53 protein-coding genes and 1 pseudogene (2 of these 54 only partly in view) are annotated in these 57,671 nt (G+C 49.5%); 37 read left to right on the top strand and 17 right to left on the bottom strand.

Going from position 1 to position 57,671, the window contains the following annotated elements:
* A protein-coding gene (locus KCG54_RS04675; RefSeq protein WP_254324809.1) for a tetratricopeptide repeat protein crosses the window boundary here: on the bottom strand, positions 1–1,450 show its 5' portion. It extends 413 nt beyond the left edge of the window; only the first 1,450 of its 1,863 coding nucleotides appear in the window; the start codon lies at positions 1,448–1,450; its stop codon lies off the left edge, out of view.
* 176 nt (positions 1,451–1,626) lie between these two features.
* Here KCG54_RS04675 and KCG54_RS04670 point away from each other — a divergent pair, with 176 nt between their 5' ends.
* Positions 1,627–2,232 (top strand): CoA pyrophosphatase, encoded by a 606-nt coding sequence (locus tag KCG54_RS04670; protein ID WP_070649757.1) that lies wholly within the window; start codon positions 1,627–1,629, stop codon positions 2,230–2,232.
* A gap of 52 nt (positions 2,233–2,284) precedes the next feature.
* Here the strand turns inward: KCG54_RS04670 and cysG are convergent, their stop codons facing one another.
* A complete protein-coding gene (gene cysG / locus KCG54_RS04665; RefSeq protein ID WP_254324808.1) occupies positions 2,285–3,682 on the bottom strand; it encodes a siroheme synthase CysG in 1,398 nt (465 codons plus the stop codon).
* A gap of 300 nt (positions 3,683–3,982) precedes the next feature.
* Between cysG and aroA the strand changes: the two genes are divergently transcribed.
* Both aroA and recA read left to right on the top strand, forming a co-directional pair.
* Positions 3,983–5,275 carry a 3-phosphoshikimate 1-carboxyvinyltransferase gene (gene aroA / locus KCG54_RS04660; protein WP_254324807.1) on the top strand — a complete coding sequence of 431 codons (1,293 nt, stop codon included), beginning with the start codon at positions 3,983–3,985 and terminating at the stop codon, positions 5,273–5,275.
* A gap of 147 nt (positions 5,276–5,422) precedes the next feature.
* A complete protein-coding gene (recA, locus tag KCG54_RS04655) occupies positions 5,423–6,469 on the top strand; it encodes a recombinase RecA (protein ID WP_003680794.1) in 1,047 nt (348 codons plus the stop codon).
* A gap of 95 nt (positions 6,470–6,564) precedes the next feature.
* Here the strand turns inward: recA and fghA are convergent, their stop codons facing one another.
* Positions 6,565–7,413, bottom strand: coding sequence for an S-formylglutathione hydrolase (gene fghA / locus KCG54_RS04650; protein WP_254324806.1), 849 nt, complete (start codon positions 7,411–7,413; stop codon positions 6,565–6,567).
* A gap of 496 nt (positions 7,414–7,909) precedes the next feature.
* Between fghA and KCG54_RS04645 the strand changes: the two genes are divergently transcribed.
* The gene (locus tag KCG54_RS04645) at positions 7,910–9,622 is read left to right on the top strand and encodes a proline--tRNA ligase (RefSeq protein ID WP_254324805.1); all 1,713 of its coding nucleotides are present in this window, start codon (positions 7,910–7,912) and stop codon (positions 9,620–9,622) included.
* Between the two features lie 66 nt (positions 9,623–9,688).
* Here the strand turns inward: KCG54_RS04645 and pflA are convergent, their stop codons facing one another.
* The 5 genes from pflA to KCG54_RS04620 all read right to left on the bottom strand — a co-directional run bounded on the left by pflA (position 9,689) and on the right by KCG54_RS04620 (position 16,866).
* On the bottom strand, positions 9,689–10,495 hold the full coding sequence (gene pflA / locus KCG54_RS04640; RefSeq protein WP_254324804.1) for a pyruvate formate lyase 1-activating protein: 807 nt from the start codon (positions 10,493–10,495) through the stop codon (positions 9,689–9,691).
* Positions 10,496–10,634: 139 nt separating this feature from the next.
* Positions 10,635–12,920, bottom strand: a complete 2,286-nt coding sequence (pflB, locus tag KCG54_RS04635; RefSeq protein WP_254324803.1) for a formate C-acetyltransferase — start codon at positions 12,918–12,920, stop codon at positions 10,635–10,637.
* Positions 12,921–13,222: 302 nt separating this feature from the next.
* Positions 13,223–14,521: an adenylosuccinate synthase gene (locus tag KCG54_RS04630; protein ID WP_254324802.1), complete on the bottom strand. Its 1,299-nt coding sequence runs from the start codon at positions 14,519–14,521 to the stop codon at positions 13,223–13,225.
* 43 nt (positions 14,522–14,564) lie between these two features.
* A complete protein-coding gene (locus KCG54_RS04625; RefSeq protein ID WP_254324801.1) occupies positions 14,565–15,722 on the bottom strand; it encodes an ATP phosphoribosyltransferase regulatory subunit in 1,158 nt (385 codons plus the stop codon).
* 340 nt (positions 15,723–16,062) lie between these two features.
* Entirely contained in the window at positions 16,063–16,866 is an 804-nt protein-coding gene (locus KCG54_RS04620; RefSeq protein WP_070585697.1) for an outer membrane protein assembly factor BamD, read from the bottom strand.
* Between KCG54_RS04620 and rluD the strand changes: the two genes are divergently transcribed.
* From rluD to KCG54_RS04585, 7 genes are all read left to right on the top strand, one after another.
* Entirely contained in the window at positions 16,865–17,989 is a 1,125-nt protein-coding gene (gene rluD, locus KCG54_RS04615; RefSeq protein WP_254324800.1) for a 23S rRNA pseudouridine(1911/1915/1917) synthase RluD, read from the top strand. The genes KCG54_RS04620 and rluD overlap by 2 nt on opposite strands.
* A 93-nt stretch (positions 17,990–18,082) precedes the next feature.
* Positions 18,083–18,667 (top strand): hypothetical protein, encoded by a 585-nt coding sequence (locus KCG54_RS04610; protein WP_254324799.1) that lies wholly within the window; start codon positions 18,083–18,085, stop codon positions 18,665–18,667.
* Positions 18,664–19,434: a peptidoglycan editing factor PgeF gene (pgeF, locus tag KCG54_RS04605; protein WP_254324798.1), complete on the top strand. Its 771-nt coding sequence runs from the start codon at positions 18,664–18,666 to the stop codon at positions 19,432–19,434. Before KCG54_RS04610 ends, pgeF begins: the two co-directional genes overlap by 4 nt.
* A gap of 120 nt (positions 19,435–19,554) precedes the next feature.
* Positions 19,555–20,034, top strand: coding sequence for an LPS assembly lipoprotein LptE (lptE, locus tag KCG54_RS04600; protein ID WP_070589273.1), 480 nt, complete (start codon positions 19,555–19,557; stop codon positions 20,032–20,034).
* The gene (holA, locus tag KCG54_RS04595) at positions 20,034–21,035 is read left to right on the top strand and encodes a DNA polymerase III subunit delta (protein ID WP_070765015.1); all 1,002 of its coding nucleotides are present in this window, start codon (positions 20,034–20,036) and stop codon (positions 21,033–21,035) included. Before lptE ends, holA begins: the two co-directional genes overlap by 1 nt.
* Before the next feature lie 146 nt (positions 21,036–21,181).
* On the top strand, positions 21,182–21,601 hold the full coding sequence (locus tag KCG54_RS04590; protein ID WP_003746427.1) for a hypothetical protein: 420 nt from the start codon (positions 21,182–21,184) through the stop codon (positions 21,599–21,601).
* Positions 21,602–21,692: 91 nt separating this feature from the next.
* Entirely contained in the window at positions 21,693–22,217 is a 525-nt protein-coding gene (locus KCG54_RS04585) for an RDD family protein (protein ID WP_070608830.1), read from the top strand.
* Between the two features lie 92 nt (positions 22,218–22,309).
* Here KCG54_RS04585 and KCG54_RS04580 read toward each other — a convergent pair whose 3' ends face one another.
* The 3 genes from KCG54_RS04580 to KCG54_RS04570 all read right to left on the bottom strand — a co-directional run bounded on the left by KCG54_RS04580 (position 22,310) and on the right by KCG54_RS04570 (position 24,821).
* Entirely contained in the window at positions 22,310–23,545 is a 1,236-nt protein-coding gene (locus KCG54_RS04580) for a beta-ketoacyl-ACP synthase (RefSeq protein ID WP_254324797.1), read from the bottom strand.
* Positions 23,539–24,267 carry a 3-oxoacyl-ACP reductase FabG gene (fabG, locus tag KCG54_RS04575; protein WP_254324796.1) on the bottom strand — a complete coding sequence of 243 codons (729 nt, stop codon included), beginning with the start codon at positions 24,265–24,267 and terminating at the stop codon, positions 23,539–23,541. Before fabG ends, KCG54_RS04580 begins: the two co-directional genes overlap by 7 nt.
* Positions 24,268–24,332: 65 nt before the next feature.
* On the bottom strand, positions 24,333–24,821 hold the full coding sequence (locus tag KCG54_RS04570) for a thioester dehydrase (RefSeq protein WP_254324795.1): 489 nt from the start codon (positions 24,819–24,821) through the stop codon (positions 24,333–24,335).
* Positions 24,822–24,931: 110 nt separating this feature from the next.
* On the opposite strand from KCG54_RS04570, the gene KCG54_RS04565 reads away from it, so the two are divergent.
* The 8 genes from KCG54_RS04565 (at position 24,932) to KCG54_RS04530 (ending at position 31,817) form a co-directional block, all read left to right on the top strand.
* Positions 24,932–25,693 carry a beta-ketoacyl synthase chain length factor gene (locus KCG54_RS04565; protein ID WP_254324794.1) on the top strand — a complete coding sequence of 254 codons (762 nt, stop codon included), beginning with the start codon at positions 24,932–24,934 and terminating at the stop codon, positions 25,691–25,693.
* On the top strand, positions 25,690–26,448 hold the full coding sequence (locus KCG54_RS04560; protein ID WP_049322183.1) for a lysophospholipid acyltransferase family protein: 759 nt from the start codon (positions 25,690–25,692) through the stop codon (positions 26,446–26,448). The genes KCG54_RS04565 and KCG54_RS04560 overlap by 4 nt, the downstream gene beginning before the upstream one ends.
* Positions 26,445–26,705 carry a phosphopantetheine-binding protein gene (locus tag KCG54_RS04555; RefSeq protein WP_003680822.1) on the top strand — a complete coding sequence of 87 codons (261 nt, stop codon included), beginning with the start codon at positions 26,445–26,447 and terminating at the stop codon, positions 26,703–26,705. Before KCG54_RS04560 ends, KCG54_RS04555 begins: the two co-directional genes overlap by 4 nt.
* A gap of 12 nt (positions 26,706–26,717) precedes the next feature.
* Complete coding sequence (locus KCG54_RS04550; RefSeq protein WP_003680823.1) at positions 26,718–26,966, top strand: acyl carrier protein; 249 nt, start codon at positions 26,718–26,720, stop codon at positions 26,964–26,966.
* 72 nt (positions 26,967–27,038) lie between these two features.
* Positions 27,039–27,578 (top strand): hypothetical protein, encoded by a 540-nt coding sequence (locus KCG54_RS04545; RefSeq protein WP_254324793.1) that lies wholly within the window; start codon positions 27,039–27,041, stop codon positions 27,576–27,578.
* Positions 27,579–27,676: 98 nt separating this feature from the next.
* Complete coding sequence (locus KCG54_RS04540; RefSeq protein ID WP_003680826.1) at positions 27,677–28,483, top strand: hypothetical protein; 807 nt, start codon at positions 27,677–27,679, stop codon at positions 28,481–28,483.
* Positions 28,484–28,988: 505 nt separating this feature from the next.
* On the top strand, positions 28,989–30,692 hold the full coding sequence (locus KCG54_RS04535; RefSeq protein WP_254324792.1) for an AMP-binding protein: 1,704 nt from the start codon (positions 28,989–28,991) through the stop codon (positions 30,690–30,692).
* Between the two features lie 36 nt (positions 30,693–30,728).
* Positions 30,729–31,817, top strand: a complete 1,089-nt coding sequence (locus KCG54_RS04530) for a class I SAM-dependent methyltransferase (RefSeq protein WP_254324791.1) — start codon at positions 30,729–30,731, stop codon at positions 31,815–31,817.
* A 91-nt stretch (positions 31,818–31,908) separates the two neighbouring features.
* Here the strand turns inward: KCG54_RS04530 and KCG54_RS04525 are convergent.
* A pseudogene (locus tag KCG54_RS04525) lies at positions 31,909–32,564 on the bottom strand (cytochrome b/b6 domain-containing protein).
* Positions 32,565–32,617: 53 nt separating this feature from the next.
* Here KCG54_RS04525 and KCG54_RS04520 point away from each other — a divergent pair.
* Both KCG54_RS04520 and KCG54_RS04515 read left to right on the top strand, forming a co-directional pair.
* Entirely contained in the window at positions 32,618–33,499 is an 882-nt protein-coding gene (locus tag KCG54_RS04520) for an NAD(P)H-hydrate dehydratase (protein WP_254324790.1), read from the top strand.
* 150 nt (positions 33,500–33,649) lie between these two features.
* Entirely contained in the window at positions 33,650–34,597 is a 948-nt protein-coding gene (locus KCG54_RS04515; RefSeq protein ID WP_254324789.1) for a bile acid:sodium symporter family protein, read from the top strand.
* Between the two features lie 97 nt (positions 34,598–34,694).
* On the opposite strand, the gene KCG54_RS04510 is transcribed toward KCG54_RS04515, so the two are convergent.
* The gene (locus KCG54_RS04510) at positions 34,695–35,258 is read right to left on the bottom strand and encodes a YceI family protein (protein WP_070585678.1); all 564 of its coding nucleotides are present in this window, start codon (positions 35,256–35,258) and stop codon (positions 34,695–34,697) included.
* 279 nt (positions 35,259–35,537) lie between these two features.
* Here KCG54_RS04510 and ilvD point away from each other — a divergent pair, with 279 nt between their 5' ends.
* From ilvD to ubiE, 7 genes are all read left to right on the top strand, one after another.
* Positions 35,538–37,397, top strand: coding sequence for a dihydroxy-acid dehydratase (gene ilvD, locus KCG54_RS04505; RefSeq protein ID WP_003746398.1), 1,860 nt, complete (start codon positions 35,538–35,540; stop codon positions 37,395–37,397).
* A gap of 69 nt (positions 37,398–37,466) precedes the next feature.
* On the top strand, positions 37,467–37,598 hold the full coding sequence (locus KCG54_RS11955; protein ID WP_256388404.1) for a hypothetical protein: 132 nt from the start codon (positions 37,467–37,469) through the stop codon (positions 37,596–37,598).
* Between the two features lie 68 nt (positions 37,599–37,666).
* Positions 37,667–38,956, top strand: coding sequence for a CAP domain-containing protein (locus KCG54_RS04500; RefSeq protein WP_254324788.1), 1,290 nt, complete (start codon positions 37,667–37,669; stop codon positions 38,954–38,956).
* Between the two features lie 76 nt (positions 38,957–39,032).
* Positions 39,033–39,266 carry a cytochrome b6 gene (locus KCG54_RS04495; RefSeq protein ID WP_254324787.1) on the top strand — a complete coding sequence of 78 codons (234 nt, stop codon included), beginning with the start codon at positions 39,033–39,035 and terminating at the stop codon, positions 39,264–39,266.
* A 1-nt stretch (position 39,267) separates the two neighbouring features.
* Complete coding sequence (locus tag KCG54_RS04490) at positions 39,268–39,699, top strand: gamma-butyrobetaine hydroxylase-like domain-containing protein (RefSeq protein ID WP_107867255.1); 432 nt, start codon at positions 39,268–39,270, stop codon at positions 39,697–39,699.
* A gap of 18 nt (positions 39,700–39,717) precedes the next feature.
* Positions 39,718–40,083 (top strand): MBL fold metallo-hydrolase, encoded by a 366-nt coding sequence (locus KCG54_RS04485; protein ID WP_254324786.1) that lies wholly within the window; start codon positions 39,718–39,720, stop codon positions 40,081–40,083.
* A 29-nt stretch (positions 40,084–40,112) separates the two neighbouring features.
* Complete coding sequence (gene ubiE, locus KCG54_RS04480) at positions 40,113–40,850, top strand: bifunctional demethylmenaquinone methyltransferase/2-methoxy-6-polyprenyl-1,4-benzoquinol methylase UbiE (RefSeq protein ID WP_004519946.1); 738 nt, start codon at positions 40,113–40,115, stop codon at positions 40,848–40,850.
* Positions 40,851–41,018: 168 nt separating this feature from the next.
* Here the strand turns inward: ubiE and KCG54_RS04475 are convergent, their stop codons facing one another.
* Complete coding sequence (locus KCG54_RS04475) at positions 41,019–42,149, bottom strand: polyamine ABC transporter substrate-binding protein (protein ID WP_254324785.1); 1,131 nt, start codon at positions 42,147–42,149, stop codon at positions 41,019–41,021.
* Positions 42,150–42,399: 250 nt separating this feature from the next.
* Between KCG54_RS04475 and alaS the strand changes: the two genes are divergently transcribed.
* Complete coding sequence (alaS, locus tag KCG54_RS04470) at positions 42,400–45,294, top strand: alanine--tRNA ligase (RefSeq protein WP_254324784.1); 2,895 nt, start codon at positions 42,400–42,402, stop codon at positions 45,292–45,294.
* A gap of 112 nt (positions 45,295–45,406) precedes the next feature.
* On the opposite strand, the gene KCG54_RS04465 is transcribed toward alaS, so the two are convergent.
* The 3 genes from KCG54_RS04465 to KCG54_RS04455 form a co-directional block, all read right to left on the bottom strand.
* The gene (locus tag KCG54_RS04465) at positions 45,407–46,264 is read right to left on the bottom strand and encodes a YgfZ/GcvT domain-containing protein (RefSeq protein ID WP_254324783.1); all 858 of its coding nucleotides are present in this window, start codon (positions 46,262–46,264) and stop codon (positions 45,407–45,409) included.
* A 122-nt stretch (positions 46,265–46,386) separates the two neighbouring features.
* A complete protein-coding gene (locus tag KCG54_RS04460; protein WP_101755181.1) occupies positions 46,387–46,950 on the bottom strand; it encodes a peptidylprolyl isomerase in 564 nt (187 codons plus the stop codon).
* Positions 46,951–47,149: 199 nt separating this feature from the next.
* Positions 47,150–49,408, bottom strand: a complete 2,259-nt coding sequence (locus tag KCG54_RS04455) for a TonB-dependent receptor (RefSeq protein ID WP_254324782.1) — start codon at positions 49,406–49,408, stop codon at positions 47,150–47,152.
* A 234-nt stretch (positions 49,409–49,642) separates the two neighbouring features.
* Between KCG54_RS04455 and KCG54_RS04450 the strand changes: the two genes are divergently transcribed.
* The 8 genes from KCG54_RS04450 to KCG54_RS04415 all read left to right on the top strand — a co-directional run.
* Complete coding sequence (locus KCG54_RS04450) at positions 49,643–51,409, top strand: ABC transporter ATP-binding protein/permease (RefSeq protein ID WP_254324781.1); 1,767 nt, start codon at positions 49,643–49,645, stop codon at positions 51,407–51,409.
* 146 nt (positions 51,410–51,555) lie between these two features.
* Positions 51,556–52,281, top strand: coding sequence for a glycosyltransferase family 2 protein (locus tag KCG54_RS04445; protein WP_254324780.1), 726 nt, complete (start codon positions 51,556–51,558; stop codon positions 52,279–52,281).
* A gap of 4 nt (positions 52,282–52,285) precedes the next feature.
* A complete protein-coding gene (locus KCG54_RS04440; RefSeq protein ID WP_254324779.1) occupies positions 52,286–53,215 on the top strand; it encodes a glycosyl transferase family 2 in 930 nt (309 codons plus the stop codon).
* A 26-nt stretch (positions 53,216–53,241) separates the two neighbouring features.
* Positions 53,242–53,679, top strand: coding sequence for an acyl-CoA thioesterase (locus KCG54_RS04435; protein WP_004519960.1), 438 nt, complete (start codon positions 53,242–53,244; stop codon positions 53,677–53,679).
* Positions 53,680–53,782: 103 nt separating this feature from the next.
* Positions 53,783–55,162 carry an MATE family efflux transporter gene (locus KCG54_RS04430; RefSeq protein WP_254324778.1) on the top strand — a complete coding sequence of 460 codons (1,380 nt, stop codon included), beginning with the start codon at positions 53,783–53,785 and terminating at the stop codon, positions 55,160–55,162.
* A gap of 63 nt (positions 55,163–55,225) precedes the next feature.
* Positions 55,226–55,999: an LEM-3-like GIY-YIG domain-containing protein gene (locus KCG54_RS04425; RefSeq protein WP_254324777.1), complete on the top strand. Its 774-nt coding sequence runs from the start codon at positions 55,226–55,228 to the stop codon at positions 55,997–55,999.
* 46 nt (positions 56,000–56,045) lie between these two features.
* Positions 56,046–57,086: a UDP-N-acetylmuramate dehydrogenase gene (gene murB, locus KCG54_RS04420; protein WP_254324776.1), complete on the top strand. Its 1,041-nt coding sequence runs from the start codon at positions 56,046–56,048 to the stop codon at positions 57,084–57,086.
* 18 nt (positions 57,087–57,104) lie between these two features.
* Positions 57,105–57,671: the 5' portion of a TetR/AcrR family transcriptional regulator gene (locus KCG54_RS04415; RefSeq protein WP_004519965.1), read on the top strand. The gene runs 75 nt beyond the window's last position; the window shows 567 of its 642 coding nt (coding positions 1–567); the start codon lies at positions 57,105–57,107; its stop codon lies beyond the right edge, outside the window.

Below are 57,671 nucleotides of genomic sequence, written 5' to 3'. Positions count from 1 at the left end.
CGGCAATCGCCTTGCCTGGCTGATTCAGCTTCTCATACACCATCGAACGCTGATACAGCACATTGGCAAGCAACTCTGGAGAAGCTTGGGTTTTCAAGGATTTTTCGGTGGAATTTACCAAGCTGTTCAAAGCGTTCAACGATTCTTGAAGATTGGTATTTTTAGACAATACAAACAAAGCCGTATTCAGCAAATCACCGGCTTCAAAATAACGTCCTCTTTGCTCGGGCATTTTTTGTGCACGTTGCACCAAAGCCCAAGCCTCTTTATGGTTGCCCTGTTTGGCTTCGATGGAAGCAGCCAAAATGGTTTTATCAAACGTATAAGCCGTTGCCGTTACCTTGTCCAGCCATTGTTTGGCTTTGGCAAAATCCTCTGCATCATTGTAAGAAACCGCACCAATCAACGCCGCACGGCTGCGCTGCTCTTCCGTACCGGCTTTATAAGCCTTTTCCAGATAGCTGTTTACCGCAGAAATATTTTCCGTCTTGCTGGCTGACAATAAGGCGGCCTGAATATACAAATCAGGGTTTGGGTTTTCTTCCAACAAAGTCTGCAAACGCTTGAATGCCTTATTATTTTGGCCATGGGCGATCAAATTGGCGATGTCCAACTCCTGCCAAATCGGAGATAAGGTTTTGGTGTCTGTATCTTTGAAGAAGCCGTCCAAAATATCAGGATGCCGTTGCGCCATCAGCCGCAACGTGACAAAAGTCGGCGGCAAAATTTCATTGTCTAACTTAGCCAATCGCTGCAATGCCGCAATGGCGTGTTTCTTTTGACCATCTTTTGCACTAAAAATTGCATCCGCAATCGCCGCTTCAGGGAAGTCTTTATAATTTAGTGCCGTTTTATGCACCTGTTTGACCGCATCGCTGGTCAGATTCGGCTGTTGGGCAGCGGTTTGTGCCAAAAGCAGGAACACGCGCTTTTGCTCATCTTCACTACCGCCAGCAATTACCTTATCCAATCCGCTTAAATTCTTATCGGCTTTGCCTAGCAGCAAATTGCGCAACCAAGTCATACGCTTTTGTGCTTCACCTGGCTCCGGCTCGATTTCTCGCCATTTTTGGTAAATGGCTTCAGCCTGTTCAAAGGCGTTTAAAGAGACCGCCATCTCCAAAGCGCGTTCGGCCACTTCGGGAGATTTGGTGCGATGCAACGTCAAAATATAAGTAAACAGCGCAGAAGCCGCATCGCCCTTTTGCAGGGCCAGTTCTGAATTTAACAAAGTGAAAACCTGCGAGGTGCGGTTTTGTATACCCAACAGACGTATCCGCTCCTGCTCGCGCTCTTCGGGAGAAAAACGGTCGGCACGGCTTTTCTTTTTGATAATCTTAGCCGATTCAAAAACTGCATTTGAATCGCCGGGCGCAGCAAAAGTTTGTGTAGCGAACAACATCATGACAGCCGCAGCTGCTACTCGAATACGGGATGGGGAAAACAACATAACTATCCTTTTTGAGAACCTGCCGGCATCTTCAGACGGCCTTAAGCACTTGCAAAACAGACGCAAAGCTTTATTTATCATTCAGGCATAACTGTAACACATGCACCCTATTTTGTTGACACAGCAACCGTAAACCTTGTGTAATCCTCATCTGCATAAAACGATCAGCACCAAAAATGAATACCGACCACCTTATCCATTTCTTAACTCAAGCTTCACACTTCAGCAGCCGTATGCAAGCAGAGCGCAATCAATTAGTTACTGCCCACACAGTCAAAGAAGCAGCCGTTTTGGTCGGCATTGTCTTGCATGAAGGAGCGTGGCAAATTTTACTGACCAAAAGGGCCGAGACCTTAAGGCAGCACACCGGACAAATCGCCTTTGCCGGCGGCCGCAAAGATACCCAAGACGACAGCCTAACGGCAACGGCGTTAAGAGAAGCTTATGAAGAAACCGCCATTCCGATTGCCGCATGGCAGACTTTTGCGCCGCTACCCTTTTATGACACGCCTTCCGGCTATCGTGTTACGCCTGTTCCGGCAATTTGCACCCAGCCCGTCAACCCTAAAGCCAATCCCGACGAAGTAGCTGAAATTTTTTATCTGCCTTTAGACTTCGCCTTAAACCTGCAAAACTACACATTCCGTCAACTTCATCACAACAATCAAACCCTCGCCCTCCCCGCCCTGCCTTTCCGACACTACGACATTTGGGGGCTGACAGCAATCATCCTATATGGACTGGCAGAACGTTATCAGCAATATTGCCAAGCTTTTAAATAAGGCAAGGCCGTCTGAAACCAATATTCAGACGGCCTTGTTTGATCAATCCTCTTTACGCAGCTTCTTCATAGCATTCGACAAATTCCCCAAACCATTTCATCTCATCGCGCAGGGCAACCACTTCGCCAATTACCATTAAAGCAGGACGCTCTGCTTCGGCAGCCAGCAAGCCCAAATCTTTCAGACGGCCTGTTCGCACGGTTTGATTGTGTAAAGTCCCATTGGAAATCACAGCAACAGGTGTAGAAGGCTGCCTGCCATAAGCCATCAGCTTTTCCGCAATCTCGGTCGCTTTAAGCGTCCCCATATAGATCACCAACGTTTGGCGGCTTAAAGCCAAAGTCTGCCAATCAGGCTGATTGCCCTCGTGTTTGCTGTGGCCGGTCACAAATAAAGCACTTTGGGCGCAATCGCGATGAGTTAACGGAATACCGGCATAAGCAGTGGCACCAAGCGCGGCAGTAATGCCCGGCACAATGCGGTAGGCGACCCCGGCCTGATGCAGGGTTTGCACTTCCTCCCCGCCGCGCCCGAATACAAAAGGATCGCCGCCTTTCAACCTCACTACGCGCTCGCCTTTTTGAGCGTGTTCAACCAATAGACGGTTGGTTTCTTCCTGCTGGACATGGTGCGCACCGGCACGTTTGCCCACGCTGATTTTCACCGCATCTTTACGCACCATCGCCAAAATCTCATCCGACACCAAAGCATCGTAAAACACTGTATCCGCAGCCTGTATCGCCTGCAAAGCATGTATGGTCAGCAAGCCCGGATCGCCCGGCCCTGCGCCCACCAAAACCACTTCACCGCCAAACGGCGTTTCCCGGTTTAACTGCGTGATCAATTCACGTTCTGCCGCTTTGATATTGTTTTGAGCCGCAAAAATACCAAAACGGCCGTCAAACAACTTCTCCCAAAAATAACGGCGTTGTTCGACATTATTCAGCGCTTGCTTAACCTTTTCGCGCCATTTGCCGGCAATATGCGCCATCGTGCCCGTATGCAACGGAATCAATGTTTCAATAATCTGCCGCCATTTCCGTGCCAATACAGGCGCAGTCCCACCGCTGGATATGGCTATCTTCAACGACCCCCTATCCACCACGGCAGGCACAATAAACGAACACAAGTCCGCCGTATCCACCGTATTGCACAATTTCGCCCGTCGCTCCGCCGCTTCAAAAACACAGCGGTTAAATATACCGTCATCCGTCGCCGCAATAACGAAATACACCTCGTCCAACATGGCTTCTTCAAACAAGCCGCCCAGCCAAACTATTTTCCCTTCGTCCGCCCATTGCTGAAACTGAGGATTCAAAGTTTCCGCAACAACGCGCACGCGCGCTCCGGCAGACAACAGGCTTTCCGCCTTGCGCTCGGCAACCTTGCCCGCACCTGCCAGTAAAACAGGACGGTTTCTCAAATCGGCAAACAAAGGATAATGGCTCATGGTCGTGCTCTTGCTTTATCAATGATTGTCCGCCGATATTAAAGGCCGTCTGAAAAAATAGGAAAGAATGGTTTCTGATTTTCTTATGGTGTTTGGTTATATACCTGCCACAACAAAATAAGTTATAGCGGCAAACACAAAACAGGAGCAGAAAATTTCAAAATAAATGATTGGAAAATTGTGTAACGATATAAAAATTCATTTTTTCACAAATAAATTGCGCCCTCTTCATTTTTCAGACGGCCTTTGCCTGCGTATAATATCGGTCTAATTTACAATTCAAACGAGCTTAGTCCAGCCATGACCGAATCCATCCGCCTGCCCGCTTCTACACTCAAGCCTTCCACCGTTGCCCTGCCCGGTTCCAAAAGCATCAGCAACCGCACGCTACTCTTGGCCGCACTCTCCGACAATGTTTGCGAAATTCATTCTTTGCTCAAATCCGACGATACCGACCGAATGCTTGAAGCACTCGACAAACTCGGCGTACAAATTGAATCTTTACCTGAAGGCCGTCTGAAAGTTCATGGCACCGGCGGCCGCTTTCCCAACCAAACTGCCGATTTATTTTTAGGCAACGCCGGTACGGCATTCCGTCCTTTGACTGCCGCACTTGCCGTTTTGGGCGGCGACTATCATCTGCATGGCGTGCCGCGTATGCACGAACGCCCCATCGGCGATTTGGTGGATGCGCTGCGCATTGCAGGCGCGGACGTACAATATCTGGGCAATGAAAACTATCCTCCGCTTCAGATCGGCAAACGCCAAGACAACGGCGAGCGCGTTATTCCGATTAAAGGCAATGTTTCCAGCCAATTCCTGACCGCCCTGCTGATGGCTTTGCCCTTGACCGGACAAGCTTTTGAAATCCACATGGTAGGCGAATTGATTTCCAAACCTTATATCGATATCACGCTCAAGCTGATGGCGCAGTTCGGTGTAAATATCATCAATGAAGACTACCGTGTATTTAAAATCCCGGCCGGTGCCAAATATCATGCGCCCGAACATTTATATGTAGAAGGCGATGCCTCCAGCGCGTCTTATTTCTTAGGTGCAGGTCTGATTGCCGGTACACCCATCCGCGTGACCGGCATCGGCGCACACAGCATTCAAGGCGACGTTGCCTTTGCGCGTGAACTGGAGAAAATCGGTGCAGATGTCATTTGGGGCGAAAATTTTGTTGAAATTTCCCGCCCTGCCGAGCGCAAGATTCAGGCTTTTGATTTGGATGCCAACCATATTCCTGATGCGGCCATGACTCTGGCTATCGTCGCACTGGCCACCAAACAGCCCTGCACCCTGCGCAATATCGGCTCATGGCGCGTCAAAGAAACCGACCGTATCGCCGCCATGGCAACCGAACTGCGCAAACTGGGTGCAGAAGTCGTTGAAGAAGCCGAAGCCATCCATATCACGCCGCCCGAAAGACTTACTCCCGATGCCGTCATCGATACTTATGACGACCACCGCATGGCCATGTGTTTCTCTCTGGCTTCGCTTTTGGGCGTCCCCATCATCATCAACGACCCGAAATGTACGCATAAAACTTTCCCCGACTATTTCCAAGTTTTTGCATCATTGACCAACTGATTGATTATTCAAAGTTTCAGACGGCCTGTTGCATACAAAAAACACAGGCCGTCTGAAAAATAAAAATAAAACTATACTTTTTCTTAATTTATGCGATAATAGCTAAATAAATTCTTAGCGATTCATATTTCCTTTCGGAGAGAAAACATGTCAGACGAAAAAAGCAAAGCCTTAGCCGCCGCCCTTGCCCAAATCGAAAAAAACTTCGGCAAAGGCTCCATCATGAAAATGGACGGCAGCCAACAGGAAGAAAACCTTGATGTTATTTCCACCGGCTCCCTCGGCGTGGACTTGGCGCTCGGCGTTGGCGGTTTGCCCCGCGGTCGCGTGGTTGAAATTTTCGGCCCGGAATCCTCCGGTAAAACCACACTCTGTCTCGAAGCCATTGCCCAATGCCAAAAAAATGGCGGCATCTGCGCATTCATCGATGCCGAGCATGCTTTTGACCCGATTTACGCCCGTAAACTCGGCGTAAAAGTCGAGGAACTCTATCTCTCCCAACCGGATACCGGCGAACAGGCATTGGAAATCTGCGATACCTTAGTACGCTCCGGCGGTATCGATATGGTCGTTGTCGACTCCGTAGCCGCACTTGTGCCTAAAGCCGAGATCGAAGGCGAAATGGGCGACAGCCACGTCGGCCTGCAAGCCCGCCTGATGAGCCAAGCCCTGCGCAAACTGACCGGCCACATCAAACGCACCAATACATTGGTTGTTTTCATTAACCAAATCCGTATGAAAATCGGCGTGATGTTCGGCAGCCCTGAAACCACGACCGGCGGTAACGCTCTCAAATTCTACGCCTCCGTCCGCCTCGACATCCGCCGTACCGGTCAGATTAAAAAAGGCGATGACGTTATTGGTAACGAAACCAAAGTCAAAGTCATCAAAAACAAAGTTGCGCCTCCGTTCCGTCAAGCCGAATTCGATATTCTTTACGGCGAAGGCATCAGCTGGGAAGGCGAATTGATCGACTTGGGCGTCAAACACGACATCGTTGAGAAATCCGGTGCATGGTACAGCTACAACGGCGCAAAAATCGGCCAAGGTAAAGATAATGTACGCGTTTGGCTGAAAGAAAACCCTGATATTGCCAACGAAATCGATGCCAAAATCCGTGCGGCAGTCGGTATCAATGTCGATATAACCGAAGGCAAATTGGACGATACCGACGGCGAACGTCCTGAGGAATAAGCCTGTTTGAAGTAAAAGGTTAAAAAAGACCAAATAAAGGCCGTCTGAAATCCGACCATTAATCGGATTTCAGACGGCCTTTTATTCAATGCTGCTTAAAGCCCTAATGCCTGAGCGTGAAACTCAATATGCGAATCGATAAAGCTGGCAATAAAGAAGTAGTCATGCCCATAGCCCGGGCGTACTTTATATTGGATATTGAAACCTTTTTCGCGTGCTGAGCGGACAAACACTTCCGGTTGCAGGACTTCAGGATACAAAGCATCTTCACGGCCGACATCAATCAAAACAGGCAATTTATGCGAGGCCGTCTGAAGCAGCTCTGTACTGTCATAGCGTTTCCATGTTTCCACGTTTTGACCCAAATAAGCTGAAAACGCCTGCCTGCCGCCTTCCGTATCGATAGGATGACATAAAGGCGCAAAGGCTGAAACCGCAACATATCGGCCGGGATAGTTCAAAGCCAAATGCAGCGCGCCATGCCCACCCATGCTGAAACCTGCAATGCTGCGCTCTTTCGTTACCGGGAAATGATGCTCGATCACATCAGGCAATTCTTGGCTGATATAGCTTTCCATTTGGTAATACTGCGCCCAAGGTGCTTCAGTTGCATTGACATAAAATCCGGCGCCCTGTCCAAGATAATGTTCTTCACTGTCGGCAACATGCTGACCGCGTGGCGAGGTATCCGGGAAAACCACAATAATATTCCATTGCGCCGCAAAACGTTGGATTCCGCTTTGCTGAACCAATTCAGAACCATCACTATTTAAACCGGAAAGAAAATATAAAACAGGCGCGGGATAGCCTTTTAAAACTTGTGGTGGCAGATAGACATCAAATACCATATCCGTCCGGCAGGTTTGAGAAAAATGGCGGTAGCGTTCCTGATGCCCGTTAAACATCTTTCTGCGTTCCAGCAAATGCAATTCTGAATTTTTCATTTTATTCCTTGTAAGGAAACAACAATAAGCAGAATGTTAGCGCAAAACCTGCCCATCGTGTTGTTGCCCCATCTTTTTAAGGCGACCAAATCTACTTTAAACAAGGCTTGCCAATCATGCGAAATCATTACGCTGACAGCATTTAAAATCTATACACAATCTCTGTGGATAAATCTGTTGATAAGCTTTGGGTAATCGTAAAATTTTCTTTAGGAACAAACCAAGTCTTAAATTGACTAAAATTTAATCAAATAAAATTCAATAAAATCAAATAGTTATATTTATAATATTTTACTATAATCATACAGTGAAAATTTATAGGTAAAACAAGGTTATGCGACTTTGTGTATAAATTAGGGTTGACATCCCTAAAAATCGCCCCGAATCAAAAGCTGTGTAAAACAACGGCCGATTTCATCCGATACCATTCAAAAGACACGCGGCCATACATTTTGCGTTACAATACGCACTTATTTTTAAGAAAGAAAAATACGCCATGAAAGCCTCCCAGTTCTTCATTTCCACCCTTAAAGAAGCCCCCGCCGAAGCCGCACTTGCCAGCCACAAGCTGATGATTCGTGCCGGTTTGATCAAAGCCAACGCGTCCGGTCTTTATACTTGGATGCCAATGGGTCTGCGCGTATTGCGCAAAGTTGAAAATATCGTGCGCGAAGAAATGGCCCGCGCAGGTAGCGTGGAGCTGCTGATGCCGGTGGTACAACCTGCCGAGCTGTGGCAAGAATCCGGCCGCTGGGAGTTTTACGGTAAAGAACTGCTGCGCCTGAAAGACCGTCATGACCGCGATTTCTGCATGGGTCCGACTTGTGAAGAAGTGATTGCCGACATCGTGCGCAAAGAAATCAACAGCTACAAACAACTGCCGAAAAACTTTTACCACATCCAAACCAAATTCCGAGATGAAGTGCGTCCGCGCTTTGGTGTGATGCGTGCGCGCGAGTTCGTCATGAAAGACGCTTATTCCTTCCATGCCGACTATGCCTCGCTTCAGACGACCTATCAAGACATGTACGACGCTTACTGCCGTATCTTCACCCGTTTGGGTTTGGAATTCCGTCCTGTTGCTGCGGATACCGGCAGCATCGGCGGTACTGGCTCTCACGAATTCCAAGTATTGGCTGAAAGTGGTGAAGACGTTATTGCATATAGCGACACTTCCGATTACGCCGCCAATATCGAATTGGCACCGACTTTGCCGCTCAAAGGCGAACGCGCTGCTGCTCAGGCCGAGTTGACCAAAGTACATACACCAAACGTCAAAACCATTGAGTCTTTGGTTGAATTCCTGAATATTCCGGTTGAACAAACCCTCAAATCCATCGTGGTTGAAAGCGAAAACGAAGGCGAACTCGTCCTGCTGCTGTTGCGTGGCGACCATGAATTTAACGACATCAAGGCAGAAAAACTGGCCGGCGTGAAATCGCCACTGACCATGGCAAGCCCTGCAGCGATTGTTGAACAGTTCGGCGCAAACGGCGGCTCTCTCGGCCCTGTCAACTTCAAAGGTAAAGTCTATGCCGATTTCGCCACCGAAAAAGGCGCAGACTGGGTTATCGGCGCGAACGAAGACGACTACCACTATACCGGCTTCAACTTCGGCCGAGATGCTACCGAGCCTGAATTTGTCGATCTGCGCAATGTCATCGAAGGCGATATCAGCCCCGACGAACAAGGCCATCTGAAACTGGCGCGCGGTATTGAAGTCGGCCACGTTTTCCAATTGCGCGACAAATATACCCAAGCCATGAATGTCAGCTTCTTGGACAATAACGGCAAATCCCAAATCATGGAAATGGGCTGCTACGGTATCGGTATTACCCGCGTTGTTGCCGCCGCCATCGAGCAAAACAACGACGAAAAAGGCATTATCTGGACCAAAGCAATGGCGCCGTTTGAAGTTGTTATCGTGCCGATGAACTACAAAAAATCAGATGCCGTGCGCGAAGCTGCCGATAAAATCTATGCCGAGCTTCTGGCCGCAGGCGCGGATGTATTGTTAGATGACCGCGACGAACGTGCAGGCGTATTGCTGAATGACTCCGAGCTGTTGGGCATCCCTCACCGCATCGTCATCGGCGATCGCGCCTTAAAAGAAGGCAATGTCGAATATGCCAAACGCCGTGACAATCAGGCTCAAGCCGTTGCGGTATCAGAAGTTGTCGCCAAGGTTCTGGCCGCATTGAACGTTTAAGTTTTTTTCAATAGTTAAAAGGCCGTCTGAAACTGATTATTTCGTTTCAGACGGCCTTTTTCTGTTTTAATAAATAATGTTTTTTCCGTAGCTCTCTAATATTTCTTTGATTTTCAAAAGGGTTTCTTTAGGCGGCGGATGTACGCCTTTTAACTTGTATTCGTCGCCGCATAAAGCCCATTTATGTGCGCCTAATTCGTGATACGGTAAAAGCTCGACCATTTCGACATTGTCCATATCACCGATAAACTCGCCCAATAAATGCGCTGAACGCTCATCATCGGTATAACCGGGAACAACCACATAGCGCACACGCGTCGGCTGATTGCGTTCGGCAAGATAGCGCGCAAATTTCAGCGTTTTGGTATTTGGAATACCGACAAGCACTTTATGGATTTCAGGATCGATTTGTTTTAAGTCGAGCATGACCAAATTGGTATGATCGAGCAAATCATCCAAAATCGAATCATAGTGCAAAGCATAGCCATTACTGTCGAGACAGGTATGGATATCGTGTTCCCGACAGGCCGTAAACCAATCTCGTACAAACTCATATTGCAATAACGGCTCACCGCCGGTTGCTGTTACGCCTCCGCCTGTCGCACGCAGATAATGACGATAGGTCATGACCTGCTTCATCACAGTTGTCACATCCAATTCCTGCGCCTGCTCGGTATGCAAATCCCAAGTATCGCGATTATGGCAATACAGGCAGCGCATCAGGCAACCTTGCAAAAAAAGCACATAGCGCAAACCCGGACCATCGACAGCACCGCAAGATTCAATCGAATGAATAATGCCTTTGCCGTTATAGTGACGGTGGCCAAGGTCTTTCAGTTCCGGCTCGGGGGTAATGGCAAAAGTCGTGGACATAGTGTTCGGCTCGAAAATAATTTTGCTGATGTGAATTGTACGGCAATAAAGGCCGTCTGAACATTTCAGACGGCCTTGGAGCTTTGTTTCAAAACAAACCAAATGCAAATTTAGCTTCTGGTTTGTTTCGCCACCCGGATTACATGGTTTCTGTGAACGTACGGGTAATCACGTCAAGCTGTTGTTCACGGGTCAGCGAGTTGAAGCGAACCGCATAACCGGACACACGAATGGTCAACTGCGGATATTTCTCCGGATTGTGCATCGCATCTTCCAAAGTCTCGCGATTCAATACGTTGACGTTCAAGTGTTGGCCGCCTTCCAAAATACCGTCTTCATGGTGGAAATAACCGTCCATCAGACCGGCAAGGTTGCGTTCGCGAGAATGCTCGTCTTTACCCAACGCGCCAGGAATAATGGAGAAGGTATAAGAAATACCGTCTTTAGCAAACTCAAATGGCAGTTTGGCTACGGAAGTCAATGAAGCGACTGCACCGTTGACGTCACGGCCGTGCATCGGGTTTGCACCCGGACCAAACGGAGCGCCAGCGCGGCGGCCATCCGGAGTATTACCGGTTTTCTTACCGTAAACAACGTTGGAAGTAATGGTCAGTACGGACTGAGTCGGAGTAGCGTTGCGGTAAGTTTTGTGGGTTGCCACTTTTTTCATAAAGCGTTCAACCAAATCGCAGGCAATATCGTCAACACGGTCGTCGTTGTTACCGAATTGTGGGTATTCGCCTTCGATTTCAAAGTCAACAGCAATACCGTTTTCATCACGAATCGGTTTTACTTTGGCGTATTTAATGGCAGACAAAGAGTCGGCAGCCACAGACAGACCGGCAATACCGCAAGCCATCGTACGGATCACATCACGGTCATGCAATGCCATCAATGCAGCTTCGTAGCTGTATTTGTCGTGCATGTAGTGAATGATGTTCAACGCGGTAACGTATTGGGTTGCCAACCAATCCATGAATTTGTCCATGCGCTCAAAGACAGTGTCGTAGTCCAAAACTTCGTCCATAATCGGCTCGGTTTTCGGACCAACTTGCTCTTTAGATTTTTCATCCACGCCGCCGTTGATTGCGTACAGCAGAGTTTTAGCCAAGTTGGCGCGTGCGCCGAAGAACTGCATTTGTTTGCCGACCACCATCGGGCTGACGCAGCAGGCAATGGCGTAATCGTCGCTGTTGAAGTCAGGACGCATCAAATCGTCGTTTTCGTATTGGATGGACGAAGTATCGATGGATACTTTGGCGCAGAATTCTTTAAAGCCTTGCGGCAGTTGTTCTGACCACAATACAGTGATGTTTGGCTCAGGAGACGGGCCCATGTTGTACAGGGTATGCAGCACGCGGAAGTTGGTGCGGGTTACCAAGGTACGGCCATCCAAGCCCATACCGCCGATGGATTCGGTTGCCCAAATCGGGTCGCCGGAGAAGAGTTGGTCGTATTCGGGCGTACGCAGGAAACGGACCATACGCAGTTTCATCACCAAGTGGTCGATAAATTCTTGCGCTTGGGTTTCGGTAATCACACCGTTTTTCAGGTCGCGTTCGATATAAATATCCAAGAACGAAGACACACGGCCGAAGGACATCGCTGCGCCGTTTTGAGATTTAACGGCGGCAAGGTAGGCAAAGTAAGTCCATTGGATGGCTTCTTGTGCATTTTTTGCAGGGCCGGAAATGTCGTAGCCGTAAGAAGCCGCCATTTCTTTCATTTGACCCAAGGCTTTGTATTGTTCGTTGATTTCTTCGCGACGGCGGATGACTTCTTCCAAGTCCACACCGTTTTCCAAATCGGCTTGCAGTGAGTTGAACTGGTTGAGTTTGTCTTTCATCAAGAAGTCGATACCGTACAATGCCACGCGGCGGTAGTCGCCGATAATACGGCCACGACCATAAGCATCCGGCAGACCGGTAATCACGCCTGATTTGCGGCAGCGGCGGATGTCGGGCGTATAAACGTCAAATACGCCTTGGTTGTGGGTTTTGCGGTATTTGGTGAAAATTTCGCTGACTTCGGGATTCAATTCAACGTTGTACACTTTGCACGCGTCTTGCACCATTTTCAAACCGCCAAACGGCATGATAGAGCGTTTCAAAGGCTCGTCTGTTTGCAGGCCGACGATGGTTTCCAAATTTTTGTCGATATAGCCTGGAGCATGGCTGGTAATACCGGAGACGATTTGCGCATCGATTTTATACGGTTCGTGCGTACGGTTTTCAACCTTGATGCCTTCCATCACTTCCGCCCACAGCTTGGTTGTGGCTTCGGTTGCTGGTGCCAAGAAAGAGGCATCGCCTTCATATGGCGTGTAGTTTTTTTGAATAAAATCGCGGACATCTACGTTGGTTTCCCAGTTACCACCGACAAAACCTTCCCAAGCGGCTGGACGTTGCTGAACATCATTTGACATATCAAGCTCCTAATTTTATTGAAAATATAGACTGTAAATTTTCTGAAAGGATAACATCAATACCCATTTATTTACAGGGGTTTTTGTGAAATAAAATTACAGATTTGGTTTTTCTTGATTTACGTCAATGAGAATAATTGTTACTTGGCACTACATCTCACTTTCCAAACATTCGTACTTAAAAACGGCGTAAAATACAAAATTCGGCCCTGAAGACAGATGTCCTTCAGGGCTGAATTTTTATTGCATTTCATATAAAAGGCCGTCTGAAAATTCAGACGGCCTTTTATTCACTTAATCAATTAAGCAAACGGATGATGCAAAACAATGGTTTCTTCACGGTCAGGACCGGTTGAAACAATAGCCACAGGCGCACCGCACACTTCTTCAATCCGTTTCAGATAAGCTTTAGCGTTTTCAGGCAGTTTGTCGTACTCTTTCACGCCGAAAGTCGACTCGCTCCAACCCGGCATGGTTTCGTAAATCGGTTTGCAGGTTTCTACCGCATCAGAGCCGCAAGGCAGAATGTCGGTTTTGCTGCCATCAGGCAATTCATAGCCTACGCAGATATTGATGTTCTCAACACCGTCCATGACATCCAGCTTGGTAATGCACATGCCGGAAATACCGTTAACTTGAATGGAGCGTTTCAACGCAGCCGCGTCAAACCAACCGCACCGACGCGCACGACCGGTTACAGAACCGAATTCATGGCCGCGCTCAGCCAAGCCTGCCCCCACTTCGTCAAACAATTCAGTCGGGAATGGGCCGGAACCCACACGGGTCGTATAGGCTTTAACGATACCCAAAACGTAATCCAGCATTTGCGGACCTACGCCTGCACCGGCAGAAGCGGCACCTGCCAAGCAGTTGGAGGAAGTTACAAACGGATAAGTACCGTAGTCGATATCCAGCAACGTACCTTGCGCGCCTTCAAACAACAGGCTTTCGCCTTTGTGGTTTTTCTCGTTCAAAACACGGGAAACATCGGTAATCATCGGCGTAATGCGCGGCGCAACTTTTTCGATGACCGCCATCACATCTTCAAGTTTTACCGGCTCGGCATGGTGCAGGTGTTGCAGCTGGACATTGTAATAGGCCAAAACAGCTTCCAGTTTTTCAACCAGTTTTTCAGGGTGCAATAAGTCCACCACGCGAATCGCGCGACGGGCAACTTTATCTTCATAAGCCGGGCCGATGCCGCGGCCGGTTGTACCAATCTTGCTTTTACCGCGGGAAGCTTCGCGTGCTTGGTCAAGCGCAATGTGGTAAGGCAGAATCAATGGGCAGGTCGGCGCAATTTTCAGACGGCCTTCAACGTTTTTCACACCGGCGGCGTTCAATTCGTCGATTTCACCCAACAATGCCTCAGGAGAAACCACGACACCCGAACCGATGAAGCAGTCTAAAGTCTCATGCAAAATGCCACTTGGAATCAGGCGCAAAATGGTTTTTTTGCCGCCGACAACCAAAGTATGGCCGGCATTGTGGCCGCCTTGGAAACGTACAACACCGCTGGTTTCTTCCGCCAGCCAGTCAACAATCTTACCTTTGCCTTCATCACCCCATTGGGCACCGATTACGACAACATTTTTAGCCATAGCCATCTAACCTTATTCCAGATACAAAATTTCAAAATAAAACTCAATCGTTCAAAGCGATTACTTTCCAAACGCCGTCTACCTGTTTCAGACGGCCTGTAACCTCTTCCGAACCGTTATAGCCGATACCGTAATCGATAACGACACATTGTCCCTGTTCGCGCAAAGTATCTACCGCTTCTTGAGCCGCAGGCATGTCTTTTACATCGACAGCCACCACGGATTCCCGTCCGATAGCAGGAAGGCGGCCGATGAAGCTGCGCAAATCAAAACTGAATCCGGCAGCAGGACGCGCGCGTCCGAAGTATCCGCCCAATCCGTCATAACGGCCGCCGCGTGCCACAGCATCATGACGGTTTGAACCATAAGCCGCGTAAAGCAAACCTGTATGGTAATTGTCAACACGCAGTTCCGACAAATCGATATGCACTTTTTGATTTGGGAACGCATCGCATACTGCCTGCAATTCATCCAAGGCCGCACTGACTGCGGACAATTCCGGTAATTTCTCTCTAGCCACAGTCAGCACTTCACGACCGCCATACAATCGGGGCAACAATGAAAACGCTTTTGCCCACATACCGTCAAGTTTCCACTCTTTGACCAACTGGCTGACAGCCTCGGCATCTTTGTCCTGCATCGATGACAGCAGGGTTGCCGATTGTTGCTCATCCAAATGCGCGGCATTTGCTAAAGAACGGAATACGCCGATATGGCCTAATGAAAGCAAAACTTCGCCCATGTCGGCAATCTTCATGCTTTTCAGCATCAAATCAATCAATTCGATATCCGCTTCAATGCCTTCCAAGCCGTACATTTCCGCACCCGCCTGCAAAGGTTCGCGCATATTGAGCAATCCGTCAGGCCGCGCATGAAGCACCGAACCGGCATAGCATAAACGGTTGATGCCTTGATTGGCAGAAAGCAAGTGGGCATCAATGCGCGCCACCTGCGGCGTAATATCCGCTCGGATACCGAGTTGACGGCCGCTGAGCTGATCGACGACTAAAATGGTTTTCAAAGACAAACCGGCATCGATATGTGTCAATAAGGAATGGCTGTATTCCATTAATGGCGGTTGCACCAATTCATAACCATGCACGCGAAACAAAGCCAACAGCCGCTCACGGGCGCTTTCCAGTTGTCGGGCATTGGTCGGTAACACGTCGGCAACGTGTTCAGGAAGCTGCCAAGACTTCATGAGAATCTACCTCTGTTTTTTTTGTAAACATAAAGGGCTGCTTAAATTAAAGGGCTGCTTAAATTTAAAACCAAATCAGCCTGACGACTGAAATTTTCCTGAATGCATCAACGGCAAATCCGATGCGGCTTCAACAAAACTGATTTTAAATTTAAACAGCCCCTGAGTAACGGCTTCAAACCGTCGAGTTATTAAAATCAGACTTTACCATATTAAAACGAATTTTGCACCCTGTTTACAGAGAACGTAAAAAAACATTAAAAACAAAGGCCGTCTGAAAACCAAATGCATAGCTGCATCGTTTTCAGACGGCCTTATTCATGCCTGAACAACCCGACGCTTAACGCCAGTAACGCCACCAAGGCATATCGTCAGATCGCCATTCGTGTTGCAAGAACGGGCTTTGCGGGAAGTTGGTTTCCAAGACACGGCGAGTATCGGCAGCCAGTTGCGGCTTATCCAGTTTTTTATACGCCAATTCCATCATCGCCAAAGCTTCTTCGACGTAACGGGTATTTTGGTAACGGCCGACGATTTTTTGCGCACGGTTGGCCGCTGCGACATAAGCACCGCGTTTCATGTAATAACGCGCCACAGACATCTCGTTACCACCCAAAGCGTCCACCAGCTTGGCCATACGCTCGGTTGCATCGGCAGCGTATTTGCTGTTTGGATAACGTTGCACCAACTCGGCAAACGCCTGATAAGCATCGCGGTTGGCTTTCGGATCGCGGTCGGACCAGTCTTGGGAAGCCAGCTTGTTCAAGAAAGACTGGTCTTCGTTAAACAGGACCAAACCTTTCAAGTACAGCGCGTAGTCCATATTCGGATGTTGCGGATGATGGCGTTGGAAGCGTGCAATGGCAGCCAAGGCTTTTTCCGGCTCATCGTCTTTATAATAGGCATACGCCGTATCCAACTGGGACTGCTGGGCATAGCGGCCGTTTGGAAAACGGGATTCTAAAATTTCGTATAACTTGACAGCTCGCGTATAATTGTTGCTGTTCAATTCGTCTTGCGCTTCGGCATAAAGCTTTTCCACACTCCAATCTTGAGTAATTTGGGCGTCTTTATCGATTGTGCCTTTATTTGCGCAGGCACTCAGTGCCAAACCTAAAGAAACTACTAAAAGAATTTTTTTCATGCAGAATACTTCCTTTGATAACGAAGCCGATTATAGCGATGATTTAGACTTTCCGTCATCCCCTGAAACAGAAAGTTGTGTTAATTTGACCGTTCCGCTCGAAATGGCGGGCGGAAGGCTGGATGCCGTATTGGCCAAACTCATGCCCGACTACTCGCGCAGCCGCCTGAGTTCGTGGATTAAAGAGGGTGCAGTCATTGTAAACGATAAGCCCGCGCAACCCAAAGATAAAATGATAGGCGGTGAATTGATTGCCGTTACGGTACGTCCGAGCGAAGAAAACCTCGCATTCACGCCAGAACTGATGGATTTGGACATCATTTATGAAGACGATACCGTCATCGTCATCAACAAACCGGCCGGATTGGTCGTCCATCCTGCCGCAGGCAACTGGAGCGGCACCCTGCTCAACGGCCTGTTGGCGCACTGTCCGGAATTAAGCCAAGTGCCGCGTGCGGGCATCGTACACCGTTTGGACAAAGAAACCAGCGGCCTGATGGTGGTCGCCAAGACCTTGCCGGCGCAAAACTCACTGGTTCAACAGCTTCAAGAGCGCACAGTCAAACGCATTTACCGCGCTGTTGCCAACGGCATCGTCCCTTTTGACGGCAAAATCGAAACCCAAATCGGCCGCGACCCGCACAACCGCCTGAAAATGGCAGTCGTCAAATTCGGCGGCAAACCTGCCATTACCCACGTCAAAGTGTTGGAACGTTATCTGGCACACAGCTACATCGAATGCTCGCTCGAAACCGGTCGCACGCACCAAATCCGCGTTCATATGCGCGAAGCCAACCATCCGCTGGCCGCAGACCCTGTTTACGGCAACCTGCGCCATCCGTGCAGCGACGCGGTTAAAGAAGCCATCAAAGCCCTCGGCGCGCGCCAAGCCCTGCATGCCTACCGCTTGAGCTTCGTGCACCCGAAAACTGGCGAAACCGTTTCCTTTGAAGCGCCTATGCCTGACGATATGTACCACCTGCTCTCCGTCCTGCGTCTGGAAGCCGGTTTGGATTCGTCCCTAAGCAACGAGGAAGAATGGCAAGAGAAATTCGGCATGGATGATGACGACGATTGGAATGAAGACGACTACGATGTCGAAGTGGTTTATGTGAGGGATTAAATCCATATTTTCAGACGGCCTTTTGTGTAAAGAGTAAATAAATTTTCAAACAAAATATTTTAAAAAATTCTAATAATTACATAGTCAAATAATATGAATATAGAAATGTTTAATTTATTATTTTCCAAATTAATGATAGAAAATTTGGGAACAATAGAAGATGGGTTGAAAACAAATGATGAAATCGGTGCAGTTCTCAGAATCCATTTAATCTGCGAGCAGTTTTTGGAACTCTATATATGTAGCATTTGCAACCAAGAAAAAATGTTTTGGTTTCAAGAGAAAAAAGATAAGGAAGAACAGAAAATCACAATCAGTTTCGATCATAAACTAAAAATGGCTAAGACTTTAGGGCTGCCAGATTGGGGATATAAAATTTTTACAAATGTAAATACAATTAGAAATCGCCTCGCCCACCGAGTTGGACAACAAATAGACCAAGGAAAATTCGAAAGCATTCAGAATACCGTCAAATCAGATATTGAACCTCTTCAGATTTTCAATGTTCCATTAGAGCAAGTTGGCATTACAACGTACTCTGAAACAGGGAAAATGTCATCTAAACTGGATTGGGATGAATGTTCCACACCCCATCAAGAATTACTTATGTATATTTATTACACTTTAATGTCTCTAACAGGGTATTTAAATCTCCCTAAAAGCCCAACCGCCCCATGAAAACCATCACAGAAACCCTAAACCTCGCTCCCCAAGGCAAGAACTTTTTGACTGCCGACTGGCCTGCCCCTGCCAATGTTAAAACGCTTATTACCACGCGCAATGGCGGTGTCAGCGAAGGCGTGTACCGCAGCCTAAATGTCGGTTCGCACGTCGGCGACAATCTGGAAGCCGTGCTCCGCAACCGTGAAATCGTACAGGAACAAGTCGGCCTGCCCGTTGCCTACCTCAATCAAATCCACAGCACCATTGTTGTAAATGCCGTCGAAGCGTTAGGAAATACACCCGACGCCGATGCCTCGGTGGATACAACGGGAACAGTCGCTTGCGCTTCGATGACTGCCGATTGCCTGCCTGTCTTGTTTTGCGACAAAGCAGGGACCGTTGTTGCGGCGGCTCATGCAGGCTGGCGCGGTTTGGCCGGCGGCGTTTTGCAAAACACCATTGCAGCAATGAATGTCGAGCCGCTGGAAATCATGGCCTATCTCGCCCCTGCCATCGGCCCTGATGCGTTTGAGGTAGGGCAAGATGTATTTGATGCGTTTTGCACACCCATGCCGGAAGCTGCCGATGCGTTTGAAGACATCGGCGGCGGCAAATACCTTGCCGACATTTACGCTTTGGCGCGCATAATTCTGCACCGCGAAGGCGTGAACATGATTTATGGCGGTACCCATTGCACCGTCTTGGAACGCGATACTTTCTTCTCCTACCGCCGCGACGGACAAACCGGCCGCATGGTCAGCCTGATTTGGTTGGAAAAATAAGATTTGCGCCATCAAAGACAAGGCCGTCTGAAATACTTTCCGTTTACGGTTTCAGACGGCCTAAACATTATTCGTTATAATCCGACGATACCGTAACCGGTTTCAACGAAGGAATATCCAATGAAAAAAATCCTATTGCCTGCACTCGCCCTATTACTTGCCTCTTGCGGTTTCCACCTGAAAGGCACGGGTGTGACTTCTCAGCCGCTGCCTTATCAAAACTGGCATGTAGAAGGCGGAGCCATCATGCAAAAAGCGCTGGAAAATGCCTTACGCCGTGCCGACGGTCATCCGGTTAGCGAAGCCGAATCACAAATCACCCTGCGCGTTGTCGACTTTCAAAAACGCCGCGACATCTACACCATCACCCGCGCCGCCGCAATCAACGAATACCTGCTGGCCATGACCGTCAAAGTCCAAGCCTTCCGCAACGGCGAGCCGGTTGGCGAACCGATGGAAGTTAAAGTTCACCGCACCATGGACTACGCCGACAGCGAAGTTTTGGGCAAACAGGAAGAGGAAGAAACCATTTGGTCTGAAATGCGCATCGACGCCGCAGATCAAATCGTCCGCCGTCTGACTTTCCTGAAAGCGCAATAATGGCTGCCGCGCCCATTGAGAGCCTGCGCCCCGATACGCCGCTCCAACCGTTGTACATTATTCACGGCGAAGAGGATTTGTTGCGCATCGAGGCTTTGGATACGCTGCGCGCAGCCGCAAAAAAACAAGGTTATCTCAACCGCGAAGTCTATACTGCCGAAAACAATTTTGACTGGAACGAGCTGTTGCAAAGTGCCGGCAGCGCAGGTTTGTTTGCCGATTTGAAACTGTTGGAAATCCATATCCCCAACGGCAAACCCGGCAAAAACGGAGGCGATGCCCTGCAAACCTTCGCCGAACGCCTGCCCGAAGATACGGTTACGCTCATCCTCCTACCCAAGCTTGAAAAAGCGCAAATCCAGTCCAAATGGTTTTCCGCATTGGCAGGAAAAGGCATCGTCCTAGAAGCCAAAGCCGTTGCGCCACATGCTTTGCCGCAATGGATACAGGGCCGTCTGAAACAGCAGGGTTTGGATATCGAACCTGAAGCACTCGCCCTTTTTGCCGAGCGCGTCGAAGGCAATCTTTTGGCCGCCCGTCAGGAAATCGAAAAACTCGCCCTGCTCCATCCCCAAGGCCATTTGATCAATATTGCCGACGCAGAGGCCGCAGTTGCCACCGTCGCCCGCTTCGACGTATTCCAACTGGCAGGCGCATGGATGAAAGGCGATGCCCTGCGCGTTTCCCGTTTGCTGGACGGTTTGGAAGAAGAAGGCGAAGAGCCGGTTTTGCTGTTGTGGGCGGTTGCTGAAGACATCCGTACCCTAATCCGCCTTACTGCCGCACTCAAGCAAGGCCAAAACATCCAAAGCCTGCGCAACAGCCTGCGCTTATGGGGCGACAAGCAGACCCTTGCACCGATGGCGGCCAAACGCATTTCCATCAACCGCCTGCTCGACGCGCTCAAAACCTGCGCTAAAATCGACCGCATCATCAAAGGCGCGGAAGAAGGCGATGCATGGACCGAGTTCAAACAACTCGTTACTTCGCTGGCCGCTTGAAACCGTTGCCACGCGTCAAGAAACTTGCACGCAATACGCCCCAAAAACAGAAAATACTGTAAAATAGCGTAAACTCAAATTCAGGCCGTCTGAACCTCGCATTTCAGACGGCCTCTTCCAGCAAAAAACAAGGAAACACCAACCATATGGATAATAAAACCAAACTTCGCATCGGCGGTCTGGCCCTGCTGACCACTGCCGTATTAAGCCTCATCATCGTTCTGATTGTCGATTCATGGCCGCTGGCCATCCTGTTGGCCGTCATCATCGTGGCCGCTGCCGCAGGCGGTTTCGTTTGGACTTCACGCCGTCAGCAACGCCAATTCCTCGAGCGCCTGAAAAAATTCGACATCGATCCGGAAAAAGGCCGTATCAACGAAGCCAACCTGCGCCGCATGTACCACAGCGGCGGCCAACATCAAAAAGACGCGATTACCTTGGTTTGCCTGTCACAAAAATGTTCCGTTGACGAAGCGCACGCCATCTTCAAAAAACGTCCGACCCGTCAGGAAATGAACCAAATGGCTGCCCAACAGGCACGCGGTCAAAAACGTCCACATCGCTAATCCCGACAGTAACAGGCCGTCTGAACATCCTATCCCGTTTCAGACGGCCTGTTTTTATTTCCATCAAACCCATTTCCGTTTCCATCGCATTATGACCCGTCTTCCCACTGCCCCTCTCAAACGCCGCCTTGCCGCACTGGTTTACGAACTTCTGCTGACCGGCGCCGTGACCAGCATTGCCGCCCTTGCAGCCGGTATTGTCGCCATTTTTCTCAATCCTGTTTCCACGCGCCTGTCCATGCTGACAACCTGTCTGATTCTGTTCTACGCATGGTGGCTCTATTTCCGCGCCAACTGGCACAAAAAAGGCCAAACCCTCGCCATGCAGACATGGAAAATCGGTTTAGCCGATAAAAACGATACCCAGCCACCCCTGCCTCAACTGCGCCTGCGCTTTATTTGGGCAAGCATTTTTATTGTCTTCATTCCCCTGTTTGCCTACGCCGGATTGCGCCATCTGCTCAATATCCCACCCAAAGGCGCATTCGGCGCCGCGCTTATTTGGCTCATCCTGCCATGGGGCTTCGCCCTGTTCCATCCCGACCGCCAGTTCCTCTACGACTTCTTGGCCGGAACAAGGCTGGTGGATTTAAATCAGAAGAAAACAAACGAATAAAATCCAAAAGCGGCTAGCTCTAAATAAAATAAAGGCCGTCTGAAACTCAAAATAAGTTTCAGACGGCCTTTAATCATGAAATCAAGCGATGATTATTCTTGCCAACGTTTGAACACCAGCGAAGTATTGACGCCGCCAAAAGCAAAGTTATTGCTGACCACATAATCTGTTTGAATCTCACGTCCGCCCGTTTGAATATAATCCACCTTGCCGCAACGCGGATCGATGTTTTCCAAATTGACAGTTGGCGCAAACCAGCCGTTGTTCATCATTTCGATGGTAAACCAGGCTTCCAATGCGCCGCACGCGCCGAGTGTATGGCCGAGATAGCTTTTTTGCGAACTCATCGGCACAAAACCAAACACTGCCTCAGTCGCCAATGTTTCGGCAATATCGCCTTTTTCGGTCGCCGTACCGTGGCCGCTGACATAGCCGACTTTATCAGGCGTAATACCGGCGTCTTTCAGCGCAAGCTCCATACATTTTTGCATGGTCTCTTTTTGCGGTTGGGTAACGTGGCTACCGTCACTGTTGGCACCATAGCCGACAAGCTCAGCATAGATTTTCGCACCGCGCGCACGGGCGTGTTCCAATTCTTCCAATACGAAAATGCCTGCGCCTTCGCCGATGACCAAGCCGTCTCGAGCGTTATCGTAAGGGCGCGGCGTCAGCTCAGGTTCGCCGTTGCGGCGGCTGGCGGCATAAAGCGAGTCGAATACATACACTTCAGACGGACAAAACTCTTCGCCGCCACCAGCCAGCATCATATCAATCAAGCCGTATTTAATCGCTTCGTAGGCATAACCAATGCCTTGGCTGCCGGACGAACACGCGCTTGATGTCGGGATAATGCGGCCTTTCAAGCCGAAGAAAATGCCGATATTGGCGGCAGTCGTATGCGGCATCATGCGCACATAAGTATTGGCGTTGAAATTGCGCGATGTGCCTGTTATCAAAAGTTCGCCCATATCGCCGATGTCTTTGGTACTGCCGACAGACGAACCGCACGCCACGCCCATACGGCCGTCGGTAATGCTTTCATCGCCCAGCAAGCCCGCATCCGTCAAGGCTTGCTCCGCCGCATCGACACACAAATGCGATACGCGACCCATGCTTCTAAGCTGCTTGCGCGTCCAGTGTTCGGGAGGAGAATAGCCTTCAACCGGAGCACCCAGTTGCGCTTCCAATTCAGGAAAGCGTCCGCTCCAGTCCATGTATTTGACCGCGTTTTTTTCGGCTTTAAAGGCCGTCTGAATACTTTGCCAATCACGGCCGAAGGCGGTAATACCGCCGATACCTGTTACAACGACTCTTCTAGTATTCAACACAAACCTCCGTTCACAGCAATCACTTGACGCGTAATGTACGCCGCTTTTTCATCCATTAAAAAGCGCACCGCATGCGCCACTTCCTCGGGCAATCCCATGCGCGCGGCAGGGACGGTCTTTAAAATTTCTTCGACAGGCACGTTCTCATCGATAATATCGGTATCGATAAGGCCCGGCGCCACGCAGTTGACGGTAATTTTTCGTTTTGCCAACTCAACCGCCAAGGCTTTTGCCGCGCCGATCAAGCCCGCTTTGGACGCGCTGTAATTGACCTGACCGCGGTTGCCCGTCAAACCAGACACCGACGCCATGCATACAATCCGTCCGGCTTTGCGGCGGCGAATCATCGGCATGGTCAAAGGGTGCAACACATTATAAAAACCGTCCAAATTGGTACGCAGCACCAAGTCCCAATCATCATCAGTAAACGCAGGAAACGCATTGTCTCGTGTCAGGCCGGCATTCAACACCACGCCGTAATATGTGCCGTTTGCCTCAATGTCGGCAGTCAAAATTTCTCGGCAGGCTTCGCGGTCGGATACGTCAAACTGCAACACGCGCGCATTTCTACCCAATACACGGATTTCTTCCGCTACAGCTTCCGCTTCATCACGGCGGCTGCGGCAGTGGACGACAATATCAAAGCCGTCCTGCGCCAAACCAAGCGCGACGGCTTTGCCGATACCGCGATTAGACCCTGTAATTAAAATAGTTTCACTCATACGTTTTCTCACTATATCGACAGGCCGTCTGAATCTTTGTCTTTCCAGACGGCCTTGTAAACGGTTTAAATGATTTGACCGTCTTTCGGACTGTACACATTTAAAGAAGCTTTTGCCAGCAAACCGTCCGATGGCAACAGATGCTTCACATCTTCCGGCGCATCCGTCCAGCACAACTCGCAATCAAATACGCCCATGCCGCCCAAATCCTGAATGGACACATGCGCCCTGACTTCCAGCTCAGTACCGACAGGCACGGAATCGGCAAACAAATCCAGCTTGCGCGTTCCCAATAAAAAACCCAAGCGTACAGGCTCTCCGGCCTTTAAAGCCTCAATGCCTGCAAACGCGCCTATGCCCTGCGCCATCAATTCCATATAAGCCATAGACGGCAACACGCCGTCCTGCAGCAAAATATGCTTGTCGCCAACCGGCGCACGGCAAACCGTGTAGTCATCGCCAAATTCTTTCACACAGTCGATAAGCACCATATGTCCGCTGTGCGGAAGCAGCGAAGCCACATCATAAATCGGGGCACTCGGTATTGAAGGCATAAAATGTCATCCGGGAATAAATTACGTTACAATATGCATTATAACAGAGCCTAGCTTTTACTAACCTATTTCATTACAATGTATGAAAATGTAAAACATTGAAAGACATCATGCCTCAAAACGTTTGCCGTTTCAACTTCAATATCGCCGCATGGCAGGCCTCCTCCAGCAAAATCAGTACGCCGGAGCAATGGCAGGACTGGGCGCAGGGAAAACTCGATACCGCATCCCTGCCGGAGTGCAAACCCGCGCTCTCCTTTTTGCCGCCTATGCAACGCCGCCGCTTGGGAAAAGCGGCACGCTTGGTTTGTGATGCCGCATGGAATCTGGCCGACCAATATCCTGAAAGTGTACCGGTTTACGTTTCGCACGACGGCGAAAGCAACCGCAGCTTTGAATTATGGCAAGAGCTTTTGAACACGCATACCGTCTCGCCGACCTCATTCGGCCTGTCCGTCCACAACGCAACGATTGGGCAATGGTCGATGTTGCGCAAAGACATGAGCGAGCATACCGCGTTGGCCGTTGCCGCCGATTCCTTTGAAACCGCGCTGACCGAGGCATTCGCGCTTTTGCAAGACGGCGCGCCATCCGTTTTAGTAATTGTCGCCGATGATCCGTTGTCCGAAGACTATCCCGTCTTGGCTACACGTGCTCCGTTTGCCTATGCATTGGCACTGGTCATCACAAAAGGCGAAGACTATACCTTAAGCTTAGAAACCACATCCGCAAAGCCGTCTGAAAATCCTAACGATACAACAGTTGAGCCCTATTGGAGCAGCTTGGAGTGGGTACACTTCCTGCTTTCAGACGGCAAACAACATACGCAACACTATATCGGTAGAAACTGGCACTGGCAGAAAAACGCATGAAGACTTTAGACTATTTCCGTCGCTTTTTTGCCACACTCTTCGGCTTTATCCTTTTCGGCGTTGCAGGCGTATTGTTCAAAATTGCACTTTTACCCTATACGCTCAAATCGACCAAAGGCGACATCAAACGCCAACTTGAAGCAAGGCGCATGATAGGCAGAGTTTGGCGTTTCTTTGTCGGCTACCTGCAATGGTCGGGCGTCTTGAGCGTCCGCTTCAACGGCTTGGAAAAACTCGGCAGGCCCGGCCAGCTCATTCTTGCCAACCATCCCTCGCTTTTGGATGTCGTCTTGCTGATCAGCCATTATTCGGAGCCGAACGTACTGGTTAAAAAAGATCTGTTGCACAACCCCAGTATGAAAAGCCAGATTATCGCTTCCGGCTACATCCCCAACGATGAAAGCATGGAAATGCTGGAAGAAATCGACGCTGTGTTCAAAAGTGGGCAAAGTCTGCTGATTTTCCCCGAGGGCACGCGCACAGGTTGGGACGGACAGGTTAAAATGCACCGCGGCGCCGTATCGCTCGGTTTGCGCAGCGCATCAGTCATCACGCCCGTGTGCATCAAGATGACGCCGCCCAATTTTAAAAAGGGGCAGCCGTGGTACAAAATCCCGCCACAAAAAATTCATTATGAAATTACCGTCGGCGACGACATCCTGCCGGAAGAATGGCTGGCAGAAAAACCCCTGCCCATCGCCGCACGCCGTTTAAACGAATACCTGCAAGACTATTTTACAAGGAAAACCACATGAGCAATTTAGAAAACCAAATCAAACAATTAATCATCGACAGCTTGGGCTTGGAAGACATTACCGTTGCCGACATCGGCAGCGAAGATCCGCTTTTCGGCGACGACGGCCTGGGCCTGGATTCGGTTGATGCATTGGAACTTGGTTTGGCTGTACAAAAAACCTTCGGCTTCCAGCTCGACGGTGAAAACGACAACCTGCGCGAAAACTTCGCCAACGTCAAAACACTGGCCGAGTTCGTCAAGAGCCGCCAAGCATAAGGGAGAGACAAGATGACCGAACAAGAAGTACGCACCCTGCTGACCGATGCACTGGTTAACCTGTTTGAAATCGAACCGGAACGCATCAAACCCGAAACCAACCTCTACGAAGATTTGGAAATCGACAGTATCGACGCTATCGACCTTATCGACCACATCAAACGCGAAACCGGCCGCAAACTGCAAGCCGAAGACTTCCGCAATGTGCGCACCGTAGAAGACGTGGTTCAAGCGGTTTTGAAAGTACAACAAGATTCCTGATTCCGCTTTGAATCAGCATATTTTCAGACGGCCTTGTCAATCCGCAAGGCCGTCTGAAAATCAATCACAACCATGAAAATATTAGGAAAACTCCTACTGACCCTCGCCAGCCTCGCCTATCCGCTCCTATGGTATTACGGCAGGGAAAACGGCGCATTTTTCTGGCTTGCTGCGGCCATGTGTGTGTTATGGCTGATACGCGCCGCCATGCCGCAAACCACAGCCCAACGCATTACAGCGATTATCCTTGCAACCTTTTTTGCGGCGGTACTGGTTTTCAGACGGCCTGACTCGATGTATTGGTATCCCGTCGCCGTCAACGCGCTGATGCTTGCCGTTTTCGGCGGCAGCCTGTTTGCCAAACAAACGGTTATCGAACGCCTCGCCCGACTGCAACATCCCGACCTTCCGCCCGAAGGTGTGCTGCATACCCGTCGTGTTACGCAAATCTGGTGCGCTTTCTTTATTTTCAACGGCGCAACCGCCGCCATTTTGGCAGGCTTGCAATATTACGATTGGTGGGCGGCTTATGCAGGCATCGTGTCGTATGTGTTAATGGGAATCTTATTTGTCGGAGAGTGGATTTATCGGAAAACCATATTGAAAGTGTAGATGTCGTCTGAAAAATCTTGTCGCACTACCATCCATGATTTTAATATTTCAAGTAGTGCATTATATAAAAAATTTTAATTTCAAAGGATTATTCAAAAATGAGCACTCCCGCAAATATTACTTTATTCAATTATCAAGTTCTTATTGGAAAGAGGAATTTATCTAAATCACTTTTAGAACCAATGATTGAAAAAGGGTTCCAAAGAAGTCCTTCTGAAACTGAAATGCAAAAAATATCGGCAACTATAGATAAAGAGAATGACCGCTTTATCCGACTTGTATTTAGCACAGGAAGCGTATATCCGCTACCTCCTAATGTAATTAGTATAGAAAATGGAAAAACAACTAAAAATCGTCGGAAGAAAACAGAAATTGAACCTAAATTTTCCTATGGAATTATGGATACAAAAACAGGGGAAGTCTGGCTTCAATACAATAAAAATAGTATTTTTAGAGAGGCATTAAATTATTTTCATCCAAATGAATATATAGAAATAAAACAAATACTAGATGAAGAACAATTTCAAAAATCCATAAATGAAATAAAAGAAATTAAATTAAGTATATTGCCCAATACGCTTTCTTGCTCTAACTCATTGACCGAACATCTCCAAGAAGATATTTATCAATATGGAGCATCTAGTGCTGAATTTATAATGAAATACAAAGAAAAACTTACAATAGAAAAAGTCAAAAGCGTAGTAAAGTATTTCATCACAAACAAACTTGAGTTTAAAAAATTAGTTATTGCCGGTAAAAATACTGATAATCTAGAGATGGTTTTTAATACCAATATAGTATCTAGCAAAATTGGAGTAACCTGCTCCACCGATGAAAATGGACTACCAAGAGAAGATGAGCTTTTTAAACAAGCCATTTTAAAAATATTGGAAATCTCACCATGATTAAAAATATTATAAAATGTGCAATATATCTTTTCTTTACCTTCCTTTTTTATCTTGTTATTAGCAAATATAACTTAGGGTTTTCAGGCAAAATTTCTGATTTACTATCCTTTCTTTCCATTGCAATAGGTTTTTGCATTACTTCATTATCATTAATAGCAACAACAAAGTTTTCCCAAGCGTTATATAATATACAGAGTAGAAATAGAAACGATAAAACATTATTACATGAACTAATACAGATATTTCAAACAGCAAATTATTATTTCTTGATATTGATATGCTTAATCATTTGCTATCTTTTCATAGAAAATATTTTTGAAGGTAACTTAACATATATCAAACATAATATATCATGGCAGATAGAAATCAAAAATATTTTTCAATCTTGTATTACTTCACTTATCTTTATTAGTTTATATAAATTCTATAAGCTTATTCAAATCCTCGGAAAATATGTAATACAAGCCGCTAAAGAACAGTAACAAGCTATCGAATCAAAATTATGCATCTAACCCGAATCCTATCCCCCGACCTACCCCAACACGACCTTATCGCCACGCATCCGAATTGGACGCGTGCTGATTTCAACCGTGCGGTTTTTCATCTGTCAGGCCGTCTGAAACAGGCAGGCGTACAAACTGCCGCGTTGTGGTTTGACGATGCCGCGCTGTTTGCCTGTGCCGTGTTGGCAGTGTGGCATTCAGGCGGAAAGGTTTTATTGTTGCCCAATTTGGCGCAAGACAATTTGGATTGGGGCAAAACGGCAGAAGCGTTTTTAACGGATTCAACAGATAAAAAGCTATCTTCAGACGGCCTGAATATCTGGCACTTGCCTGATGTATTGACTCAAACAGAATCGGAAGGGCTGAACAACTATCCTGAAAACCATCTGATTCCCGGCCATGCCGAAGCATGGCTGAAAACATCGGGCTCCAGCGGCGAAGCGCAGATTATTGTGAAAACCGCCGCGCAAATGCAGGCCGAAGCCCTGACTTTGGCAAATACGCTGCCATTTGGACAACACGGTGAAACCGTGGTCGGCAGCGTGATTCCGCAACACCTTTACGGCTTCACGTTCCGCTTCGCACTCGCGCTGACAATGGGTTGGACTATGGAACGACAGCAGGCGGTTTATCCGGAAAACCTGCTTTCCAGCACGGCCGCACACGATAAAGTGGTTTGGATTGCCAGTCCGGCCGTACTCAACCGCTTGGGTGAAAACCGCAACTGGCAAAGTATCGGCCATAAAATTGCAGGCATTGTCTCGGCCGGCGGCGCGCTTCCTTCAGCCACGGCGGATTTGCTGCAACAGGCTGCCGTCTGCCCGTTTGAAGTCTATGGCAGTACCGAAACCGGCGTGATTGCCTCACGCTGCGAACGCCAAGAATGGCAGCCTTTCAAGGGCGTGGAAATCGGGCAAAACGAAGAAGGCGCACTTTGGGCTTCTTCGCCTTGGTCGCCCGAGCGCCGTCAAACAGCCGATTTGATCGAGCCGCAAGATGACGGTTTTCTGTTACTCGGTCGCCAAGACCGCATTATTAAATTTGAGGACAAACGCGTGTCGCTGACCCAAATCGAACACGAACTTTTACAACACCCTTGGATTGCCGACGCCCACTGCGGCCGCCATCCGCAACATCAACGCATTGCCATATGGGCGGCATTGAACGCAGACGGTATCGCCGCCTTGCGTGAGAAAGGCCGCGCTGCGGTTGCCGATACGCTCAAACGCCATCTGGCCGCCACGCAGGACACCATCGCCCTGCCGCGTTACTGGCGTTTTACCGACAACCTGCCGCGCAATGCCCAAGCCAAAATAGCCGCGTCGGATTTTCAGACGGCCTTTACCGTTGCCCAAACTTCTCCCGTTTGGTCGAAAACATCATCTGACGATGAAACCAATACCGAAAATTTTATCGGCCGCGTGCCTTTGGATTTGGTTTATTTCGGCGGCCATTTTGCCACCTTCCCGCTGGTTCCCGGCGTGGTCGAGCTGCAATGGGTGCGCAACCTGATAGCGCCCAAGCCATGGGGCAAACAGCGCGTTATCCGCATCGAAAATCTAAAATATCAGCAGTTTATCCGTCCTCATGATGAAGTGTCGGTAGAGCTGAAATACGATGAAGGCAAAAACAAACTGAGCTTTAAAATCAACAACGGAGAGCATCCGTGTGCATCAGGACGGATTGTATTTGAGGCCGTCTGAATATACTTATTAACTTTTTAGTGGAAAACCAACAATATGCAACTCTTCCCTGCCCTAGAACAACGCTATTCCCACGAACACCAGTCCGCTGGCGAGGCTCAACGTCTGGCTCAAGAAATCGCTTTTGCACCGATTGTGTTCCAAGTTTCTCGCCTGATGGTGAAATTTGGCATTTTGGACCTACTGAACGACCATTCAGACGGCCTCACTCAAGCCGAAATCGCAGAAAAAGCGCAAATCAGCAACTACGCGGCACAAGTCCTGCTGGAAGCTTCGCTGTCTATCGGCACTGTCTTGACTCGCGACAACCGCTATTTCATCAGCAAGGCCGGTTGGTTTGTCCTCAAAGACAAAATGGCCCACGTCAACATGGATTTCACGCAGGAAATCTGCTACCAAGGCATGTTTGATTTGGAAAAAACCCTGCAAACCGGCAAGCCCGAAGGCCTGAAAGTATTCGGCGACTGGCCGACCATTTACGAAGGCTTGTCTTCATTGCCAAGTATCGCGCAGGAAAAATGGTTTGCATTCGACCATTATTATTCCGACAACTCCTTCGCCGAAGCACTGAACACCGTGTTCGCCAAACCGGTTAAAAAACTGCTCGATGTCGGCGGCAATACCGGCCGTTGGGCGGAACAATGCGTCAACCACAATGCCGAAGTCGAAGTAACCATCATGGATCTGCCGCAACAAATCGGCTTGATGCGTGAAGCGACCAAAGGCAAAAACGGCGCGGACCGTATCCACGCCCATCCGGCCAACCTGCTTGATCCTGAGATTCCGTTCCCAACCGGTTTTGACGCGATCTGGATGAGCCAATTCCTAGACTGTTTCACCGAGGAACAAGCCACCAGCATTCTTCAACGCGCCGCTGCGTCTATGAACGAAAACACCAACCTCTACATCATGGAGCCTTTCTGGGACAGACAACGCTACGAAACCGCCGCTTACTGCCTGACCATGACCAGCCTGTATTTCACTGCCATGGCCAACGGCAACAGCAAAATCTTCCATTCTGAAGACCTGATCCGTTGCGTTGAAAAAGCCGGATTGAAAGTAGCAGAAATTTCAGACGGCATCGGCCGTGGCCACAGCATCTTGCGCTGCGTTAAGGCCGTCTGAACATCATCTTTTAAAACCCTAAAAAGCAACCGACCCCAACAGCCATTGCAGCTATCGGGGTCGGTTTTTTTTGAATATCAGCCTTAATGCATCAACCGCGCAACATCCATACTGCGCACACTAACGCAATCGCTACCGACAAAGCGGCAAACAATTGCCCCATTCCGGCCAATTTAGGCTGCTTGGCATCAATAGTTTTAAAGCCGTTAATCATCGGCGTAATCAAATCCTGTTTTTTCACAAAGCGATACAGCAAAACAGCTGCGATATGTACGCCCGCCAAAACAGCCAAGACATTAAAGAAATTGACATGGATTTTTCGCGCCAGCGTACCGGCGTGTTCGCTGACCAAATGATTCAAAAAGCCGGAATTGGTAAACGTATTTTCATCGGCGGCGAATAAGCCTGTGGCTGTCTGAAAAACCAAGGCAGCCAATAAAGCAATCACCATCAGCGCGCCCAAAGGATTGTGACCGACCAATTCGTCTTCAGACATTTGGCCTTGCGTGTAGCGACGGATTTCGGGAAACGGACGCACAAAACGGCTGAATTTTGCCGTATCGCTGCCCCATATCCCCAGCACAAGCGAAAAACCACCAACACCAGCATCAACAAACCGCCGCGCAAGTGCCATACCAGCATATCGCCGCCTTGGGTGGCGCTGTACCACATAAAACCCATCAATAACACCAAGAGCCAATGGAACAGGCGCGTAGGTGCGTCCCAAACTTTTATTTTTTGCTTCATTACCTTTTACTTTCTGATTTAAAATTAAATTTCTTATCTTGGAAGGTTACGCCATGCAGCCCATCTACACGCTTCCCGAATCGCTTCAAGCTTTTCAGACGGCCTTAGCATTTCCCGACGTATTCCGCCCCCGCGCCCAAGAATCGCACAAGGGCACATACGGCACGCTTGCCATTATTGGCGGTGCAACGGGAATGAGCGGTGCGGTGGTTTTGGCAGCCACAGCCGCGATGTATCAAGGATGCGGCAAGGTTTGGGCGGGTTTCAACCAAGCCACGCTGCCTTTTGCCATCATTCCCGAACGCCCTGAAATCATGCTCGCCACTGCGGCCCAACTGATGGAGCGCAACGATGTCAGCGCGCGGGTAATCGGCTGCGGCTTTGGTTTGGACGGATTATCAGAGCAGCTGCTGCCCAAAATCCTGTCTACACACCATGACCGGCCTTTATTGTTCGATGCCGATGCTTTGACACTGCTTGCCTGTTCTTCCGGATTGGCCGAACGCCTCAAATCGTACAAACATATCGTCCTGACACCCCATCCGGCAGAAGCTGCACGCCTACTCGGTACCGATACCCAATCAGTTCAAGCCGACAGGCAAAAAGCCGTGACCGAAATCAGCCGTAAATATGGCGCAACCGTCGTATTGAAAGGCCATCATACATTGGTAGCCACGGCAGACGGCATAGTCTATACCAACACCAGCGGCAATGCCGGTTTGGCCACCGCAGGCAGCGGCGATGTCTTGAGCGGCATTATCGGCAGCCTGCTGGCACAAGGCATTCCGACATTCCAAGCCGCCTGCGCCGGCGTATGGCTGCACGGAGCGGCAGCCGATGTTATCAAACACAGCGGCCAAATCGAAACCGGTATGCTCGCCGGAGAAATCGCACCTGCCGCCCGATGGCTGCGCAATATTTTATCAAAAGAATAATGCTGTCTATATCATAAATACAAATTGCAGGCCGTCTGAAAATCAATCTCTATTTTCAGACGGCCTGGTTTATTTTTAAGTCATTTTGCAAATTAAGGTTAAGGCGTGTATCCTTGGTTTCCCTTAGAAACAACTTCACAACATATCATCATGAATACCCTCAACAAAATCAGCAACTTTATTGGAAAAACATTTTCCCTTTGGGCGGCGCTCTTTGCCGGCATCGCTTTTTTCGCACCCGACACCTTCAAATGGGTCGGTCCTTACATTCCTTGGCTTCTGGGCATCATCATGTTCGGTATGGGCTTGGCGCTCAAACCTTCCGACTTCGACATTTTGTTCAAACGCCCCAAAGCCGTCATCATCGGCGTGATTGCACAATTCGCCATCATGCCGGCAACTGCCTATCTGCTGGCGAAACTGTTGAACCTGCCTGCCGAAATCGCAGTCGGTGTGATTTTGGTCGGCTGCTGCCCGGGCGGTACGGCTTCCAATGTAATGACTTATCTGGCGCGCGGCAATGTGGCTTTGTCGGTTGCCGTTACATCGGTTTCTACTCTGATTTCCCCATTGCTGACCCCCGCCATCTTCCTGATGCTTGCCGGTGAAATGCTGGAAATCCAAGCGGGCAGTATGTTGATGTCCATCGTCAAAATGGTTTTGTTCCCCATCGTTTTGGGCTTGATTGTCCATAAAGTCTTGGGCAACAAAACTGAAAAACTGACCGACGCGCTGCCGCTGGTTTCCGTTGCCGCCATCGTGCTGATTATCGGCGCGGTAGTCGGCGCCAGCAAAGGCAAGATTATTGAAAGCGGCCTGCTGATTTTCGCGGTTGTCGTACTCCACAACGGTATCGGCTATCTGTTCGGCTTCTTTGCCGCCAAATGGACCGGCCTGCCTTATGATGCACAAAAAACGCTGGCCATCGAAGTCGGTATGCAAAACTCAGGCTTAGGCGCAGCCCTTGCCGCCGCACACTTTGCCGCCGCGCCGGTCGTTGCCGTTCCCAGCGCATTGTTCAGCGTGTGGCACAATATCTCCGGCTCGCTTCTGGCAACTTATTGGGCAGCCAAAGCCGATAAAAATAAAGAATCCTAAACGTCTTTAATCATAAGGCCGTCTGAACAGGGATAAACGAAATCAACGATTTCTACCTTACCTGTTTAGACGGCCTTTATTTTGAAATCAAGCAGGATTATTGTTTGGCTGCTTCAATTTGGATATTGATGTTTACTTTTTTGCTCATACCGGCACTCACTAAATAATCCAAGCCCCATTTGGTACGGTCAATGGTGGTGCTGAAGTCGCCGCCGCACACTTCTGCTTTTAACATCGGGCTTTGGTAGCAGTTGAATTTGTCGGCTTTGAGTTTTACCGGCGCAGTTTTGCCGTTCATGGTCAGGTTGCCGTCAACGGAAAGCAGTTTTTTACCGTTGAAATTGAATTTGGTGGATACAAAACGGATTTCAGGGTATTTGTCTGCATTGAAAATATCGGCAGATTTCAAATGTTGGGTAAAGTGGTCAGAGCCGGTTTGCAGTTTGGACAAAGGCAATACGATATCGATTGAGCCTTGGCGTTTGGCACGGTCAAATTCCAAATTGCCGGTCAAACCATAAATACCGCCGACGTTGGTGCTGGTGTTGAAATGGTCGATGGCAAAGCGGGCATTGGCATGAAATTCGTCCACTTTATAAACAGCGGCAGACGCAGCGGAAGCCAACATGGCCGAACACAATGCAAACATGATTTTTTTCATCGTCTTATCCTTAGAAATGTGAGAAGTTCCCTATCATATCACTTTTTGATGCCAACATCTTTTGCAAATGAGAAAGATAACGTTTCATCCTAAGAAAACTTCAGGCCGTCTGAAGAAGTGAGCAGCAAATTCAGGTGAAGCAAACACAGTTTAGTTTTATTACAAAATAGCGTGCTTCATCGCTCGTATTTGGTATAAAATACCGAGTTATTTCTACAACGGGCCGCCACAATATTCAGCCTATTTCAGACGGCCTCAGCATAAAACAAAGGAACAAAAATGCCTGAATACCGCTCCAAAACCTCTACCCACGGCCGCAATATGGCAGGCGCGCGCGCATTGTGGCGTGCAACCGGCGTCATGGAAACCGACTTCGGCAAACCGATTATCGCCATTGCCAACTCCTTCACCCAATTCGTCCCAGGCCATGTGCACCTGCACAACATGGGTCAACTGGTTGCCCGTGAAATCGAAAAAGCCGGCGGCATTGCCAAAGAATTCAACACCATCGCCATTGACGACGGTATCGCCATGGGCCACAGCGGCATGCTCTACTCCCTGCCCAGCCGCGACCTGATTGCCGACTCCATCGAATACATGGTCAATGCCCACTGCGCCGACGCGCTGGTGTGCATTTCCAACTGCGACAAAATCACCCCAGGAATGCTGATTGCCGCCATGCGCCTGAACATTCCGACCATCTTCGTTTCCGGCGGCCCGATGGAAGCCGGTAAAGTTATCGGAGTTGCAAACATTCAACCCGAACGCCGCTTGGACTTGATTGATGCCATGATCGAATCGGCTGACGACAATATCAGCGACAAACAAGTCGAAGAAGTCGAGCAAAACGCCTGCCCGACTTGCGGCTCCTGCTCCGGCATGTTTACTGCCAACTCCATGAACTGCCTAACCGAAGCACTCGGCCTTTCCCTGCCGGGCAACGGTTCTTATCTGGCTACCCACGCAGGCCGCAAAGAATTGTTCCTCGAAGCCGGCCGCATGATTGTCGAAATCACCAAACGCTACTACGAGCAAGACGACGAAACCGTTTTGCCACGCAGCATTGCCACCAAAAAAGCATTTGAAAACGCCATGACCATGGACATCGCCATGGGCGGCTCTACCAATACCATTTTGCACCTGTTGGCCGTCGCCAACGAAGCCGGTGTCGATTTCAAAATGGCCGACATCGACCGCCTGAGCCGCGTTGTACCTTGCATCTGCAAAACTGCGCCAAACAATCACGACTACTATATGGAAGACGTGCATCGCGCCGGCGGTATTTTTGCCATTCTGAAAGAATTGGACAAAGCAGGCAAACTACACACCGACGTGTACACCATCCACGCACCGACACTGAAAGACGCGATTGAAAAATGGGACGTGACCAACCCTGAAAACACCCATGCCATCGAACGTTTCAAAGCGGCTCCCGGCGGTGTGCGCACTACTCAGGCGTTCTCTCAAAACCGTATGTGGAAAACCCTCGACCTCGACCGCGAAAAAGGCTGTATCCGCGATGTCGAACATGCCTACTCGCAAGACGGCGGCTTGGCAGTATTGTTCGGCAATATCGCTGAGCGCGGTTGCGTAGTGAAAACCGCAGGCGTGGACGAGAGCATCCTTAAATTTACCGGCCGCGCCCGCGTGTTTGAAAGCCAAGAAGACGCAGTAGAAGGCATTTTGGGCAACCAAATCGTGGCAGGCGATATCGTCATTATCCGCTACGAAGGCCCTAAAGGCGGCCCGGGCATGCAAGAAATGCTGTACCCAACTTCTTACCTGAAATCCAAAGGTTTGGGCAAAGCCTGCGCCCTGCTGACCGACGGCCGCTTCTCCGGCGGTACTTCCGGCCTCTCCATCGGCCACGCTTCTCCTGAAGCGGCAGAAGGCGGCGCAATCGGTTTGGTACACGAAGGCGATACCATCGAAATCGATATTCCAAACCGCAGCATCCACCTTGTCATTTCCGATGAAGAGCTTGCCGCACGCCGTGCCGAAATGGAAGCACGCGGCAGCAAAGCGTGGAAACCGGAAAATCGCGACCGCTACGTCTCCGCAGCCCTGCGTGCCTACGGAGCGATGGCGACTTCCGCCGACAAAGGCGCAGTACGCGACGTATCGCAGATCGAACGTTAATTAACCTGACTTTAAGGCCGTCTGAACGCTTTCAAGTGTTTCAGACGGCCTTCATTCAAACGGACACATATGGACAAATTCATTTTAGCGATGATCGGCATGGCCATTGCCCTCTTGATTATTATTGGCGGCGGATTTATCGCTGTCGAATATTTCAAATCCCATCCTGAAGCATTCCAAGTCAAGCCGCTATCAAAATAATCATTCAGCGGCATGAGTCTCAAGGGGAAAGAGCCGTAGCTCAAGGCCGTCTGAACGCAGTACATATAATGAAACACATTCTTTACTGGCTGGGTGGTTTTGCCGTCGCCCTCGGCATATTCCAATACTACGAAACCCATCGCTATTCCGAAGACCAGCTCATCTATGCCCAACCGCCGCAAAATCGTACTGCCGTTGCCGATTTTGACGCATTGGCGTATTTAAACTTCCTCCGTTCCTCAGCCAATCTGCCCGCACTGGCGCACTCAGCCACACTCGAACGCGCCGCGCGCAATCATGCTCGCTATCTACTGCAAAACCCTGACGATGGCCATGATGAACACAATACGCGCAATCCCTTTTATACAGGCCCACGCCCATCAGACCGCACGCGCAAAGCCGGTTATGCCTATAAAGGCGTGCATGAAAACGTCAGTACCGGCCAGCATCCGCCAAACGAAAAAATCAACGACCATCTATCTGCCCAACATCAGCTGGATAATCTGATGACGGCGATTTACCACCGTCTCTCCTTACTCGATCAAAATATCGACGAGGCCGGAGCGGCGTTTGAATCCCAAGGTAAACAAATCGCGCTGAGCATCAATCAGGGCGACAGCAGATTCAACATCCTCTGCCAAAAAAACCGCCCCCTCTCCGGCCTCAGCCGCTCGTTTTATCAAGATGCCTGTCATGGCCATGCCATTGTTTATGCGGATGAAATCTCCAACCGCAAATTCCGGCCTTACGTCACCTATCCGCAAGGTAATTTCGCCTCGCCGGTTTTCCATGGCGAACGTCCCGACCCTATGCCGCATTATGAAATGACCGGCAATCCGGTCAGTATCGCGTTCTCAGAACAATCGCCTCCGGTCAAAATGCGTTTGTTCAAACTGTATCGGGACACAAAAGAAATCAGAGATGTCAAAATCTTAGATAAAGATAATGACCCAAACCGCCTCCTGACCGAACGCCAATTTGCACTGTTTCCTTTACAGCCATTGGAATACGACACCAACTACCGAGCCGTGTTCGAATACCGTCAAAACGGAAAAGACAAAACAGCCGAATGGACATTCAGCACGCAAAAACCCGATTACCCTTACTTCATCGTCAAAGGCGGCGAAACGCTGGCCATCGAATCCGGACAAAAATATTTTATCCATTGGCAGGATTTTTGGTGCTTGAAGCAATGCGAACGCTACAACTACCGCATGAACCGCGACACCCAAATCGACATTATCGAACGACAGGCCGGCGGCATCATTATCCGTGTCAACGGAAGCAAAGGCAGCAGTATCCGCTTAATGCCCGAAGGCGAAGACAGGCGCGCCATTACACTTTATTTATGGAAATAAAGCCGTTTTCAGACGGCATGAAGCACCAAAAAGCTGATAAAATACCGCCTCACCACCCTACGGCAAGCTATCCAACATGACCAAACATACGCAAACAGCAGCCAATACCCGCTATGCCTTTGCCAGCATTGCCGCCATGTTGGCCGCGTTTTTACTGTTCGTTGCCGTGATGTTGCTGCCTTTGGGGTTGACGGCGGGCACGCAAGTAAGCCTGATACGGCTTTCACTCTACGCAATCGTGCTGTTTGCCGTACTTGGCGGTATTTTTTCTGTACGCGTTGCCTATTTGCGTAAAAAGAACGGAGCATGAAATGACCCAAGCCGATAAAATCCCACAAGAAATCCGCCTCCAGCAAGAGCGGCGCGTACTGACTTTGGTCTATGTTGACGGTGCCAAGAGCCTTCCTGCCGAATACCTGCGCGTGTACTCGCCCAGCGCGGAAGTGCGCGGACACGGTGCCGGCCAAGATGTTTTACAAACAGGCAAAGCCGAAGTCAGCATTACCGATTTAGACCCCGTCGGCCAATACGCCTTGAAAATTACTTTTTCAGACGGCCACGACAGCGGCCTTTACGATTGGGACTATCTCTACCGACTGGCGCACAATCAAGACACGCTTTGGCAAGACTATCTCGACCGCCTCGAAAAAGCCGGCGCGTCCAGAACGCCAAGTGCAGAAGATTTGAAACCCAAACACACACATTCCTGCGGTAGCGGCGGTTGCGGCGGAAAGGCCGTCTGAAAAAAGGCAAATCCGACATTGGACGACGGCAGGATCATTGACGGCAAAGCATTCCTCTCCCCACCTAAAAAAGGACGGGTAGCGGCTATCTTCGGCGATACCAAAGCCTGTCCGCGTGCAGCACGCGCCGTACAAAACGCAGACGTTTTGGTGCATGAAGCAACCTTTGCGGCAGGCGATGAAGAGACAGCGGAACGAGTGTTCCATTCGACCGTATCCGATGCCGCCAAGCTGGCTTTACAGGCCAATGTGAAACAACTTTACCTGACCCACATCAGCGCACGTTATACCGAAGAAGAGCAACGCCTGATGCTGGAGCAGCAGGCACAAACTATATTTCCCGCGTCGAAAGTGGTTGGCGATTTCGACGTATTCGATATCTGAATCCGTATTATTTTAAGAAGGCAGACACTATGAGCGACCACAAAACCCATTTCGGCTTCTCTACTGTTGACGAAGACGAAAAAGCAGGCAAAGTTGCCGAAGTCTTCCACTCCGTGGCAAAAAACTACGACATTATGAATGACGTAATGTCCGGCGGTCTGCACCGCGTTTGGAAACATTTCACCATCAATACCGCCCGCCTGAAAAAAGGCGACAAAGTATTGGACATTGCCGGCGGCACAGGCGATTTGTCCCGAGGCTGGGCGAAACGCGTGGGTAAAGAAGGCGAAGTTTGGCTGACAGACATCAACTCCTCCATGCTGACGGTCGGCCGCGACCGCCTGCTCAACGAAGGCATGATTCTGCCCGTATCGTTGGCAGATGCTGAGAAATTGCCGTTTCCCGACAACTATTTCAATCTGGTTTCCGTCGCATTCGGCCTGCGCAACATGACGCACAAAGATGCCGCGCTGAAAGAAATGTACCGCGTATTGAAACCGGGCGGCACCCTGCTGGTGTTGGAATTCTCCAAAGTGTACAAACCTTTGGAAGGCGTGTACGACCTCTACTCTTTCAAACTGTTGCCGATTATGGGCAAACTGATTGCCAAAGATGCCGACAGCTACCAATACCTCGCCGAGTCCATCCGTATGCACCCCGACCAAGAAACCTTGAAGCAAATGATGCTGGATGCAGGCTTCGACAGCGTGGATTACCACAACATGAGCGCAGGCATCGTTGCCCTGCATAAAGGCGTGAAATTCTAAGGCCGTCTGAAACAAACACAAAGGGCGTGATTGATAGACACGCCTTTTGTTTTTTAAACCTTACCCAAGCCAGTCTGACACAAACCAAAGGCCGTCTGAACAGCCGTAAAACGAAATTAAAAATTTCGGTTATACCATTCAGACGGCCTTAATATGATTCAAATCAGCTTATTTTCCTGCTTTCACGCTTTGCCATTGACGGACCATAAATTTCAACGCCGCCGGTTGAATAGGCACCATGATAAAGCTGTTTTTCAAATCTTCATCAGTTGGGAAAATCGTATTGTCGTTTCTAAACTCTTCATCCATCAGCTCCTGAGCCGGTTTGCTGGACGGCGCATAAGTAACAAAATTGCCGTTTTTCGCCGCAACTTCAGGATCCAAGAAATCATTGATATATGCATGGGCATTGGCCACGTGTTTGGCATCTTTCGGAATCACAAACGAGTCTACCCAAATTCCCACGCCCTCTTTCGGCATCATCACACGGATTTTTTCCTTGCCGCCCGCTTCTTCGGCACGACGTTTGGCAATATTCAAATCGCCGCCAAAACCAATTGTTACGCAAGTATCGCCGCGCGCCAAATCATCGATAAAACCGGACGAGGTAAAACGCTTGATGTACGGACGGTTTTTCTTCAACACTTCCGTAGCCGCCTTAATATCCGCCGTTTCGCTGCTGTTTGGATTTTTACCCATATAGTTCAACACCATAGGATAAATCTCCGCTGCGCTGTCCAAATAGCTGATGCCGCATTGCTTGAGTTTGGACGTGTATTCGGGGTTAAACACCAAATCCCATTGATTGTCCGGCAGTTTGTCCGTACCCAAAGCCTTTTTCACACGCTCGGTATTGATGGCGAAAGTGTTAGTCCCCCAATAAAACGGAACAGCGTATTCGTGATTCGGATCAACGCCTTCCATCAGCTTCATCAGTTGTGGATTGAGATTTTTATAGTTGGGAATCAGGGATTTGTCGATTTTCTGATACGCACCTGCCTTAATCTGCCTACCGACAAACGCATTGGAAGGACCCACGATGTCATAACCCGACTTGCCGGTCAATACCTTGCTCTCCAGCGTTTCATCGCTGTCATATACATCGTAAGTTACTGTGATACCGTGTTTCTTCTCAAACGCGGCAACCGTCTCGGGATCGACATATTCCGACCAGTTGTAAATGCTCAATACCTTTTGATTATCGGTTTGAGCCGCCTTGTCGGCAGAAGTTTTGTCCGAGCCGCCGCAGCCGGCCAGTGCCAGCGCAGTCAGTACGATGAGGGGCAGATGTTTGGTCATTATCATTCCTTGCGTATCCGGTTGAAAATAGAGAGGCATTATAAAGCAGGCAAGCCCGAGCGGATAGGCTTCATTGTTAAAAGATATCGTCCCGCTTGAGGCCGTCTGAAAGACGGATTGCAGCCAACTTAAAACCTTTCTGCCGATAGCTTGAAATATGGTTTTGCGGTAAGATAACGCCCATTCGTTTTTAATCGCAACGTGCCGTCCAGGCCGTCTGAAATCCTTGTAAAAAATTTATCGAGACATTATGAAAACCACCGAACTACGCCAAAAATTCCTGAAATTTTTCGAATCTAAAGGCCACACCATCGTCCGCTCTTCCTCGCTCGTGCCACACGACGACCCGACCCTGCTGTTTACCAACGCCGGTATGAACCAATTTAAAGACGTATTCCTCGGCTTTGACAAACGCCCCTACAACCGCGCCACTACCGCGCAAAAATGCGTACGCGCAGGCGGCAAACACAACGACTTGGAAAACGTCGGCTACACCGCCCGCCATCACACTTTCTTTGAAATGATGGGCAACTTCTCCTTCGGCGACTACTTCAAACGCGACGCCATCCACTTCGCTTGGGAATTCCTGACTTCCCCGGAATGGTTGAACATCCCTAAAGACAAACTCTTGGCAACCGTTTACGCAGAAGACGACGAAGCCTACAACATCTGGTTGAACGAAATCGGCATGCCTGCCGAGCGCATCGTCCGCATCGGTGATAACAAAGGCGCGAAATACGCATCCGACAACTTCTGGCAAATGGGCGATACCGGCCCTTGCGGCCCTTGCTCCGAAATTTTCTACGACCACGGCGAAGAAATCTGGGGCGGCATTCCGGGCAGCCCTGAAGAAGACGGCGACCGCTGGATCGAAATTTGGAACTGCGTATTCATGCAGTTCAACCGCGACGAACAAGGCAATATGAATCCGCTGCCTAAACCATCCGTCGATACCGGCATGGGCTTGGAGCGTATGGCCGCCGTCATGCAGCATGTCCACAGCAACTACGAAATCGACTTGTTCCAAGACCTGCTCAAAGCCGTTGCCCGCGAAACCGGCGCGCCTTTCAGCATGGAAGAACCAAGTCTGAAAGTCATCGCCGACCACATCCGCTCCTGCTCGTTCCTGATTGCAGACGGCGTATTGCCTTCCAACGAAGGCCGCGGCTACGTATTGCGCCGCATTATCCGCCGCGCTGTGCGTCATGGCTACAAACTGGGTCAGAAACAGGCGTTTTTCTACAAACTCGTGCCCGACTTGGTGAAAGCAATGGGAGACGCCTATCCCGAGTTGAAAGAAAAACAGACGCAGATTATGGAAGCCCTGCGCGCGGAAGAAAGCCGATTTGGTGAAACGTTGGAAAAAGGCATGGGTTTGTTCAACCAAGTGTTAAACGGCATGAAATTCCTGAAACTGGAAAGCCTACTGCCGCAAGATGGTGCGGGCAAACCACTGGCATTGAAAACCGCAGAGGGTGTGGAATTCACCGCCGCCTCCCGTGCCGCTTCGGGCAAAAAGCAAATCGTTATCCGTCCCCAAGTGCCAGGTAGCCTGAACGAAGGCATGTATATCGATTTGCAGGCTGCTTTGGAAACCGCCCATATTCCCGACGCGGAAAAACCGTTTGCCGAAACCTTGAATGCCTATTTGATGGACAACATTGCCAACAGCAAACTCGTTATCGGTGGCGAACATATCTTCAAACTCTACGACACCTACGGCTTCCCCTACGACCTGACCGCTGACATGGCGCGTGAATTAGGTATCGATTTGGACGAAGCAGGCTTCAACCGCGAAATGGAAGCCCAACGCGCACGCGCACGCGCCGCACAAAGCTTCAAAGCCAACGCCCAACTTCCTTACGAAGGTCAAGACACCGAGTTTAAAGGTTATAGCGAACGCCAAACCGAATCCAAAGTCCTCGCCCTCTACAAAGACGGCGAGCAAGTCAACGAATTGAACGAAGGCGATGAAGGTGCCATCGTTATCGACTTTACCCCGTTCTATGCAGAATCCGGCGGTCAAGTCGGCGACGTCGGCTATATCTTCGCAGGCGAAAACCGCTTTGAAGTACTCGATACCCAAAAAATCAAAGCGGCCGTATTCGGCCAATTCGGCGTACAAACTTCAGGCCGTCTGAAAGTCGGCGACAGCGTTACCGCCAAAGTGGATGACGAAATCCGCAATGCCAATATGCGCAACCACAGCGCGACCCACTTGATGCACAAAGCTCTGCGCGATGTATTGGGCGAGCACGTTGAACAAAAAGGCTCTTTGGTTACCGCCGAATCCACCCGTTTCGATATTTCCCATCCTCAAGCGGTAACTGCCGAAGAAATCGCCGAAGTAGAACGCCGCGTCAACGAAGCCATTTTGGCCAACGTTGCCGTCAACGCCGCCATTATGAGCATGGAAGATGCCCAAAAAACCGGCGCCATGATGCTCTTCGGTGAAAAATACGGCGACGAAGTCCGCGTACTGCAAATGGGCGGTTTCTCTACCGAATTGTGCGGCGGTACACACGTTTCACGCACCGGCGACATCGGCCTCTTCAAAATCATCAGCGAAGGCGGTATTGCCGCAGGCGTGCGCCGTATCGAAGCCATCACCGGCCTGAACGCACTCAAATGGGCGCAAGAACAAGAGCGTTTGGTTAAAGACATTATTGCCGAAACCAAAGCCCAAACCGAAAAAGACGTACTGGCGAAAATCCAAGCAGGCGCAGCACACGCCAAAGCATTGGAAAAAGAATTGGCACGCGCCAAAGCTGAACTCGCTGTCCATGCGGGCGCCAAACTCTTGGACGATGCAAAAGACTTGGGAACAGCCAAACTCGTTGCCGCCCAAATCGAAGCTGATGCCGCAGCCCTGCGCGAAATCGTGACCGACTTGACCGGCAAATCAGAACAAGCCATCGTATTGCTCGCCGCAGTCAACGACGGCAAAGTTTCCCTATGCGCAGGTGTATCCAAACCGTTGACTGGCAAAGTCAAAGCAGGCGATCTGGTTAAATTTGCAGCCGAACAAGTCGGCGGCAAAGGCGGCGGCCGTCCTGACTTGGCGCAAGCAGGCGGCACAGATGCCGACAAATTGCCTGAAACATTGGCAAGCATCGAAAATTGGGTAAGTGAGAAACTCGCTTAATTGTTGATTTAATGCTGTAATCAAAAGGCCGTCTGAATTTCAGACGGCCTTTCTTTTTTCATTTCAAGCTGATTGATGCTTAAATTTAAGCTTTTTGTTCAATCATCTAACATCAATCTTTCTCAACCGTAAAAAACAGTTCTTCCTGTTTCAAAGCATTACCGTCTGCATCGGTTAATGCTGCTTCTGCCGCGGAAAACTTGATAACAGCGAGACTTAGGCTGCCTTGTTCAGTCAGTGCTGTGTTGAGGATGACGCCTGCTTCTTCCTCGCCGACTTTGACGGCAATACCGGCGGCTTCTAAAGAATCGCCGCTTAATACGGCCAGACCGCGTTTGACTTGGCCTCGGTATTGGGCGCGGGCGATGATTTCTTGGCCGGGGTAGCAGCCTTTACGGAAATGGACTGCGCCGATGATGTGTTGGTTCAGCATTTGGGCAACAGCCGCTTCTTTGGTTGCGGCGCAAATCCACGGATAGCCGCTGCGGATTTCGTGCAGGTTCCACGCGTTTTCTGCTCCTGCTTGATATTCGGCTGCGTTTTCGGCTGCTGAAATTTTCAGACGGCCTGTGTGCGGCAAGGCAATTTCTACGGTGTTTTCTTGAATTTGGGCTGGGAAAGACAGTTGCGGTTCGGCAGCAGGATGAGGTTCTGCATTGTCTGCCAACTCGCCGCTGACTGCTAAATCAGGCATCAGCTCGAAGACGACTTTTGCACGCAAGACAAACATTCTCAAGCGTTTGACGATGGCTTCGGCCAAATCTTGCGCCATGACCAACAGTAAATCTTCTCCGCGATTGACGACCAACATATTCGCCAACACACGGCCTTTAGGCGTATTGTATGTGGCGTAACATGCCTGACCGGAAGCTAAATTACTAATATCATTGGATAATTGACCATGAAGAAATGAAGCTCTGTCTTCACCGCTGACACGGACAACGCCGAAAAAAGGCAGGCGGGTTTGCATAATCGACTCCTTAAATGGTAGATGCTGAATTATCGCCCAAATTGCTGCTTATTATCAAATAAATAAATTCAGGCCGTCTGAATGTTTCAGACGGCCTGTTGTTCGGGTTCAAACAATCAAAATTATTTGATGCTGACTTTGCGGATAATCACGGCTTCGGTTGGAACGTCTTGGTGGAAGCCGCGTGTCGCCGTTTTCACTTTGCTGATTTTGCGGACGACGTCCATGCCGGAAGTGACTTTACCGAAAACGGCATAGCCGTAGCCTTGAGGGGTTTTGCTTTTGAAATTTAAAAAGTCATTGTCGGCTGTGTTGATAAAGAACTGACTGGTTGCTGAATTCGGATCGCCGGTGCGTGCCATGGCGATGGTGCCGACATTATTTTTCAAGCCGTTGTATGCTTCGTTGGTGATGGCTTTATCGGTGGATTTTTGTACCATATTCTCGGTAAATCCGCCGCCTTGAATCATAAAATTGTCGATAACGCGGTGGAAAATCGTGTTGTCGTAAAAACCTTTTTTGGCATAATTGACAAAGTTTGCCACGGTTTTCGGCGCTTTGACTTCATCCAGCTCCAGTTGGATGTTGCCCATATTGGTTTCAATCACGGCATGGGTAACTGCTTGCGCTTGCACGGAAAGTGAGAGTGCGAGGGCGCACAGGGTCAGTTTGATGGATTTTTTCATATGTCTTCTCGAATAATGTATTGTGAAAATGGAATATTAACCTTGTTTCGCGTGAAATCCATAAAAAACATGTAAGATTTTTCAAGCAAAAAACATAAGGCAATCAAATCAGGCCGTCTGAAAAGGGATAAAAGCCAAATTCTTGCTTTTTATCATTTCCTTTCAGACGGCCTGCTATTACGGTCAAACCGGAATCAGATTAGAAATCCAATTCCGCTTTCAGCCAATAAGTGCGCGGCATACCGACGACGGCGAAGCTACGGTCGTATTGGCCGCGCTGTACCTGCCAGTAGTTTTTGTTGAACAGATTTTCTACCGAGCTGCTGACGGTCAAAGTATTTTTGCCAAGCTTGGTTTTGTAGCGCGCGCCTACGTCAACCAAGGTGTAGGACGGGAAGGCGTATTGTTTTTGTGTGTCTTGGTAAGACTTGCCGAAATACGAAACGTTGCCGTTCAAGGTCAAGCCTTTGGCAAACGGGGTATCCCACTCAACACCTGCTTTGGCAATCACGCGCGGATTGGCGACTTGTACGCCGTTAACCAGCATATCGCGTGAATTTGGGTAGTCTTTCACGGTCGATTGCAGATACATCAAGCCCAAAGACGGACGCAAAGTATTGTTGAGCAAGTTCGCGTAGGTGTTGAACTCAATACCGCGGCTGCGTTCCATGCCTTGCTCGTCTCCGGCTGCGCCTCCTTGGGCTTTATACGCGGCAAAGTCTGTTTTGCTGGTGGTAGAACCACGCCAGTAGCCCGGACGTTTAATTTGGAACGCGTTCAACGTGGTCACGAAATTGCCCCAGTTTTTACGCACGCCCACTTCAAACTGACGGCTGACACGCGGTTTGGACATGGTGGTATTGCCGTCATCGTCGGTTTTGATATCCGCAGGCTCCAAGTCTTCCATATAGTTGCCGTAAACGACCAAGTCAGGTTGTGGTACCCATGCAGCCATCAGCATCGGACTGAAGCGTTTGGAATCCCCGCTTTTACCTTCTTTTTTATCGGTATATTCAACCGCTTGGAAACGACCGCCCAAAGTCAGACGGTATTTGTTGTCGGCAAAGCCCAGTGTGTCGGACAAGGCCAAGCTGTTGACTTTGATATTGGCATCCAAGTTTGCTGAGCCTTCCCAGCCTGTCGCGTAATTAGGAACAAAAGAAGCCAGTTGATTTTCAATATTGCCGTTTGCATCAACCTCAACGCGGCTTTTACCTGCAGCCAAACCACGGACAGTCGCACGCTGACGAATGATACGGTCAAAAGCAGTACTCCAGTTATGCGTTACCGGGCCGGTTTCAAATTCGCCGCGCGCGGATAAATTCATACTCAAAGTACGGAAATATTGGTCGGTCAGACGCGCCATGCCGGTGTGGTATTGGTCGGCACTTGAGCAGGTTGCAGTCTGGCTGCTTGCACCATTTTTACCGCATATAGTCGGAGAAATCAGCGTGCCGTAATAGCGCGCTTTGTTGTAACCGATGCCGCCGGTAATTTGTGCATTTTCAAACGCATCCCATTCAAAGGTCAGCATATTGGTTTGGCCGACGGTATTTTGCCAGTTCCAACTTGGTAGCAAATTCAGTTTACCATCAGGCGCATCAAACAAACGACCATCAGCGTTTTGAATATCCTGCATACGCGCACGGCCGCCGTTGGTTTTACGTTTGGCGTAGATAGAGTCGAGCGCTACGCGCAGTTTTTCGCCGCGGTAGTCGGCATTCAAGGCAAATTCTTTGTTGTCCTCGCTGTAACCGTGGCGCGGGGTATCGCCGTGGCGCAGTTTGCCGTTGGCGCGCACGCCGAATTCTTTGTTTTCGCCAAAGCGTTGGCCCAAGTCGAACGTACCTTGGGCGCGGTTGTTGCTGAACCAGCCCAAACCGATTTTACGGTTGCCTTCGTCCGCGGCTTTTTTGGTTTCGATGTTGACGGAACCGGATACCGCGCCTTCAGGGTCCATGCCGTTTACGGCGGTGGACGCGCCTTTAATCAGTTGTGCGGAGCCGACTTGCACGCTGGCTGTGCCTTGCGTGCCGTACATGCCTGCCAAACCGTTGACGCTGAATTGGCGCGCATCAAGTTGGTAACCGCGGAAATACAGGCCGGTCAAGGTGTTGCTTTCGCCGCCAAACTGCCAAGTCGAAGCGTCTTTTTTCGCTACGGCATCTACCAAAGTACGCGCTTCGGTGTTGTTGAGGGCTTTTTCGTCGTAATTGACTACGGTAATCGGGGCGGTAAAGGCATTGGCTTTACCCAATACGCCCAAGTTCACACGGTCGCGCATATCGCCGTCGCTGGCAATAGAATAAGAGCGCGCGGCCTTCACGCGTTTGGCGTCGGCGTGGACTTTGACTTCCTGCACTTCCGCATATGCTTCGGGAGCAGAAGTGGCTTCATCGGCGGCGTAGGCAAATGCGCTTGCAACCACAAGCGGCATCAGGGCTAATTTGCTGTTCATAAAATACCTTCTGATTTGAAATATTAATAATTCTTAATATCGGGTAAAAAAATTACAAAGTAATTTAGTTTTACGATTATATTTGATAAGATTTTCGCTTTCCACAAAAACAAATAAGAACTGTTTGTAAATACAAAAATACAACAGTTCAGAAAACTATTATTACAGTTACCATAGTCAAATAAATTTGCCGTCCTTTCAGACGGCCTTTACTTCCTTTCAGAGAACACCCCCATGCAAAAATGGCAAACCGAGCTTTATTCCACGCCGTCTTGGCTGTTGCAGACCTTATTGATGGTCGCTGCAGCCTCGGCGGTCATTCTGTTTTTTGCACGCAACACACGCTTCGAGCGCGAGTTTAGCTATATCCTGCGCCTTTGCTTGACACCGAAAAGTGCAGTTAAAGTATTGCTGCTGATTACGGCGATGATTACGCTGCTGTTAACCGAAGTGCGGCTGAATGTGTTGAGCACCTTTATGTCCAAAGGGCTTTACGACTCGATGCAGGATTTGAACGCCTCCGCGTTTTGGATGTTTGCAGCGATGAACGCGGGTGTGGTGTTGATACGGGCGTTTAACAACGTCGTTAACGACTTTCTCGATCAGGGTTTGGCAATTAAATGGTCGGAGCGGCTTAATGAAGTTTTGACTTCACGCTGGCTTGCCGACAAAAACTACTACCGCCTGCAAATGCGCCGCCATGCGCCGGACAACATCGACCAGCGTATCCAACAGGACGCGCAGGATTTCATCACCTCAACCATAGAATTTGTGCGCGGCATGGTCAATTCGGTCGTTACCTCGCTGGAATTTGCCGTTGTTTTGTGGGGCTTGGCGGGTATCCTGACCGTGTTCGGCTTCGACATTCCGCACGGCATCGTTTGGTTTGTCTATATGTTTGTGATTTTGGCGACCTTTATCGCCATGTGGATAGGCAACCCGTTGATTCATTACAACTATGAAAACGAAAAGCTCAACGGCGACTACCGTTACTCCCTCATCCGCGTGCGCGACCACGCCGAAAGCGTGGCGTTTTACAGCGGTGAAAAACACGAACACGACCAGCTTTCCGACCGTTTTAAAGCCATTATCCGCAACCGTTGGCGCATTGCGCGGCAAAGCGTCTGCCTGAGCGGCTTTAACGATATGTTCACCAACGGCATCAAACTCTTCCCCATTATTTTACAAGCCCCGCGCCTGTTTGCCGGACAAATCAAAATCGGCGACATCCAGCAGACTGTCCAAGCCTTCGCACGACTGCAAAACGCGCTGTCTTTCTTTCGGATGTTCTACAACAAATTCACTGCCTACCGCGCCCGACTGGAGCGTCTGTACGGCTTTTTGCTGAGCACGGAAGAAAAACACACCGCGCGGCAACCCGACCTTACCGAAGTTTCAGACGGCCTGATCTTGGAAAACGTTGCCCTATACCGTCACAACGGCGAAGTTTTATTAGACGGTATCAATATCAACCTCAAAAGCGGCAATTCTCTACTGATACGCGGCCCAAGCGGTTGCGGCAAAACTTCGTTGCTGCGCGCACTGGCAGGGCTTTGGCCTTTCGGCAGCAGCGGTAAAGTCAGCCATCCGCCGCTTCAAGACATCCTATTCCTGCCGCAACGCCCGTACACGGCACAAGGCAGCCTACGCGATGCGATTTGTTACCCTAACATCGACAAACAACATCCGGAACTAATCGAAGCTATGAACACCTGCCGATTAGGTTATCTCGTTGATAAATTGGATAAACCCGACGACTGGCAGCACAAACTCTCCCCAGGCGAACTGCAACGCGTCGCCTTCGTCCGCGCCCTGCTCTCGCAGCCCAAAGTCATCCTGCTCGACGAAGCCACCGCCGCCTTGGACGAACCGACCGAAGCCATGCTCTACCGCGCCTTAAAGCAAAAACTGCCCGACAGCATCATCATCAGCATCGGCCACCGCAGCACGCTCAACGAATTCCATGATTTATGCCTCGATGTCGGTCATGTACAATGCTGAATTAATGGCATAGCAAAGGCCGTCTGAAACAGTGAAAAACGAAATCAAACGATTTTGTCCTCGCCGTTTCAGACGGCCTTTTCAAACGCTATGGCATGTTTATTTGCTATACTCTGCATTGTGTTAACGTCGTCTAAAAAATATTTATGAAAACCCTGGCCCTTATTCCACATTACAACCACCCGACCACCATCAGCCACGTTGCCCAAACCATGCGTGGCTTTGGTTTAAACGTTTTAATTGTGGACGACGGTTCACGCGAAGAATGCGAACCTGTATTGCAGGCTTTGGTTTCAGACGGCATTGATGTCCTTTACCGCCCCATCAACGGCGGCAAAGGCGCAGCGGTCAAAACCGGTTTGGAATACGCTGAAGAACATGGCTATACTCACGTTTTGCAGGTTGATGCAGACGGCCAGCATTGCTTGAGCGACACTCCCAAACTCCTCGCCGCAGCAGAACAAAATCCCGAAGCCGTTGTTTGCGGCTGGCCGCAATACGGCGATGATGCGCCCAAAGCACGGCTTTACGGACGCAAAATTACCGACTTTTGGAATATGCTGCACACTTGGTCATGCGACATCAAAGACGGCATGTGCGGCTTCCGCCTCTATCCGCTTGCACCCGCGCTATCCGTCGTCCGCGAAGAAATCGTAGGCGACCGCATGGACTTCGATACGGAAATCCTTATCCGCCTCTACTGGCGCGACGTCAAACCGGTTTGGATTAAAACGCCCGTCCAATACGCCGCCGACGGCGTGTCCCATTTCGATGCCTTTGCCGACAATGTCCGCATCAGCAAAATGCACACACGGCTGTTTTTCGGCATGTTGAAACACCGATTGGGTAAAGTTTTCGGAAAGGCCGTCTGAAACCATGACCGACAATAAACAAACCCATTGGGCGGCGCAGCCCGAACGCGGCAGCCGCCTGTTTCTCGCTCTGACCACACTGATGGTGCGCTATCTACCGGCTTTTTTCATGAGGCCGTGCATTTGGTTTGTGGTGCTGTATTTTTATGCAACCGCGCCCAAACCGCGCCGTCATGTCTTACGCTATCAAACCCGTCTTCAGACGGCCTTTCCCCATACCGTCCTGCCGAAACACAGCGTATTCAAACAATTCATCGCATTTGGCGAAGCGGTTTGCGACCGTTTTGCCGTGTGGCAACGCAAAATCCGTTATGAAGATTTGGTGATTGAAGATCCGGACGATATCTATTCGCAAGTCAAGCGCAACGAACGCGGCCAGATTTTTGCCTGTTCGCACTTGGGCAATACCGAAGTTTGCCGTGCGCTGGTGTCGCACCATAAAAATTTCAGACTCAATGTATTGGTGCACAGCAAACACGCGCAGGCATTTAACGAGGCATTGCAAAAAGCCGGCGCAGATCATATCCGTCTGATTCAGGTAACAGATTTGGACACTACCCTGATGATGGAATTGAACCACCGTATCGAAGACGGCGAATGGATTGCCATCGCGGCCGACCGTGTGCCTGTACGCGGCGAGAAAACCGCCGATATTAATTTCTTAGGCCACACCGCCTCTATGCCGCAAGGCGCATGGCTATTGGCTTCGCTTTTGAAAACGCAGGTAAACACGCTGTTTTGTGTCAAACAAAACGGCCGCTATCATTTGAAACTGCGCCGCTTTACCGATACTTCCAGCTGGAAACGCGGCAACCGTGAGGCTGCCGTCAAAGACGCAATGCAGGGTTTTGCCGACATTTTGGCGCAAGAATGTGCGCAAAATCCGCTACAATGGTTCAATTTTTATGATTTTTGGGGCGAAGACGCCGTCTGAAACCATCACACTCACTCTTTTAAACTATGAAAAAACACATCTACTGCCAACACAGCTTTGAAACCGAAGTTCCTTTTTTTGACGTAGATGCCATGCACATCGTGTGGCACGGCAACTATGTCAAATACCTTGAAACCGCACGTTGTGCTTTTTTGTCTTCCATCGGTTACGACTACAACGAGATGGGACGGCAGGGGTACAGCTGGCCGATTGTGCAGATGAACCTCAAATACATCCGCCCTGCCCGTTTCGGCCAAAAAATCCGCGTTGATATGGACATAGTAGAAATCGAAAGCTGCCTGCGTATCGATTACACCATTTACGATGCAGAAACCAATGAAAAACTGACCCGCGCTTCGACTACCCAAGCCGCGGTGTCGCTTTCAGACGGCCTGATGCAGTTTCAAACGCCGGACAGCTGGTTGGAAGCAGTAAAAAGACATCCGACATTTAAGGCCGTCTGAAAAATTTAGCGATTAAACAACATATTGCCTGCTGATCAGCATTACCCTTTATAATTTTACGTTTCTGTTTCAGACGGCCTTTATCCTCAATCCACACACACTTATGCTACTGAACCTCAACCGCTTTGCCTTTCCTGTTTTCTTAAAAGAAACCCGCCTGCTTACCGCCCTCGCCCTGCCTATGCTGTTGGCGCAAGTGGCGCAAGTGGGTATTGGTTTTGTCGACACGGTAATGGCCGGTGGCGCAGGTAAGGAAGATTTGGCCGCGGTAGCTTTGGGCAGCAGCGCGTTTTCCACGATTTACATTACCTTTATGGGCGTGATGGCGGCGTTGAACCCGATGATTGCCCAGTTGTACGGCGCAGGTAAAACCGAAGAAGTCGGCAAAACAGGAATGCAGGGCATTTGGTTTGGCTTGTGTTTGGGCGTATTCGGCATGCTGTTGATGTGGACGATGATTACGCCGTTCCGTCATTGGCTGACATTGAACGATTATGTCGAAAACACGATGGCGCAATATATGTTCTTTACCAGCTTGGCAATGCCGGCCGCCATGATACACCGCGCCCTGCACGCCTATGCCTCAAGCTTGAACCGTCCGCGCGTGATTATGTTGGTCAGCTTTGCGGCATTTGTGTTGAATGTGCCGCTGAACTATGTGTTCGTTTACGGCAAATTCGGTATGCCTGCTTTGGGCGGCGCAGGTTGCGGCGTGGCAACGGCGGCGGTATTTTGGTTCAGCGCATTGGCTTTGTGGCTTTATATTGCCAAAGAAAAATTCTTCCGTCCGTTTGGCTTGACGGCAAAAATCGGCAAACCCGATTTGGCGGCTTTCAAACAGATTTGGAAAATCGGCGCACCTATCGGCTTGTCTTATTTTCTAGAAGCCAGCGCGTTTTCATTTATCGTCTTTTTGGTGGCGCCATTCGGCGAGGATTATGTCGCCGCGCAACAAGTCGTCATCAGTCTGTCGGGCATTTTGTATATGGTTCCACAAAGCGTCGGCTCTGCAAGCACGGTACGCGTAGGCTTTTCGCTCGGGCGACGCGAATTTTTGCGGGCGCGTTATATTTCAGGCGTTTCGCTGGTGTTGGGCTGGGTACTTGCCACCTGTACCGCGCTGCTCTTGGTCATCTTTCGCTTTCAGTTGGCCGGTATGTACACCAACGATGCGGCCGTATTAGGCATTGCCGCAACCGTTTTATTTTTCGCCTCCCTATTCCAACTGGCAGACGCCACCCAATGTATCGCTTCATATGCGCTGCGCGGCTATAAAGTGACCAAAATGCCGATGTTCATCCATGCCGTGGCTTTTTGGGGTTGCGGCCTGTTGCCCGGCTACCTGCTTGCCTATCATGCTGATATGGGCATTTACGGCTTCTGGACCGCGCTGACCGCTTCACTGACGATTGCCGCCATCGCCTTGGTGTGGTGCTTGGAATTGTGCAGCAGGGAGATGGTCAGATCGCATAAGGCCGTCTGAAATTTCTTTCAGACGACCTCCATTGATATTTCATTTACGGCTTATTCACTTTTAAGGAAAAAAATGTTTTCAACCTCTATTATAGAAAAACTTGCTTACTATGTTTATTGCTTGATTGACCCTAGAGACGGCAATATTTTCTATATAGGTAAAGGTGTGGGCAATCGCGTTTTCCATCATGCCCTAGGTTCATTACAAGAAACAGAAACGCCAAGTGATAAAATTGCCTTGATTAGGGAAATACATCAAAGTGGAAACCAACCCGTGTATTACATTCTGCGGCACAACATCCAAACAGACAAACAGGCTTTTGAATATGAAGCGATGGCAATAGACCTACTCTCCTTAGTCAAACCGAGCCAGCAGCCGCTAACTAATATTCAAGGCGGCACGCATTCTTCTGAAGTAGGATTGATGAGCTTGTCCGAATTAAAACGAAAATATGATGCACAAGAATTGAAAACTGATAAACCCATTGTTTTAATTACGATTAATAACGAATACGAGAAACTGAAAAAAGACATTAGATCTGGGAATATTCCTGAAGCCAATAGGGATAAGGAAATTTACGAACGCACACGGAAATATTGGAAAATCGGAAGCCGACGTGAAAAAGCAAAATATGCAGTTGCAGTCTATCGCGGCTGGACATTGGCAGTGTATGAAATCGAAAGATGGATTTCTGCCGACGATATTATTCAAGGCCGTTGGATGTTTGAAGGCAAGCCGTTACCAGAAGGCTCCGACATTTATGAAGAAATCGTGAATAAGCTGACCTATTCTTCCCAAGAAAATTATAAAGCGCCCCAAAACCCCATTACCTATCGTAATTGTTAAATAGTAAGTTTTCAGATGACCTGAATCCACAAAATCACAAATCATCATGCAACCCATCCAATACCAAACCGACCTTACCCCTTACAACACTTTCGGCCTGAAAGCCCAAGCCAAAGCATTTGTTGCACTCAAACATGCCGACGAGTTGCGCGACATCGTCCGGCTGCCCGAGTTCAACCGAGATACTGTTTTATGGCTCGGCGGCGGCAGCAATATCCTTTTGATGGAAGACTATGCCGGTCTGGTTGTGCATATGGAAAACAAGGGAATACGCGAAATTGAGCGTTCAGACAGCCTGGTTTATATCGAAGCGCAAGCCGGGGAAATTTGGCATGATTTTGTTTTGCATACGGTTGAACTGGGTTTAAGCGGGCTGGAAAACCTGAGCCTGATTCCGGGCACGGTCGGCGCGTCTCCGGTACAAAATATCGGTGCATACGGCGTTGAAGTCAAAGATGTTATCCATAGCGTACGCTGCTTTGATTTGGATACGGAAACCTTTGTCGAGCTTTCCAATGCCGACTGTGACTTTGCCTATCGTGAAAGCCTGTTCAAACAGGGAGGCAAAGGCCGTTATGTGATTGTTTCGGTTGTATTCGCGTTAAAAGAGCATTTTGTGCCGAACTTGGGCTATGGCGATTTGGCGGCAGCGGTTGCCGAACTGAGCCAAGGCCGAGAAGCAACAGCCAAAGATGTTTCCGATGCAGTGTGTGCAATTCGCAACAGTAAACTGCCTAATCCTAACGTACTTGGTAATGTCGGAAGTTTCTTTAAAAACCCTGTTGTCAGCGCTGAAAAAGCGGCCGATTTGTTGCAACAATACCCCAATATGCCACGCTATCCGCAGCCTGACGGTTTGGTCAAACTCGCGGCCGGCTGGCTGATTGACCAATGCCGTCTAAAAGGCCATCAGATCGGCGGTGCGGCCGTGCATGACAGACAGGCTTTGGTTTTGGTGAATAAAAACAATGCGTCCGCTCAAGATGTCCACCAGCTGGCACAATATGTTTGTAATACAGTATTTACTCAATTTCAGGTAGAATTACACGCAGAACCCAACTGGCTGCCGACTTCATACAGCCTATAAAACAAAGGAGTGTATCCCATGCCGCGCATTGCTAAAGTCAACACTTACACACGAATCATCAATGCCAGCCTCGCCTTGTTCAACGAAGAAGGCGAGCGCAATATTAGCACCAACCATATTGCCGCCCACTTGGGCATCAGCCCGGGCAACCTCTACTACCATTTCCGCAACAAAGACGAAATCATCGTCCAATTGTTCAAACGTTACAGCGAAGCCCTGCTTGTCTACCTTAACGAAGCCGTGTTGCCGTCTAATGTTGAAGACTCCATCAACTACATGGCCGGTATTTATGATGTGATGTGGGAATACCGTTTCCTTTTCAGCGATGTGAACACCCTGCTTGCCCGCAGTGCCGAATTATTGGGCGAACACAATACCTTTACCCAAGCCAAAGTTTCCCCGCTGTTGGTCAACCTGCTGACCCAGCTCAACGGCCTGAACATCATCAGCGCAGACCAAACCGCCATGAACGACCTTGCCGTCAATATGTGGATGGTGACGAAATACTGGTTCGACTTCGACAGCTCCCTGCGCGGCCGCGCCAAGTTGACCGAAGATTCAAAAGTACGGGGCATCAGCCGCACA

Origin of the sequence: Neisseria subflava, assembly GCF_024205705.1 — a bacterium.
Taxonomy (GTDB): domain Bacteria; phylum Pseudomonadota; class Gammaproteobacteria; order Burkholderiales; family Neisseriaceae; genus Neisseria; species Neisseria subflava_D.
This window is presented reverse-complemented; position numbering and strand designations above follow the sequence as displayed.

What these genes read in the sequence shown, in the direction of transcription:
- KCG54_RS04670 (WP_070649757.1), top strand. Translation starts at nt 1,627, where the DNA reads ATGAATACCGACCACCTTATCCATTTCTTAACTCAAGCTTCACACTTC.
- cysG (WP_254324808.1), bottom strand. Translation starts at nt 3,682, where the DNA reads ATGAGCCATTATCCTTTGTTTGCCGATTTGAGAAACCGTCCTGTTTTA.
- aroA (WP_254324807.1), top strand. Translation starts at nt 3,983, where the DNA reads ATGACCGAATCCATCCGCCTGCCCGCTTCTACACTCAAGCCTTCCACC.
- recA (WP_003680794.1), top strand. Translation starts at nt 5,423, where the DNA reads ATGTCAGACGAAAAAAGCAAAGCCTTAGCCGCCGCCCTTGCCCAAATC.
- fghA (WP_254324806.1), bottom strand. Translation starts at nt 7,413, where the DNA reads ATGAAAAATTCAGAATTGCATTTGCTGGAACGCAGAAAGATGTTTAAC.
- KCG54_RS04645 (WP_254324805.1), top strand. Translation starts at nt 7,910, where the DNA reads ATGAAAGCCTCCCAGTTCTTCATTTCCACCCTTAAAGAAGCCCCCGCC.
- pflA (WP_254324804.1), bottom strand. Translation starts at nt 10,495, where the DNA reads ATGTCCACGACTTTTGCCATTACCCCCGAGCCGGAACTGAAAGACCTT.
- pflB (WP_254324803.1), bottom strand. Translation starts at nt 12,920, where the DNA reads ATGTCAAATGATGTTCAGCAACGTCCAGCCGCTTGGGAAGGTTTTGTC.
- KCG54_RS04630 (WP_254324802.1), bottom strand. Translation starts at nt 14,521, where the DNA reads ATGGCTAAAAATGTTGTCGTAATCGGTGCCCAATGGGGTGATGAAGGC.
- KCG54_RS04625 (WP_254324801.1), bottom strand. Translation starts at nt 15,722, where the DNA reads ATGAAGTCTTGGCAGCTTCCTGAACACGTTGCCGACGTGTTACCGACC.
- rluD (WP_254324800.1), top strand. Translation starts at nt 16,865, where the DNA reads ATGCAGAATACTTCCTTTGATAACGAAGCCGATTATAGCGATGATTTA.
- KCG54_RS04620 (WP_070585697.1), bottom strand. Translation starts at nt 16,866, where the DNA reads ATGAAAAAAATTCTTTTAGTAGTTTCTTTAGGTTTGGCACTGAGTGCC.
- KCG54_RS04610 (WP_254324799.1), top strand. Translation starts at nt 18,083, where the DNA reads ATGAATATAGAAATGTTTAATTTATTATTTTCCAAATTAATGATAGAA.
- pgeF (WP_254324798.1), top strand. Translation starts at nt 18,664, where the DNA reads ATGAAAACCATCACAGAAACCCTAAACCTCGCTCCCCAAGGCAAGAAC.
- lptE (WP_070589273.1), top strand. Translation starts at nt 19,555, where the DNA reads ATGAAAAAAATCCTATTGCCTGCACTCGCCCTATTACTTGCCTCTTGC.
- holA (WP_070765015.1), top strand. Translation starts at nt 20,034, where the DNA reads ATGGCTGCCGCGCCCATTGAGAGCCTGCGCCCCGATACGCCGCTCCAA.
- KCG54_RS04590 (WP_003746427.1), top strand. Translation starts at nt 21,182, where the DNA reads ATGGATAATAAAACCAAACTTCGCATCGGCGGTCTGGCCCTGCTGACC.
- KCG54_RS04585 (WP_070608830.1), top strand. Translation starts at nt 21,693, where the DNA reads ATGACCCGTCTTCCCACTGCCCCTCTCAAACGCCGCCTTGCCGCACTG.
- fabG (WP_254324796.1), bottom strand. Translation starts at nt 24,267, where the DNA reads ATGAGTGAAACTATTTTAATTACAGGGTCTAATCGCGGTATCGGCAAA.
- KCG54_RS04570 (WP_254324795.1), bottom strand. Translation starts at nt 24,821, where the DNA reads ATGCCTTCAATACCGAGTGCCCCGATTTATGATGTGGCTTCGCTGCTT.
- KCG54_RS04565 (WP_254324794.1), top strand. Translation starts at nt 24,932, where the DNA reads ATGCCTCAAAACGTTTGCCGTTTCAACTTCAATATCGCCGCATGGCAG.
- KCG54_RS04560 (WP_049322183.1), top strand. Translation starts at nt 25,690, where the DNA reads ATGAAGACTTTAGACTATTTCCGTCGCTTTTTTGCCACACTCTTCGGC.
- KCG54_RS04555 (WP_003680822.1), top strand. Translation starts at nt 26,445, where the DNA reads ATGAGCAATTTAGAAAACCAAATCAAACAATTAATCATCGACAGCTTG.
- KCG54_RS04550 (WP_003680823.1), top strand. Translation starts at nt 26,718, where the DNA reads ATGACCGAACAAGAAGTACGCACCCTGCTGACCGATGCACTGGTTAAC.
- KCG54_RS04545 (WP_254324793.1), top strand. Translation starts at nt 27,039, where the DNA reads ATGAAAATATTAGGAAAACTCCTACTGACCCTCGCCAGCCTCGCCTAT.
- KCG54_RS04540 (WP_003680826.1), top strand. Translation starts at nt 27,677, where the DNA reads ATGAGCACTCCCGCAAATATTACTTTATTCAATTATCAAGTTCTTATT.
- KCG54_RS04535 (WP_254324792.1), top strand. Translation starts at nt 28,989, where the DNA reads ATGCATCTAACCCGAATCCTATCCCCCGACCTACCCCAACACGACCTT.
- KCG54_RS04530 (WP_254324791.1), top strand. Translation starts at nt 30,729, where the DNA reads ATGCAACTCTTCCCTGCCCTAGAACAACGCTATTCCCACGAACACCAG.
- KCG54_RS04520 (WP_254324790.1), top strand. Translation starts at nt 32,618, where the DNA reads ATGCAGCCCATCTACACGCTTCCCGAATCGCTTCAAGCTTTTCAGACG.
- KCG54_RS04515 (WP_254324789.1), top strand. Translation starts at nt 33,650, where the DNA reads ATGAATACCCTCAACAAAATCAGCAACTTTATTGGAAAAACATTTTCC.
- KCG54_RS04510 (WP_070585678.1), bottom strand. Translation starts at nt 35,258, where the DNA reads ATGAAAAAAATCATGTTTGCATTGTGTTCGGCCATGTTGGCTTCCGCT.
- ilvD (WP_003746398.1), top strand. Translation starts at nt 35,538, where the DNA reads ATGCCTGAATACCGCTCCAAAACCTCTACCCACGGCCGCAATATGGCA.
- KCG54_RS11955 (WP_256388404.1), top strand. Translation starts at nt 37,467, where the DNA reads ATGGACAAATTCATTTTAGCGATGATCGGCATGGCCATTGCCCTCTTG.
- KCG54_RS04500 (WP_254324788.1), top strand. Translation starts at nt 37,667, where the DNA reads ATGAAACACATTCTTTACTGGCTGGGTGGTTTTGCCGTCGCCCTCGGC.
- KCG54_RS04495 (WP_254324787.1), top strand. Translation starts at nt 39,033, where the DNA reads ATGACCAAACATACGCAAACAGCAGCCAATACCCGCTATGCCTTTGCC.
- KCG54_RS04490 (WP_107867255.1), top strand. Translation starts at nt 39,268, where the DNA reads ATGACCCAAGCCGATAAAATCCCACAAGAAATCCGCCTCCAGCAAGAG.
- ubiE (WP_004519946.1), top strand. Translation starts at nt 40,113, where the DNA reads ATGAGCGACCACAAAACCCATTTCGGCTTCTCTACTGTTGACGAAGAC.
- KCG54_RS04475 (WP_254324785.1), bottom strand. Translation starts at nt 42,149, where the DNA reads ATGACCAAACATCTGCCCCTCATCGTACTGACTGCGCTGGCACTGGCC.
- alaS (WP_254324784.1), top strand. Translation starts at nt 42,400, where the DNA reads ATGAAAACCACCGAACTACGCCAAAAATTCCTGAAATTTTTCGAATCT.
- KCG54_RS04465 (WP_254324783.1), bottom strand. Translation starts at nt 46,264, where the DNA reads ATGCAAACCCGCCTGCCTTTTTTCGGCGTTGTCCGTGTCAGCGGTGAA.
- KCG54_RS04460 (WP_101755181.1), bottom strand. Translation starts at nt 46,950, where the DNA reads ATGAAAAAATCCATCAAACTGACCCTGTGCGCCCTCGCACTCTCACTT.
- KCG54_RS04455 (WP_254324782.1), bottom strand. Translation starts at nt 49,408, where the DNA reads ATGAACAGCAAATTAGCCCTGATGCCGCTTGTGGTTGCAAGCGCATTT.
- KCG54_RS04450 (WP_254324781.1), top strand. Translation starts at nt 49,643, where the DNA reads ATGCAAAAATGGCAAACCGAGCTTTATTCCACGCCGTCTTGGCTGTTG.
- KCG54_RS04445 (WP_254324780.1), top strand. Translation starts at nt 51,556, where the DNA reads ATGAAAACCCTGGCCCTTATTCCACATTACAACCACCCGACCACCATC.
- KCG54_RS04440 (WP_254324779.1), top strand. Translation starts at nt 52,286, where the DNA reads ATGACCGACAATAAACAAACCCATTGGGCGGCGCAGCCCGAACGCGGC.
- KCG54_RS04435 (WP_004519960.1), top strand. Translation starts at nt 53,242, where the DNA reads ATGAAAAAACACATCTACTGCCAACACAGCTTTGAAACCGAAGTTCCT.
- KCG54_RS04430 (WP_254324778.1), top strand. Translation starts at nt 53,783, where the DNA reads ATGCTACTGAACCTCAACCGCTTTGCCTTTCCTGTTTTCTTAAAAGAA.
- KCG54_RS04425 (WP_254324777.1), top strand. Translation starts at nt 55,226, where the DNA reads ATGTTTTCAACCTCTATTATAGAAAAACTTGCTTACTATGTTTATTGC.
- murB (WP_254324776.1), top strand. Translation starts at nt 56,046, where the DNA reads ATGCAACCCATCCAATACCAAACCGACCTTACCCCTTACAACACTTTC.